Genomic DNA, 57671 nt, shown 5'->3' with positions numbered 1-57671 from the left:
TGTTTGATTCCTTTCATTAATCATAGTATCTCACATAGTCTATCAAAACATAAATAGGTGGTATGTAGATGAATCAGCAACTTCTTAACACAATAAAAGGTTTAACGGAAAAAGGGAATAGAGATAATATCTCAAGAACAAAGGCCTATGAGCATTTTTTTAGCAAACATCCGGAAATTAGATGGTCCTTATTGGCTGGCGTAGTGTCTAGAAATGCAGGGTGGAATATGTGTGATCTTGCAGGGAACTGGTTGCCGCATATTTTGACAGAACGCTATCGACGCCAATTATTTTTAACGTATGAAGAAGCTAATTGGAGAATTTTTCAAGATGCTTACCCGCAATTATTGCTCTACCATTATTCGAAGAAATACAATCGTCCTTTGTTCCATTTAGGGAAACACTTTTTTATGACGACTTTCATGGAGAAAGAGTGGCAGCGGTTTTGGCAGCTTCGAGATGAAAAGCGGCTCGTATATGCCTTAATTATTAATGAGCAGCATGTTATTGAGCGGCCGGTTATTCGAAAACGCTCGTTTGTTTTTCATTCTGTTTTATTTTTACTGCAAGATTGGCTTCATTACAGTATGGTTTTGTTTCCAACTTGCTTCGGGCAACTGTATGGTTTTTCCGTTGCGAATTTTTGCGATGTAGATGCCCGTATCCATCTTGGGAAGAAACTATATGAGCTTCTATTTTCACCGGACCTATTTCCTTTATTTTATCAATTTGTTCTTACAACAGAGCCGACGGGGGCGCGCTATGATTATGAACAATATGGGAATCATATTCCTGCAGCAATGACACCAACCCTGCGAAAGACATATCCCATTATTTATCATTCAATAGATGGAACGGATCAATGGGATGTAAGAAATAGGATTAAATCGAAGTGGTTCCGTGCACCCAAAACGATGAAAAACGTTTGCTTAACAGATTCGTATTATAAGAAACAGCAGCATATAGAGACAATAGTTAATATAATGTCGAAGTAACTGATAAATAGAGAATTTAGCACTTTTTTTGCCGATTTCCTTCTAGTTTTGTCAGGCAAGAAGGTCTTAGCTAACAAAGCAAGAATAGTATTAACTAGTAAAGACAGGGAGGGATGAACAAATGAGAAATAAAAACGTTGCAATCGATGAGATGTTGGCGATGATTGCAGATATTCATTCAAGCCTAGATGGTTTAGAAAAATCCTATGGCCTTGCTGTTAATACGGAGCGCTGTAAGCTATGGGCTGAGCAATATAAAATGGTCAATCAAACACAAGAGGCATTAGACGCAGTTGAGTCATCCTTAAAACAGAGTCCTGCGTATTCGATAAAGTTAGAGAAAGTACCTAAGAACATACAAGTAACGCCTAGTTTAGGCTATTAATAACAAGATGCAGCTGGAATTCAGCTGCATTTCTTTTTGAGCCGTTCTCTATTATAATTTAGAAGGCTATGTTTATTGATATTGTTGAATTTATAAGATATTTAACAGTGCTAATTAGAAAAAAGTAAAGTAGGGGAACGTATGGATGAGTACCAAAAAGTTATAAATTTAACAGAGCAATTAATTGTATTGGCAAAAGAAGCAGATGCAATCTACGAAGAGGTTCGAAAGGATGGGGAAGAGAAGGATTTCTATCATGAAGTTAAGCCGTTTGCAGATCGAGTACGGCTCGCCTGTGAACAATGGGAGCAAAGAGTAAAACAATGGATGAAAGAAGCGGAGTTTAAGCACTTATTTCCGCAACAAATCGAACAGACTGCTCAGAACCTCACAGATGTATCTGTTCAAGCTTTTTTTCCGAAAACAAGTTATAAACGATTTAAGAGTCATGTGCAGTCAGTGTTATTTATTCTACAAAATGTTAAGATGGAAAGCGTGCGTATATTGGAACAAAAAGGTAAAGAAGACTCCTCACTTTAACTCACTATCTGTTGTTTCTTCACATATAGTATAGAAGAGAATGTCAGGAAATGGAGGAGGTTTCTTTCAAGATGATGAGAGCGAATTATCATCAAGGACATCCAAATCCCGGTTATTATCCGCAATCGATGCCGAATTATTGGGGAGGGTATTCTGAAGGGATGCAGTACCATGCTCAACCGATGCTATCGTATCCATTTCATGTAGCGGGTGATAGTGTGATGCAGCCGTATCAACAGAGTGGCATCCAACAAGAACCATATTCTTTTCAACCATATCCACAGCAGCCGATGAATATTGGAGGGGCTCAGACTCCGCAGGGAGCAACAATGTCGTCTTATTCTCCGACATCGCAATCATTTAATCCATTTGATAATCCATTGCAGCCACAAGTAAAGCGTCCGCCGTACCAAGCGTTCTCCAACCCTTATCCTAAACAGCAATTTATGCAAAAGGCACAGCCTTCGGGTTTTCAGTCTGTGCTTAATCAATTTAAAACACAGGATGGTTCCATGGATGTTACTAAAATGATGAATACAGCGGGGCAAATGGTTAATACATTTACGCAAATGTCATCGGTATTTAAAGGGGTAGGAAGTTTATTTAAAATAACATAAGAAAAGTGTAAGGCGCTCGTTTAGCGGCGGCAAGCATAAGATAAGCGGCTGGCAGATATGTTCTTTGTCTGTCGAAACGATTGGTTCAACTAACCATCAATGGGGATGAAGGAAAACCCCCACTGATGGAAGTTTCACTTTATATTTTCTTATCTTTGAAAAAGGCAGAGGTTTATGTGCTATAACATAAACCTCTGCCTTTTATTCATGAATATCAATTTTGTTTCCTTTTAACTTAGGCAGCTTCAATTGGAGAATTCCATTACGATGAGAAGCAGTGACGCTCTGTTCGTTAATAGGGGTAGGCAGGTGAATCGTTCTAGTTACTGTACTAGTTCCTTGTTTTCCCTGAAAGAAACGAGAGGAGGGATGTTCAAGTGTTTCATTTTGTGTATGTTTAATCGTAATCGTCACAGCTTGTGGCAATAGTTCAATGTTGATTTGCTCTTTTTTAATTCCTGGAAGGGATGCAGTAATCAGATAATAATTAGGTTTATTAAAAAACTCTGTAGGAAAGCTTCGTTCTCTCATGGAGCCGAAGAAATCATCAAGTGATTGCAGCATTCCTTTTACAGGCTTTTCTGAAAAGAGACGGTCCATCGTATGCATAAATTGTGAAAAAGGCTCTCGAGACAATTGCTTATCGTTATTTCTTTTATCAGAAGAGGTCATCGCACTGCTCCTTTCGATTATTTCTTCACCTATAACCTATGTCAACCTAATGGGAAGGGTGAATGGTTAATCATACATCTAGTCATCTGAATGAATCTTCGTTACACTGTACAAATAAGGGGTGTAACGGAGATGAAGAAGAAATCACTTTCTGACGTAATTAAGGAATTAAGAACGAATGAGCAAATTATTCATTGGCATGAGATAGAACCTAAGGAAGCGCGGACGAAAGCGCTGCCGAATGAAGTAGATTCACGTATTCAGGCGGCTTTGAAGAAGCGAGGAATCGATAGGTTATATACACATCAATATAGCGCCTTTCAAACCGTTCAAAAAGGGGAACATGTTGTGGCTGTTACGCCAACAGCGTCTGGAAAAACACTTTGTTACAACTTACCGGTTCTACAAGCGATTGCTGAAAATAATCAAAATCGAGCTCTGTATCTCTTTCCTACGAAAGCACTAGCTCAAGATCAAAAAAGTGAATTAAATGACATCATTAATGAGATGGGAATCGATATTAAAAGCTTTACCTATGATGGAGATACATCACCTGCTATCCGACAAAAAGTTCGAAAAGCAGGGCACATTGTCATTACTAATCCAGATATGCTTCATTCAGCGATTCTTCCTCATCATACAAAATGGGTGAGCTTATTTGAAAATCTAAAATATATTGTTATTGATGAGTTACATACGTATCGAGGTGTATTCGGGAGTCATGTTGCGAATGTAATCCGCCGTTTAAAACGAATTTGTGAATTTTATGGGAGCAATCCGGTTTTTATTTGTACATCAGCGACGATTGCGAATCCGAGAGAATTGGCCGAACAATTAACAGGTCATTCGATGCGATTAATCGATGATAATGGGGCACCAAGCGGTCGAAAGCACTTTGTTTTTTATAATCCCCCGATTGTGAATCAGCCGCTTAATATAAGAAAAAGTGCAACGGTTGAAGTGAATCATTTAGCCAAGCAATTTTTACAAAATAATATTCAAACGATTGTTTTTGCAAGAAGTAGAGTACGAGTAGAAATTATTTTAAGCCATCTACAAGAGCTAGTAAAAAAAGAACTTGGTTCCAAATCGATTAGAGGATATCGCGGAGGATATTTACCGAAGCAGCGACGAGAAATTGAAAAAGGACTTCGAGAAGGAAGTATTATCGGGGTTGTTAGTACGAATGCGTTGGAACTAGGTGTTGATATTGGTCAGCTGCAAGTGTGTGTGATGACAGGATATCCAGGAAGTGTAGCAAGTACTTGGCAGCAAGCAGGACGAGCAGGAAGACGGCATGATGAAGCGTTAATTATTATGGTTGCGAGCTCTACTCCAATTGATCAATATATTGTGCAAAACCCTGATTACTTCTTTGATCGTTCACCAGAATATGCACGAATTAATCCTGAAAATCTCATTATTCTCGTAGATCATCTTAAGTGTGCGGCTTATGAATTGCCTTTTCGAACAGGAGAATCGTTTGGCTTGCTAGAAGTAGATGAACTACTAGAATATTTAGTAGAGGAGCGTGTACTACACCAAAACGGTGACAAATTTTATTGGGCTAATCAATCTTTTCCAGCGACCAATATTAGTTTGCGTTCCGCTTCTCAGGAAAATGTCGTCATTATTGACCAATCAGATGTCGCGAACGTAACTATTATCGGGGAAATGGATCGTTTTAGTGCAATGACACTGTTGCATGATGAAGCGATTTATTTACATGAGGGCATTCAGTATCAAGTAGAAAAGCTAGATTGGGAGCATAAAAAAGCGTACGTCAGAAAAGTAGATGTAGAATACTATACGGATGCCAACTTGGCCGTTCAGCTTAAAGTATTGGAGATTGATCGATCCGTAAATCGGAAACAGACAGCAATTCATTATGGTGATGTAACTGTTAATATGCTCCCGACTATTTTTAAAAAAATCCGTTTGACGACATTTGAAAATATCGGTTCGGGCCCTATTTATTTACCTGAAGAAGAATTGCATACGAGCTCTACTTGGCTTGAATTAAGAGAAGTAGACGAAGGGATAGGGGAGAAAGTGCTCGAGCAATTATTGTTAGGTATTGCTCATGTGCTTCAGCATATTGTCCCGATTCATGTGATGTGTGATCGACAAGATATCCATGTTGTTTCCCAAATTAAAGCGAATCACACTGGGTTACCAACGATTTTTTTATACGATCATTACCCAGGTGGAATTGGTTTGGCAGAGGATGTGTACAAACGGTTTGATGACATTCGAGCAGCAGCTGTACATTTAATCAGTCAATGTTTATGTGAGAACGGTTGTCCATCATGTGTTGGGATGGAACTAGACGGTATGAATGTGAAGCAAGCATGTATCAATCTGCTCAAGCAGTTTTAATCATTTGATCAGTAAATAGAGGTGTATGATATTTTGTCATTAAAATCGAAATTAAATCGTCTTAAGCCGCATATGAATAGAGAGGTGGAGCAGAATTCGCTTCAGACAAAGTCGGAAGAAAAAGCAATCCATCAAGTCGACATTCCATATGAAGATAAATGGCATCAAAATGATACAAGCTGTTATCATTTTGATGAATCTTATTGTTTTATTCGGGAAGTCCGCTATCCGCTTGATTATCAGCATGGTCGTTACTCTTTCTCACAATTACAAACTATTATGAAACAGTGGAACGCGGTGTCTTTTGATCACCCTCTATCTGGGAAGGGACTGGATAGTGGAGATTTATTCTTCTTTGATACTGAAACAACAGGGCTTAGCGGTGGTGCAGGAAATACGATTTTTTTGCTCGGGTATGCCTATGTAACGGAAACAGAAGTGATTGTGAGACAGCACATTTTGCCGCAGCCAGGTCATGAAATTCCCCTGTATCAAAGTTTTTTAGAGCGAATTAATTATGAAACACTCGTTACCTATAATGGTAAATCTTTTGATTGGCCACAGTTAACGACACAGCATATGCTCATTAAAGAGCATGTGCCGAAGCTTCCGGAGTTTGGTCATTTTGATTTGTATCATGCTTCAAGACGACTTTGGAAAGATCAATTAGAGCGAGTTAAATTATCCGTTGTTGAAACAGATATTCTTGGAGTTGAACGAGTAAATGATATCCCTGGTTATTTAGCTCCAATGATTTATTTTGATTTTGTTGAGCGGAAGGATCCAGAAATTTTATTTGGAATTTTGAAGCATAATGAGTTAGATATTTTATCGCTGATTTCTTTGTACATTCACATTTCGAGACAAATTTTACAAATGGATGGGCATACCGATGAATCTATTAAAGTCGCTCGCTGGCTTGATTACATTGGGGAACAAGAAGTCGCTGTTTCAACGTATGAAGCAGTGAGAAAGTCAGGAAGTAATGGAGATCGGTTAACTGCTAGTCATGCTCTTGCTTTTCAAAAAAAACGTCATAAGCAGTTTCAAGAGGCCCTGGATCTTTGGCAAGAGATTGTGAAACATGGCAATTCGCAGCAGCGAATAGAAGCGAGTATTGAATGTGCAAAATTACACGAACATCAATTTAGGGACGTTGCTTTGGCTCTTGAGTATACGGAAAAAGCTTTGCAGGAAATAGAGAAAAGCATAACAAAGAAAAGCGTGTCTAAATGGCAAGAAGATCTTGAAAGAAGAATTCGTCGTCTAAAACGTAAACGAAATCATGATGGTTAACACTGTACTGTATTGAAATAATAGAAGGAAAGTGGAGATTGGAAGCATGTATAAAACGACTTTAGTTTTATTTTTTGTTGTCCTTTGCCTAACGATTATTGTTTTAACAACGTTTAAGGAGAGTTTCTATTCTTTCTTATAAAGAAAAATTAGGTCTTTTCATCAGTACACGTGTACCTTTCGCTTCATAGTCTGTAAGTGTAAGGCAAAACTAAGACGAAAGGGGACACTTTTATATGTTTAATCGTAACTCGGGCGGCTTTAAACCATTTCCTGGAAAGATGCCTACAAACGTTGCAGGTGCTGCAATGGGAGGAGCACCTTATTGTCCACCAACGAACGTCTCGCCGGCACAATTTGGCCCTATGCCAACTAACGTCTCGCCAGCACAATTTGGTCCTATGCCAACTAACGTCTCGCCAGCACAATTTGGTCCTATGCCACCTCAAGCTTTACCAACACAGGTTGCTCCGGCACAAGTTTCACCAACTCAACAGGTAGTAAAAACAAATGTAATGAATACGGTTGTTCCACATGTTCATCCAACACATACAACGACTGTTAATAAACATGTGTTTACGCATCAACATTATTTTCCTCAGACACAATCGGTTGTGAATCAGTGCTTTAATCAACAAATGGTATGTTGTCCGCCGCCTCCGTGTTGTCCACCGAGACCATTTGGATTTTAATTGATATAAGGGCAACGTTGCCCTTATATCCATACATAAGAAGGGGATGTAAAGCATGTAATGAAGGTTTTGTATGTGACAGGCTATAAAGCTTTTGAATTTGGTATTTTTAAGAATGATCATGAAGCGGTCAAATATATAAAAAAAGCAATTAGAAATCGTCTGCAGCCTCTAGTGGAAGAAGGGCTGGAGTGGGTCATTATTTCTGGGCAGCTAGGAACAGAATTATGGACAGCTGAGGTTGTTTTTGAATTGCAAGAGGAATATGTTGATATCAAACTTGGTGTTTTATTACCATTTTTAAAGCAAGAAGAATCGTGGAATGAGGTAAATCGAGCCTATTATGAATCGATACTAGCACGAGCTGATTTTGTGGACGCTATTTTTAAAAGGCCTTACGAAGGGCCACAGCAATTACGTATTAAAAATGAGTATATGATTCAAAAAAGTAATGCTATCCTGATTATTTATGATGTAGAAAAAGAAGGGTCACCGAAGTTTGCTTATTTTGCTGCGCTCAAGCGGCATGAACAGGAGGAATATCCGATTTTGGTTATTAGTTTAGATGACCTTCAGCAGGCCGCTGAAGAAAGCGAGTGGACAGATTAATCGTTAGCGTACATTGTTTCACGTAAAGCTCCGGTGACGAATATTGTTGATTTATGCGATTTTGGATTAAATGAGCCAAAAATCAACAATATTATTTACAGAACCTGACGTAAAAATGATAAGTTTCGTTGACAAATCCGTAGAGATTTGAAAAAATATAATCAAATTAGATGATTAGCGAAAGTATTGAGGTGAAATCTTATGCTATCTGATAAGATCAAATTAACGGCTAAAGATATTTTAGAGAAAGATTTTAAAACAGCTATGCGCGGTTATAAACCAGAAGATGTAGATCAGTTTTTAGATTTGATTATAAAAGATTATGAAGCCTTTCATCAAGAAATTGAAGACTTGAGGCAGGAAAATCTTAAATTGAAGAAACAAACGGAGACTGTTACACCCCAACGCCCGGCACAGCCTGTACAAAGCACGTCTCCAGGGACAACAAACTTTGATATCTTGAAGCGTCTATCCAATCTAGAGAAACACGTTTTTGGCAGTAAATTGTTTGACTAGGAACTGAGTTTTTTAGTCTGTCATTAATTTCTATTGTTTTTTATTATGAAATTAGATATAATTATTTATGTTGACGTTTGGGTAATTGCTGTAGCATTTTTGCTATAGAGGAAAGTCCATGCTCGCACGGGCTGCGATGCCCGTAGTGTTCGTGCCTGGCGAAAAAATAAGCTTGGGCAACAGTTGAACTGTTGACGGCTGGGAAAATGCCTAAGTCCATTTCGGATATGGCATGAATACCTATAAAAGTGCCACAGTGACGTAGCCTTTCTAGAAATAGAAAGGGTGGAACGCGGTAAACCCCACGAGCGAGAAACCCAAATTATGGTAGGGGCGCTTTCTTTCTTGGAAATGAACGAGAAGAAGGACAGAAGCAATTGTTTCTGTAGATAGATGATTACCACCAAAGTACGAGATGATAAGTCGTTTGCAGTACTGAGGAACAAAACATGGCTTATAAAACGTCTTCATACATGAATGGCAACCTATAACTCTCCTTTTAATAAGGAGAGTTTTTGTCTGTTGGCTAAACTTTCATAAATGAGTAGGTAAATGTACTTGAACCTCTACACGAAATAAGTAAAATCGCTTATTATAAGGAGAAGTGTAAATTAAATCGGGGGTTTGAAGGAAGTGACAGACATGCAATCTAAAATCACTATTCCAGATATTTATTCTTTATTACAATCTGCGCTGCAACAAATGGAAGAAGGCGCACTTGTTTTTTCACAAGATGGAAAAATTCTCGACTCTAATAGTTCAGCAGAGATTATTACAGGGTATTCAGGGTTTGAATTACATACGGTATTTTTTTCGTCCTTGTTATCGAATAGAGAAGACTATTTATCGATTCGCAAGGCACTAGAGAAGGAAGTTTATCATATTAATTCATTCGATATGGTTCGAAAGAATGGAGAACATTATACGAGTAAGATTAAAATTAGTAAAACTGAGATCGGTCAATCGACACAGCTTTTTTTAGTTACTTTTGAGAATAGTTCTTTTCAAAGTAGAGCAGAGCAAGAACTATTAGTTGCTAGAAAAATATATGAAAACATTGAAGAAGGCGTGTTATACACCGACCATAGAGGGAAAATTCTATCTGTTAATCCTGCATTTAAAATCGTAACAGGGTATTTAGAAGAGGAAGTGCTCGGAAAAAACCCGAATATTTTGCAATCGGGTTACCATCAAGCTGATTTTTATCAAGCGTTGTGGAAGGATGTTCATGAAAAAGGATATTGGAAAGGGGAGATTTGGAATAAGAGAAAGAATGGTGAGATTTTCCCCGAATGGCTCACGATTAGTTCTGTTTCCAATGAGTATGGCCGTGTAACGAATTATGTAGCTGTATTTTCCGATATTACAGATCGCAAGCAAAAAGAAAAACAAATTCAAAAGCTATCCAATTATGATGCATTAACAGGTACGACGAATCGTTATATATTATCTCAAGAGTTACTGCGGCTGATTGAAACAGCTAATAAATATAATCAATTGCTTGCTGTTTTATTTCTTGATTTAGATCGATTCAAAGTGATTAACGAAACATTAGGGCATAATTATGGAGATTTATTATTAAAAAAAGTTGCCTCTCGTATTAAAGGGATGTTAAAAAGTAAAGATTTAATTGCACGTTTTGGCGGTGATGAATTTGTCATCGTTTTGCCGAATATTAAGCATGCGAAGGAAGCCGTTCAAATTTCAGAGGATATTATACAGGCTTTGGAGCAACCTTTTTTGCTTGATAATCAAGAAGTGTATGCGACGACGAGCGTTGGTATTTCCTTATATCCACATGATGGTGATGGCGTAGAGGTATTAATTAAAAATGCAGAAAAAGCGGTGCATAAAGCAAAAGAGAATGGCGGAAGCAGCTTTGAATTATTTTATGAAGAACTGCAGCCCTTTAATAAGTCGAGGCGCATCATTCTTGAAAATGGATTGCGAAAAGCGATAGAGAATGAGGAACTAATGCTCTATTATCAGCCGCAAGCTTCTTTGAAGACCGGACATCTCACTGGAGTGGAAGCGCTTTTACGTTGGCATCATTCAGAATTGGGTTATATTTCTCCAGGGGAGTTTATTCCAATAGCTGAAGAAACAGGGTTGATTATTCCAATTAGTGAATGGGTTATTAATCAAGCTTGTGAAGAGGTTAAGCGATTACATGTTTCAGGGCATACTAATCTTAAAGTTGGGATTAATATTTCAGGTGTGCACTTTAGTCAAAGTGATTTTTTGAAAAGGGTAAGTGAAATTATTCAAAATACAAACATTAATCCATATAATGTGGATTTAGAATTAACAGAAAGTATGATTATGCCTAATGCAAAGGATTCCATTGATAAGTTAGTGAAGCTTAAGCGAATGGGTCTGAAATTATCGATTGATGATTTTGGTACAGGCTATTCATCCCTTAGCTATCTTCATCGCTTTCCAATTGATACATTAAAAATTGATCAAAGCTTTATTCGAAATTTAATGTCGGTTAAAGGAGACGCGGCGATTATCAAAGCGATTATTACGATGGCTAAAACACTACAGCTAGATATTATTGCTGAGGGAGTCGAAGATAAAAACCAATTAGACTTTCTTGAGCAGGAGAATTGTGATATTATTCAAGGGTTTTATTTATCTAAACCGATCCCTTTTCCAGAGCTAGTACAATTTTTAGAAATGTGGAATCCGGACATGTTAAGCGGAAAGTAGGTGCTATACAAAATGAAATCATTTGACATCATTGCCACATCAGCAATGGGATTAGAGTCTGTTGTAGCCAAGGAAGTGCGTAATCTCGGCTACGAATGTACAGTAGACAATGGGAAAGTTATATATAAGGGAGATGCGGCCGCGATTGCGCGCTCTAACCTTTGGCTAAGAAGCGCCGATCGGATTAAGATTAAAGTGGGCGAATTCAAGGCAACTACATTTGATGAATTATTTGAAAAAACGAAAGCGTTAAATTGGGAAGATTATTTATCGGTGGATGCGGAGTTTCCTGTTAGCGGAAAATCTGTTAAATCTACTTTATACAGTGTGCCGGACTGTCAAGCGATTGTTAAAAAGGCTATCGTTGACCGCTTAAAGCATAAATATAAGCAAGTATCGTGGTTTACAGAGAGTGGTCCCCTTTTTAAAATTGAGGTAGCGATTTTAAAAGATATCGTCACGTTAACGATTGATACATCCGGGGCGGGGTTACATAAGCGGGGATATCGCAGCGGACAAGGTGAAGCTCCTCTAAAAGAAACAATGGCTGCAGCTTTAATTTTGTTAACCAATTGGCATGCGGATAAACCATTTATCGATCCGTTCTGCGGTTCAGGAACGATTCCGATTGAAGCGGCTTTAATTGGACAAAATATCGCACCAGGCTTTAATCGTGAGTTTGTATCAGAAAGCTGGGGCTGGTTTGATGCGAAAATTTGGGATGACGTACGTACAGAAGCTGAAGATTTAGCAAAGTACGATCAACCGCTAGATATTTCTGGTTCCGATATTGATCACCGAATGGTTGAGATTGCGAAGGCGAATAGTGTCGAAGCGGGACTTGGTGATCTTATTGATTTTAAACAAATGCAAGTGCGTGATATTTCAACGAAGAAGGAATATGGTGTGATTGTCGGCAATCCTCCGTATGGAGAGCGGATTGGAGAGAAGAAAGCGGTCGAAAAAATGTATCAAGAAATGGGGCAGGCCTTTGCTAAGCTCGATACATGGTCGATCTATATCATCACATCTCATCCAGACTTTGAGCGTCTGTATGGTAAACCAGCTACGAAGAAGCGTAAGCTCTTTAACGGATTTATTCGTACAGATTATTATCAGTACTGGGGGAAACGTCCGCCACGTAAAGGATGATATAGTGCGGGTTTGAGGCGTTAAAAGTATTCGGTGCACCTATTCCGTAAAGTATGCGTCATGTGTCCGCAATACTTTTCCGACAAATGAGTCGGAGGAGTTGTCGTAAAAATGATACTAAAATTTGCGGTAAGGGAGTTTTTAGAGGAGCGTGAGTTCGCTAATTTATCTCCGCATACGTTGAAAAATTATAAACGTATTCTATCGTCGTTCGAATCGTACTGCATTACAGATGAAGGAATTTCGAATGTGAAAGACATTTCACGAGGAACGGTTAAGGGCTTCTTAAGTTTTTGCCGCGGGGATTTAGGAAACAGTCCGTGAACAATCAACAGTAAGTTGCGTGTTTTAAAAGTATTTTTTAACTATTTGATTGCGGAAGAACTATGCCCTGGTGACGTAGATTTATTTCGGAATATCCGGTTTAGCAAAGTAGACGACCGAATTGACGCATTTATAGACGCACACATTAAACAAATATTGAGGTACTTTGATAGAGAATCGCGCAACAAGCCGTTTCACGCGTATAGAAATAAAATGGCGGTAGTTTTTGTGCTTGGTACTGGTGTGAGGCTCGGCGAACTGTGTAATTTACGCTGGAACAACATTGATTTTGAAAACAATCTTGTCGAGGTATACGGAAAAAAGCGTAAAGTAGTTAGTATCCCTATCGCCAATAAGTTACGAAAAGAATTGGCAGATTATTATGTGTACCTACAGTCATATTACGGCGGGAAGCCGAGTCAATACGTGTTTTGTGCAATCAATAAAAGTCAATTATCGCCAGATACTTTAGCGTCGGTGTTTAAACGATTGAAGCGTCTTTTTAACTTTGATGACGTGCGATTATCGGCGCATACATTTCGACATACTTTCGCTTCTAAAGCGTTGAAAAATGGCATGAATGCAATTACATTACAGCGTATATTGCGCCATGAGTCGCTTCAAATGACACAACGGTATGTTGATATGTGGGGATCGGATTGGAAGCATCATAACGAGAAATATAATCCGTTAAATGATATTGATTTGTAACACGCATATTAGCGTCACTCTTCGGAGTGGCGTTATTTTTATATTAGGCTATTAAGGTAACGTTCCAGGCAACTAAACGTAAGCAATTACGTAACCTTTGCGGCTGTTATTCCGGTACACTTCGTAAGTCATTAGACGGTCTTATACGGGGCTACAATAGCGGAGCTGTACGAGGAAGAGGAAGGCTATAACGAATATTAGCGAAAAGTAAACATCACTAGAATACATACTAAGGTATACGCAGACAAGGGCTTGCAAGGATTTCCGCAGGTTAACATTGCTTAATTTTTACTGCATTTTTCAATCGGTCTACATCGGTCGTATTACGTGCATGATGCTCCTGGGAGACGTGTCCTTAAATCATTTCGAGCGCTGGAAATCGGAAGTAACCGCGCGACCTTTGTTAATATTGAGCAAATACTTGGTGTAACAAGCTTTGAGGCACGCTGCAGATGTCGTATTATGTCCGATTTAAGGTTCCGATTTTCCTGCACCACGCACGCCCTAAAACGCTTTGAAAAAGGTAACATAACGTAATGGATTCCGCATATCTCCGCATCTGCACGAGGCGCCTACCGGATGACCCTCGCTAAAACTCAAGGGGTTCCGATTGTTGCTGAAATAGTATATATCGCAAGGCTAATCGACATCATAATTTAACATTTATGGAATGGTTTTTTTCAACTAACAGCACAGGTTTCTTTAATTAACGTTCATACTAAGAAAATGAAAAGTGCTGAGGTGGGTTTATGTTAGGTTGGATTTATGATTATTTCATCAACACTTGGGCTTTCCCTGTGGTACTGTTTGGTGGAATTGTGGCAATAGTAACTATTTGTCTTAAGAAATCAAAGAAATAGGAGTAGTTAGAATCTTCCCTTGTCGGTATCATATCTTATAAATTATAAAACTTCATAAAAGGTATTTTTTCTAAATTAAACAAATACCTTTAACACTTGTCCTACTTACAGCATAAAATACGTTGCCTCCAAATATTTTTCACTTTATCCTTCTGTTTATATAGAAAAGACTGACTGTAAAGTCAGTCTTTTTTATACCTAATTTTATAAACACTAATTGCTAGTATCGGCGTCATAACTTAAAAGTATTGACACCGTTTTCGCGATGTATTATTATCAAGGTATCAAAAGGTTTCATAACTTAGTTCCATAAGTCAGGGCGGAAAAAGGGGCGGTTTTATGAAATACGGATATGCAAGGGTGTCAACAGTTTCGCAGGATTTAGAATCACAGTTGCAGGCGTTAGAATCGGAAGGCTGCAAGAAGATATATAGCGAAAAGTTTACAGGCACGAAAGCAGATAGACCGGAGTTCCAAACCCTATTATCGGAGCTAAAGCAAGGCGACACGTTAGTAGTAACAAAGCTGGATCGGTTTGCAAGGTCGGCGAGTGACGCCATACAAATCGTTAGAGAGCTATTTGAACGGGGCGTAAAGGTTCATATACTGAATATGGGGCTAATCGAGAACACGCCTACTGGGCGCCTTATCTTTACGATAATGAGTGGCTTTGCTGAGTTTGAACGGGATATGATTGTGGAACGGACACAAGAAGGTAAAGCCATCGCTAAACAACGTGAAGACTTCCGAGAAGGACGGCCAAAGAAGTATGGCAAGAAACAATTAGAACACGCAATGAAGCTGTTAGAAACGAACTCATATAAACAAGTTGAAGCATTAACAGGAATTTCGAAATCAACGCTAATCAGGGCAAAGAAGTCGGCTGAATAGGAGCCGGCTTTCTTTTTGCGCATTTTCCCCAAGCATACCCCTTCGAAATCCCCTCGCCTGGCCTTCGCACCTTACTCATATCAAAAAAACATTTCAAAAATTATTTCCATATATTTATCAAGTCGAAAAAGTTTTTCATAGTATTCCAGAACTCAAGGGGTTCGCGCCTCTTTATCAATCTTCGTAATAACCTCGTTAAGCCTTCTATTTATTCTCGATCCACTAAAACGCAGCACCTTCCAGCCATGCTTACGTAAATAAGCGTTTTTCCTGCGGTCATGAGCTCTTTGTTTCGGCGAACTATGAAAGGCGCGGCCATCACATTCTATGGCTATACGGTATGCAGGAAGCGTTATATCTATCCTGTAGGGGCCACACGGCGTTTGCGTTTTTACCTCATAACCGTTGTTTACCAGCGCAATATATAGTCTTAATTCAATCGGACTTTCGCATTTAGCTCGTTGATCGTCGATAACCTCAACCGGCGCCAGCAACGGTCTAACTTTTATATATAACGCAATCGGACCGGCAAGTATAGCGAAAAACAATACATAATTTAACATATAGTTTCCTCCAAAAAGGAAAAGTAACGGATTATGTCGAAATGGTTTTACGAGGTGACGGACATGCCTATAAGAAATCGGCTAAAAGCACTGCGCCATGAATACCGTATGAATCAAACAGAGTTCGCGGAGTTTCTCGGTCTAAGCGTTTACCAATATAATCGCTACGAGAAGGAAGCACGGCAGCCAACGCTTGAAGTCGCTCTGCAGATTAGCGAAAAAGTTGAGCGACCAGTAAACGAAATATTTTATCGAATAGAAGGGGCGCAAGAATAGAGCGTCCTTTTTGCCATTTTGGCAAATATTTATTACGGACAGGCAATTTTACAGTAGTACCTACATAAGTATTTATCAAGTAGCTACTCATTTAGCATTACCGCAAGGGCAATCGTTTGGTTTTTATCAACGGGAATAGGGGCATTCCTATGAGTTTATTCGCGCAATATAAAGCACGTAAGCAGTTTGTTTATGTCTTTCGATTAATCACAGATAAAATACCTCGTATTCATTCCGTATCTATCTCCACTAATGAAACTCGCTATTCTTTTACCATTCCAACCGGCACCAATCCCGAAATCTTACTCGATAAAATATACGTATTTAAACAAGTTCTATCTAGCGAAAATATTGAAATAGAAGGCGATTCCAAACGCTTGACGCTGACAGTTTATCGTAAGGGCTTGCCGAAGCTAGTTAAGTATAGCCTAAGGGATTGGAAGCCAATTGTTGCGGGTATGAGCTTGCCTTTCATAGTTAGAAGCAATAGGCACGGTGAGCTAATCGCCTTTGATATGGCGAAGAATCCCCATGCGTTACTAAGTGGTTTCACAGGATTGGGCAAATCATCGTTACTTAGAGCCGTACTAACTACGCAAATGCTAACAATGAAGCCTGAATCTATTCGATATATTTTGGGGGATTTAAAGAGGAGCGAGTTCCGTTTGTTCCGTAATCATTCTCATGTTGACAGCGTACATGTTGAGCCTGCGAGTTTATCGCTTGCGTTAAAACGAGTCAAGGCAGAGATGCAAAGACGCGGCAACCTACTCGACAAGCACGAAGTTACACACTTTTCAGAGCTGTCAGAGCCGTTGCCATGGTTTGTTGTCGCAATAGATGAAGTGGCATTACTGCGGCAGGAAAAGGATTGTATGGCGATAATCGAGGACATTTCGAGCATTGGTCGGAGCCTCGGCGTTCTACTTATCTTATCAATGCAGCGACCTGACGCAACCATCCTACAAGGACGCCTCAAAAATAACTTAACTGTGAGGATAAGTGGCAGACAGAGCGATAAAATTAACGCAAAGGTGGCCGGTGTGCCTGGTGCTGAGCTAATCAAGCCAAGCGAGAAGGGACGTATGATTTACGTATTAGATAAGCCGGAGGAAGTGCAGGCGCCGTGGTTAGAGTATAACGGGGCTAAGCGATTGCTACAGCCCTTTAAACGGTATGACGTCGTACCGAACGAGGAAATACAGCTAGCAAATACGAAATCAGTTTCGTATCCTGCCAAAGAGTTCACATTCGGATTGTTAGACGAGGAGGCATCGCAATGAAAGAGCGTGACCGTGCTATTATAGCTGACCTTGCATGTTTCCGTGTGCTTACTCGCGACCAAATCGCAAGCCTTCACTTTGCTAATGTTAAAAATCCGATAACGGCGGCAAATTCTACTTTGCTACGGTTATATCGTCAAGGACTAATTGACCGATCCGCAAACTATCAACCTTACTTATACTTTCCGTCGGATGGCAGTATTAAGAAAGACAGCGCGAAGGTTCCTCATTTCCTGGCGATAGCTGACGCTTATCTCGAATTATGCCAGTATGCCAAGCCGAGCCATTTCGTTGTTGAGCCGAAGTATGAAAAGGGATTAGCTGAGGCCGATTGTTTCATAATATTCAAGGGCAGTCCGTTATTTTTGGAAATCCAAAGGTCAACGTACTCCGAAAAAGTCATGGCGGATAAGATTGCAAGATATGAGGCGTTATATGATTCGGGTTTAATTCAGTGTGAAGCATGGCAGCCGAAGGTGCGTAAAGTGTTTCCAGCGGTGTTAATCCTAACGCAAACGAGGTATGCGGTTAGTAGTTCTAAGTTTCCTATAATCCAGGCGGCAAGTATTGCGGACTTCATGAGGACAATGAGAGTGCCTGAGCCATTTAAGGAAGCTGGAAGGTGTTCGAATAAAAATAGGGTAACAAAAAAGGGCGACCGTCATTGGCCGTCCTTTTACTCGTCGAAATTGCGGATTTACAACGTTAAGAGTTTCCATCATAAAATGCCAACTCAGGATTTATCTTTTTACTAAAGCTACCCGTTAGTTCAACAAATGCAGACTTCTTTCTATCTGTTTTCTCCTAAAGCTTTTCGAGCTGTAGCTTGAGGAGGTTGCTCCATCCACCCATTTTTTATCATAATATTAGCAGCATCTTCTAAATATTTGGCTGTTTCCGCCAATAAACGTGTAAAATGTAGCCCAATATCTCGTCTGTTACATAAACCTATTGCAGAGCCGTACTTGCTTATGAACACAGCACCTATTGTCATAATGAAAAACATCATCATTTTATCGCTAAAAGGGGGTATGGTTGAGTTCGTTACTTCAGATTCGTAAGTTGTTAGGGAAGGCAAATCATCTTCTCTTAGTAATGATGTAAATACCTCAATGTGTTTATCACACATTTCCTTTCCTCTAATAAAAAATTCACGAAGGTCTTTTGATTTTGCTATTTGACTGTACGACATGAGCTTTGCTCCTGCCAAAGCTCCCCCTCTAATATTAAAAACTAATTGATTGATTTCAATCGCATTTAAAGGTCTTCTATCGCCAAACCAGCCCGTTAAAAATCCTTGTTGATGTACAAAATCTGCTTTTTCGGGTATAGGAATAGTTGGTGCAGAATTTGCCAATCCTCTTTTTACCAATAAATCTTTACTTTGATTATAAAGTTTTGTAGTTAAAGAAACACAATGAGTAAAAAAGTCACGGACATCCACTCGAGTTGAATTCACTAACGAAAGACCGTAAAACTCTAATCCATTCTCAGCTAAAGCATTATATTGAATAAGAGCAAATTGATCGGAATATAACCGAGGGGCATTTAAATCTACATCTTCTTCAGTAAATCCTAATGGTAAAGGAAAGTTTTCTTGTTTTAATATTTCTTCTACATTGACAACAATCTCCTGCGAAATTTCTAATGTTAATTCTATAATGGAACAAATCTCTTCATCCTCACATTTTTTCATGTAATAAGGTATAGAAAAAATATACATTAAATTATTCATATACGTTGTCCAGAGATTTGCAATTTCTGAAGCATTTAATTGTATTTTCATCATGACCCTCCATCTGCCTCAATGTATTTAATAATTTACCCATTTTTTAAAAATAAAAAACGAAAACAGGAAAATGTGTAGTTTATAGAACATTTGTTTGTAATGTTTTTGTACAAAAGTGTCCGAAAATGAAAAGACGCGCCTATTGTATTGTAGCGGCGAAAAAAATTTCGTAAACGTGTTCGAAAATAAGAGGTTGTCCTTATGATATAGTACCGGGCGAAAAAAATTTTACGGAAGTGAACCAATTGCGAGGATTTCGAGCGGATATCTTAGGTGAGGCGAAAAAGTTTTGCTGAAATGTCCCAAAACGGAGAGGTGCGGTGGGTACTATAGGTGAAGGCTAAAAAGTTTCGCTAAAGTGAACCAGAAACGGAGGTGGCAGGCGGATACCTTAGGTGAGGCGGAATTATTTTCACTGATTTGTCCCAAAACGAATTACAGCGAGCGTAACTAATAAGTGTAGAATAAAAAAATTTTCAACTGTTTTTCCGCGTCATATAAGGCTTTTGGGAGGTTTTCGGAAAAATAGGATTCCGAGCTTGGGGTATTTTTCACGTAAATATTATTGAAGGGGTAAAAACGTGGTGTGTTATGGCGTATTTAATGACGGTCAGTTGTTTGGATATTATTTAGTGCACTTTGAAGGAGTTCAACCGAACATGTTACCCCGAAAAGCTCAATTAGACACGGCTGCATTGGCCAAATGTGCTGTAATAAGTTCTTTTTTGATTCATCCAGACTTTCGAGGAAGATCACTTCAAAAAAAGTTGACTGAAAAGGCGGAAATAGAAGCGATAAACAGGGGGTTTTTGCACATGGTTGTAAACGTAAGAAGTGATAATAAATTTTCAAAAGGTAACTTTGAAGATAGTGGTTATATTAATCTCAATCCGAGTAAAAATTCTACTAGGCGAAGAATAGAAACTTATATTAAATCATTAATTTAAGTTGATTTGAGGACCCGATATTTATCACACAATTGGTAACGAGGAGCACAACGAAATACCTTCGAATTAGGGGCAAGCTACAACAGCTGGCCTCCTTTTTATTTACACAAATTTAACGAAGGAGTGACGGAAATGAACGAAAAAACAAATGTTATCACACGCAAGGGCAGTCAGGTTTCTCGCTTTTAGAGTCAGTTGTTTTAAAGTACCGAAGCCAGGCATCGGTTAAGCCAAGAACTAGCAAGCTTATAATCAGCTTAACGAATAACTTTGCAATCAACAATGAAGGCGGAGAAATTGACCATAGACAGATGGAAAAGATAATGAATTATTTAGTAAAAGAAATCGAGGATACAGGTCGAAGAGGTGCTTAATATGACGCAGGATGGCTTTTCGGAGCTGTCGCGCTCTTTTTAATTTAAGGAGGAATCGGAATGAATAAGGAATCATTTGTAAAAGCAATCGCAGTAGATTGCGGATTTTCACAAAAGAATGTAAATAAAATGCTGGATTCAATGGAAAAAGTGGTAATCGAAACGCTGAAAAACGGCAACGAGGTGAAGTTAATCGGATTTATGACTGCGAAGCCAGTCGGTCGAGCTGCGAGAACAGGGCGAAACCCACACGATAATACTCTGGTTAGGATTCTGGAAAAAGTCGACGTATTCATAAAGCCAGGCGAAAACTTGAGACGAGCCGTGACGGGGGTGAAATACGAAGATTATGCGAAATAGACTTGCTTGAGAAACGCATTCTGACGCAATTAACTTTGTTTTTGCGAAGCATTGCCCGTTCGATGCAAAATAGAGCGCCTTTATTAACGAACAAAATAACGAAAAATACACGCGAAATAGGTGGAACGCAACGAAACGCTAACGATAATACTGGGTTAAATTACCTTTTAAAATACGTTTGATTGAGATTATAAATATATATGTATACATCGTTAAAAGGAGAGGGCAACATGATTCGTACATATAGAGACTTAATCGAATTCTTAAATACAGAGGGAGAACGCATAAAAACTGCTGCGAAAAAGCTCCCGTTTGGAGAAAAAAGAATTAGAGTGTTATTAAAAGATGCGGGGTACAGCTTTGACAAATCCATAGGTAAATGGCGATATACAGGAGAAGGTCAAGCGCCGAATGATGAGTTACTATTAGGAAAACCTCGTGAAGAAGAAACTGAGACTTTACCTTCCGCACAACCTACTAAAGAACAGGTCGCTCCTGCGGTATTTACATCGGAACAAGTAGCGGCTATACAAGAGATTTTAAGAGAATATTTAGCAAACGCAACTCCTTATTCACCTGCGCTTCATGAACGTGTAATGGAGCTGCCACGCGAGAATTGGAGGCGAGTGACACTCCAAGTTGATGCAAGTGTGCTCAATAAAATTGACAAGTTAGCGCAGAGAACTTGGATAGACAAGGCAGCGTTAGTCACTCTTGCTTTATCTGACTTTGCAAACAGATACGAAGAATGATAGTCGAGGAAGTCGTTCGATACGGTATAAAATAACGCAAATTATCCATCTACAATACTTTTTTATCCGTACCTTTTATGATATTCTGAACATGCGGAAAAGTATTCGGTGCAGTGTGTCCGCAACACTTTCGGAAAAAGGGTCGTAAACCCGCTCCGAAGAAGCGTAAGCTCTTTAACGGATTTATTCGTACAGATTATTATCAGTACTGGGGGAAACGTCCGCCACGTAAAGGATGATAGGTCAATTTCTGTAAAAAATATGGTTGTGGGTGTTTGATAATTCGTTCCAACCTTGCTTATCATTCCCTTTTCTGCTATTCTAAAGAAGAATTATTTTTGTTCTAGGTTTAAGGAAAGCCCTTAATATTTCATGAGCAAGGATAGTAATACAATGTGTCGTAAGCGCACTAGGAGGCAACAAAAATGGAACAAGGTAAAGTAAAATGGTTTAACGCAGAAAAAGGTTTTGGATTCATCGAACGTGAAGGTGGAGACGATGTATTCGTACACTTCTCAGCAATCCAAGGCGAAGGATTCAAAACATTAGAAGAAGGACAAGACGTGACTTTTGAAGTGGAACAAGGTCAACGCGGACCTCAAGCTTCTAACGTTACTAAAGCTTAATTCTAAAACACAGACAGACTCTCCAATTAGGGAGTCTGTTTTTTTTATGTAAAGCTGCTAATCCATCATACTGTTTAGCGTCCAATTATGTAAAAATCTTGACCATTTTAAAAAAATAAAGGATAATATAAATTTGTCTTAGAATATATACTACATAGGAATAATTGACTGTTCCTTTATAAAAAATAGAGAAGATGTTAAACAAAGGGGAGACAAAAATGCTTAAAACACTACCTTTTCCAGTTACTAAAGAAGATTCTTTTTATGATAAACTTTCCGAATGGGTCGGTGATGTTTTTTACGATATTCTTCCCGATAAAGGCTTTGAGCTACGTGATGAGCAAGTTTTTATGGCTTTTCAATTAGAAAAAGCATTTAAGGAAAAGAAGATAAGCTTTGCTGAAGCGGGGGTTGGAACAGGGAAAACCCTTGTGTACTTACTTTATGCGCTCTGCTATGCGCGTTATACGAATAAACCAGCGATTATATCTTGTGCAGATGAAACGCTAATTGAACAGCTTGTTAAAAAAGAAGGAGACATTCAAAAGATTAAGGATGCTCTTGGTATTACGATGGATGTACGTTTAGCGAAATATCATGATCAATATGTGTGCTTAAAGAAACTGGATCATGCAGTCAATCATATTGATTCAGAAGGGATTGATCGATTGTATGATGAATTACCTAGCTTTGTACATGATCATGGATCTATGACTTCCTATACTCCTTATGGAGATCGAAAGCAGTATCCATATTTAGATGATGAAGACTGGGGCCAAGTTGGTTGGGATGCGCTGCAAAACTGCTTTACTTGCGATAAGCGTCATCGTTGTGGACAAACATTATCACGTGACTATTATCGAAAAGCAGCAGATCTTATTATTTGTTCTCATGATTTCTTCATGGAGCATGTATGGACAAAGGAGAAGCGTAAACGAGAAGGTCAATTGCCATTGTTGCCGGAGCATAGCTGTGTGGTTTTTGATGAAGGTCACTTACTAGAATTATCTGCTCAAAAAGCACTTACCTATAAAATTGGTGAGCAAACACTAGAAACAGTGCTAGAGCTTTTATCTGCGAATCAAGTACGTGAAGAAACTTTATTTATGATTGAAGACTTAATTGATATTAATGAAGAATTCTTTTACCTTTTAAAAGAAAAGGCGGTTCATGTTAGCGGTTCAAATCGATATGAAATTCCTTCATCGACACAATTAACAAGCTTTGCTCTTACATTTCAGCGGCAAATTGAAAAGCTGGAAGAAAGTTTAGTATTTGAAGCAGAAATGTATACGATTAATGAGTATGATTTGAATGTTGTTGAAGAATATTTAGAACAACTCGGGTATTCGTTATCGCTGTTTGCTAGAAACGAACAAGCAATTACGTGGTTTGAAGAAAATGCTGAAACGAAAACGCTCGTTATTATGCCGCGTCTTGTAAAAGATATTTTAGCCGAGCAAGTATTTAATAAACAGCTTCCATATATTTTCTCATCTGCTACGTTATCGGATAATCAATCATTTGAGTATATTGCTGATAGTCTTGGGATTCAAGATTATTTAAGTTTTTCTGTTGAATCTCCATTTGATTACGATGAGGTAATGGATATTTATATGCCTGCTTTTGAAGAAAATCGAGGGCAAGATAAGCTGCAGTATACGTTGAAAACGATTGAAGAAAATGAAGGAAAGACACTTGTTCTTTTTCAATCGAAGGAAGAATTGCAATGGTTCCGTGAACATTGTTCAGAAAGCAGCTATCCGCTTTATTTTGAGGGAGATGCAGAAATCAGTGAACTTGTGAAAAAATTTCAAGAAGAAGAGCAGTCTGTTCTGCTTTCCTATCATTTATGGGAAGGGTTGGATGTACCGGGATCATCGCTTGAAAATGTCGTCATTTTCTCTTTGCCGTTCCCGCCTCATGACCCCGTTTTCACAGCGCAACGAAAAGCGGTAGATGAGCCGTTTGAAAAAGTAGATATGCCGTACATGTTATTACGATTAAGACAAGGAATTGGTCGTTTAATTCGAACGAGTGAAGATAAAGGTTCTGTCCATATTTTACTTGAAAAAGATGTGCAGCCAGCTGTAGTTGAAAAAATTGTTTCTGTTTTACCAACAAAAGTACAAGCCTAGAAAAAAAGTCAAGGTGGATCATATAAGCCGCCTTGACTTTTTTAGGTTTTGTTAAACAATATTGTTGATAAAATGAGTAAAAAATCAACAATGTTCTATAACAAGGCCTTCTTTATAATATAATAAGAGGGTTTTTCATTTTATTTGTATTTATTGGACAGATGTATAGTGAATCATGGCCTCCTCAATGGATTGATAGACAATATCAACCATTTGCTGTAGTTCTTCTTGTTTCATAGCTAATACTGGCATCATCGTAATAACAGGGCCTAGTTCGCGAATGATTAATCCTTTTGATCGAGCTATCATAATAATTTGATTAACAATTGGTTCATGAACAGAAAATGTTTCTTTCGATTTCCGATTCTTCACAATTTCAATTCCGACCATTAATCCGCGCTGTCTAATATCGCCGACAATTGGAAGCTCGTAAAGTTTAGATAAATATTGATTAAATGCTCTTGCTTTTATTTGAATATTTTTGACTAGTTCTCTTTGTTCAATTAATTCGATATTTTTTAGGGCAATCGAACAGGCTAATTGGTTTCCTGTATATGTATGGCCATGATAAAACGTTTTCTGTTCTTCAGGATTTCCTAAGAAGGCATTATATACTTTATCGCTTGCAATTGTGGCAGCTAATGGCATATAGCCTCCTGTAATGCCTTTTGCAATACACATAATATCAGGTACTACCTGTTCTTGTTCACAAGCAAAAAGAGTTCCGGTACGACCGAATCCTACGGCTACTTCATCGCAAATTAACAATACATCATACGCTCGGCATAATCTTTCCACTTCTTTCAAAAATCCATGTGGCTGCGTAATCATACCAGCTGCTCCTTGGACTAAAGGCTCGATAATTAACCCGGCAATATGCTCTGATTCTGCCTGTAACAATTCTTCAAGTCTGTGCAGGCAATAGCGTTTTACTTCTTCTTCATTGCCGATTTCATCCATTCGATAGGTATACGGACAAGGGATTGCAATTCGTTCAAATAAAAGCGGCTGGAAAATTCGATGGTACAAGTCCATTCCTCCAACGCTGACTGCTCCAATCGTGTCTCCATGATAAGCCTCATCAAGAGAAATAAATTTGTTCTTATGTTTATATTTTTCTGAATCGATATTTTGCCAGTATTGATAGGCAATTTTTAAGGCAATCTCAACAGACGCTGACCCTGTATCTGAGTAAAACACTTTAGATAAGTTTCCTGGAGTGATTTCTGCTAGTTTTTTTGCGAGTAAAATAGATGGCACATTTGCTGAACCAAGTAATGTAGAATGAGAAATTTTTTCGATTTGTTCATGCAGCGCTGAATTGAGCTCAGGATCACTATGACCGTGTACATTGACCCAAAGAGAGGCATATCCATCTAAGTAAGCTTTTCCTTCTATATCAAAGAGGTAGCTGCCTTTTCCTTTTTCAATAATTAATGGGTTATTTTGAATATACGATTTCATTTGAGTGAATGGATGCCAAACATATTCTTTATCCCATTGTTCTAATTGTTTATTTGTGTAGGACACAATTAAACACCTCCTGAATTTGTGTAACAAAATGATTATTTTGAACCAGTTCTTCAATGAGTTGGTCCATTTCTGTATGTATATTTTCGAAATTTGGCAAACAAACAAGCGGTGAAACAGCTATTAATTTTTCAATTGTTTGCACATTATCTTGATGAATCTCATTCGTATGATTGAACCGATTAAAGATGATAGATTGGATGTTTAATTGACATACTTGTGCATATGTAAAAGTAGTCAAAGCGTCGTGAATAGCACCTAACCCACTAGGGGAGACAGCGATAATCGGCAGATCTGCATCTATTACTAAATCTTTTGTCATGTAAAAACCTGTTTTTTGTTCAAGTAGTGGAACAGCCAATCCTCCAGCTCCTTCTACAAGGACTACATCAAACTCTTTTTGTAATTGTTGAATTCGATTTAAAATCCGTGGGATATCAATTTCTTGCTGAGTTAATCGGATTGCGAGATGAGGAGATGTTTCTGGTTTAAGCTGATAAATTCCTGAATTCTCTACTCCTAATTCCGTTTCAAACCAATGGAGATCTGGATAACCTTGTATATCTTCTCTATATCCAGTTTGAAAAGGTTTACAAATCATTGTTTTAACGCCTAATTGATTCAGTGTTTTATACAAGAAACTCGTTACCACTGTTTTTCCAATATCGGTTCCTGTTCCGGTTATAAAATAAGCTTGTCCCACTCTCTTTATCTCCTTTTCTATCAAGTAATGCACTCTTACAAGTAGTTTGTTTTCTGTTTATTCTCTGTCGGTTGAGCTGCCTGTGAATCTAATATAAAACGTCGAATTTGAGGTTTTAGTCGATAAATTAAGATAGAGCATATAACACAAAGTAATAAATCACCTGGAATTGGTAAAATCATGCCGAAGAATAAAGTGTCTTGAATGGATAAAGGTTTTTCTATAATCCATTTCATAGAACCATAAAGCCATGCACAACCAAATAGGTATACGACCGAAAGTGTGGCTGCATTAGCTAAAAAAATAGAAAATATCTTTTGTAATTGTAGTTTTTGAATGAGATATCCGTTTAATGCAGCGCCGGCAATATAACCTAATAAGTAACCAAATGTAGGTTTGAAAATATAACCGAAACCGCCTCCTTCAGCAAAAACAGGTACTCCAATAAGTCCAATTGTTACGTAACAAATTTGACTTAACATACCGATACGAGGTCCTAATAAAGCACCAGCAAGGTAAACAGGCACAATTTGGAGTGTGAATGGTATGTACGGGATTGGAATTTTAATATAGGCTCCGACAACTGTTAGAGCGGTAAATAAAGAAATATAGGCCAATGTTTTTGCCCTCACATAAAACACCCCCTTTCACTGCATTTTAGTTTGCACTATTTAGTTTATAATGTCAACTTAAAAATAAATAGGTTAACAATTAGGGCGAGGATTTTTTTATCATAAATCAATTAATAGAAAAAGTATGATTATTTATGGACTTCACATAATATGGTAAAGTTAAAAGGATTGAAAGGGGGAATAGCAAAGTGGCTATTGCAATCGATAAGGTTGAACGAGAATTTTTAGAATATATAAAAAAAATCGCTGCTTATCATGAGGCACTTTCTGTGATTTATTGGGACTTACGTACAGGAGCTCCAAAAAAAGGGGTCGAACAGCGTTCAGAAGTTATTGGGATGTTGTCATCTGAAGTGTTTAAAATGGGTACGAGCAAGGAAATGGCTCACTTTATTGCAACGCTTTCAGCAAAGGATAACCAAGCTCAATTATCAGAAGTAACAAAAAGAATGGTAGAAGAATGTAAAAAAAATTATGAACGTAATAAAAAGATTCCAATGGATGAATATAAGGAATTTGTCATCTTACAATCTAAATCGACAAGCGCTTGGGAAGAGGCTCGTGAAAAAGCAGACTTTTCTTTATTTCAACCGTATTTAGAACAGATTGTTGCTTGTACAAGAAAATTCATTAAATATTGGGGATATGAACGCTATAAGTATAATACGTTATTAGATATGTATGAACCAGGTATGACGGTTGACGTATTAGATCAAGTATTTGCTGAGCTACGTGAACGGATTGTACCGCTTGTTAAACAAATTTCAATGAGCTCGCATCAGCCAGATACATCATTTTTGTATAAATATTTTCCAAAAGAAAAGCAAAAACAATTTAGTTTAGACATTCTAAAGCAATTGGGCTATGACTTTGATGCAGGACGACTAGATGAAACAGTTCATCCATTTGCGACAGGGATTAATCGCGGTGATGTGAGGGTGACGACTCGCTATGATGAATATGATTTTCGTGGAGCCATATTCGGAACGATTCACGAGTGTGGTCATGCGATTTATGAACAAAATATCTCAAGTGCGTTAACAGGAACATTGTTAGATGACGGGACTTCGATGGGAATTCATGAATCGCAATCGCTATTTTTTGAGAATTTCATTGGCCGAAATAAGTATTTTTGGGAGAAGCAATATTCGTTGTTACAAAAATACGCTCCGGAACAATTTGCCGGTGTATCACTAGAGAGCTTCTATCGAGCCATTAACGAATCGAAGCCTTCCCTCATTAGAGTAGAGGCGGATGAACTTACATATCCTCTTCATATTATGATTCGTTATGAAATTGAAAAATCGCTATTTGATGGTGAATTAGAGGTAAAAGATTTACCGAAAGTATGGAATGATAAATATGAAGAATATTTAGGGATTGTGCCAGACAATGATGGAGTAGGTGTTTTACAAGATGTGCATTGGTCTGACGGAAGTTTTGGTTATTTCCCATCTTATGCACTAGGATATATGTATGCAGCTCAAATGAAACAAACAATATTGCAAGACTTGCCTCATTATGACCAGCTATTAACAAGCGGTAACATCGAACCAATTAAGCAATGGTTGAATGAACGGATCCATCAGTATGGGAAAATGAAGAAACCATTAGACATTTTGAAGGAAACGACAGGAGAAGGTCTAAATGCACAATACTTGATTTCCTATTTAGAGGATAAATATAGGGATGTCTATAAATTGAATTGAATCATCAACAAAAGCCTTGGACGCCAAGGCTTTTGTTGATGATTAGGCATATTATACAGTCTCTCGATTTTAAGTACATAGCTTCTAACGGACAAATTTATGTATAATAGTCGAAGTAACTATCGGGAGTGTTTTGTAGAATTAAACTATAGAAATAAATTTGTAATTTCCAAAAAATGCGAACGATGAATTCATATTCGGGAAATAAGTTCGTCTTTTTCTTGAAAAATAGCTTTTCAAAAGTGTATAACGTTGCTATAATGCATGTATTGCATCTAATAGTTTCGCTCGTATAATCGTGGGGATTGGCCCACAAGTTTCTACCGGATTACCGTAAATAATCCGACTATGAGTGGGAAATAAATCTTGTGTATCACGAATGATGAATGTATCCATATTCGTAGAAGCCTGAGAACTATTGTCTCACTTAACAGACAATTGTTCTCGGGCTTTTTGCATAGTTCAAAATCGTGATATTTGCCTAGATGGCCAACAGATAAACATCCTAGATTGGGAGGAAGCTTTATGCAGCTTTTAAAGGAAAAGATTTTAAACGAAGGAGAAGCTCTTTCGGAAACAATTTTGAAGGTAGACTCGTTTTTGAATCACCAAATGGACCCGGTGCTTATGAAAAAAATGGGGGAAGAATTTGCAAAGAGATTTGAGGGAAAAGAGATTACAAAAGTGTTAACGATTGAATCGTCAGGAATTGGTCCTGGTGTGATGACGGCATTAACATTAGATGTACCTCTAATCTTTGCTCGTAAACGCAAATCATTGACGTTAACGGAAGATTTGATCACTTCTTCTGTTCACTCGTTCACGAAACAAGAAACAAATACTATTACGGTTTCTAATAAGTATATTGTCCCAGGAGACAAAGTTTTAATTATTGATGATTTTCTCGCGGTAGGTCAAGCGGCAAGAGGCTTAGTGGATATTTGTAACCAAGTCGATGCAGAAGTTGTTGGTATTGGAATTGTCATTGAGAAAGCTTTCCAAGATGGAGGCAAGGAATTACGAGATCAAGGTTTCCAAGTGGAATCGCTTGCTCGAATTCAAGCATTGAAAAAAGGCGAAATTACTTTTGCAGAAGAAATGGAAGGAGCCGCTGCTCATGTCTAAACAGTCACCGATGAAGGTTGGTTCACTCGGATTACAGCATGTTCTTGCGATGTATGCAGGAGCGGCTGTTATTCCTCTAATTGTTGGCGGGGCTTTAAAGTTAACCGCTGAGCAATTAACGTATTTAGTTTCGATTGACCTTTTAATGTGTGGAGTTGCTACCCTGCTTCAAGTTTGGAAAAATAAATTTTTTGGAATTGGTCTTCCTGTTGTATTAGGATGTACATTTACAGCTGTAGGTCCTATGATTGCAATTGGAAGTCAGTATGGGGTTACATCCATCTATGGTTCTATTTTAGTTTCTGGATTGATTGTCCTTTTAATTAGTAATTTTTTTGGGAAATTGGCAAAGTTCTTCCCTCCAGTTGTAACAGGTTCCGTTGTAACGATTATCGGGCTTACGTTAATTCCTGCTGCGATTAATAATATGGGGGGCGGACAAGGAGCACCTGATTTTGGAGCGTTAGATAATATTGGTTTAGCTTTTGGAACGCTGATTTTTATTCTTCTTATGTACAAGTTTTCTACTGGTTTCATTCGTTCTATTTCGATCTTAATCGGATTGATTGGTGGAACAATTGTTGCTTATTTTATGGGAAAAGTAAGCTTTAAAGCAGTAGAGGATGCATCTTGGCTACACATGCCTGATATGTTTTATTTTGGTACACCTACCTTTAATGTGACAGCTATTATTATTATGACATTAGTAGCTATTGTTAGTTTAGTAGAATCAACAGGCGTCTATTACGCATTAGGAGAAATTACGGGTAAAGACATTAAAGAAAAAGATTTAGTTGGCGGATATCGTTCAGAAGGTATTGCGACGATTATCGGTGGATTATTTAATTCTTTTCCGTATACAGCTTTTTCGCAAAACGTTGGCTTAATTCAATTATCGGGTGCTAAATCGAAGAATGTTATTTTTACAGCAGCTGGTATTATGATTGTAATTGGGTTTATGCCAAAAATCGGTGCGTTTACAACTATCATTCCTTCTGCTGTTCTAGGTGGAGCAATGATCGCTATGTTCGGTATGGTAGTAGCAGCTGGTATCAAAATGCTAAGTAAAGTAGATTTTAATTCACAAGGAAATTTATTAGTTATTGCTTGCTCTGTTGGAATGGGTCTAGGTGTTTCCGTTGTTCCAGGTTTATTTTCTCAAGTTCCAGAGAGTATGAAGGTTTTAACGGATAGTGGAATTGTTGCTGGTAGTTTAACAGCTATTATTCTGAATATTGTGTTCAATGTGATTCCATCGAAAAAAGAGAAATAGGCTCCTGTAGAAGTGAAAAAAGCGGCTTAATATAAAAAACTATCTTCTTAACTCGAATTTGAGTTAAGAAGATAGTTTTTTTGTCAATATCCTTACTTCTCTTGCATATACTGTAAATAATATATAGAGAGAAAGTAAGTGAGCCGAGATGGAGAAGAAATATTGTTTACATTGTCAAACGCTATGCAGTGAAGAAAATGTATGTAAAGTATGTGGTAAACAAGAATTTTGCAGCCTTATTATTAAAGTTCAATATCAATCTGAAAAAGATTCGAAAACAAACTATTAAAAAACCTGCTAAGTATGATACTTTATCATACTTAGCAGGTTTTTTAGATAGTATGAAACATTGCTTTTACATTTTGATCATCAAGATGATATGAATAGTTCCGGTGTTTTGAAGATGGATAGGCAGGCAAATGGCTTTTTCAAATCCATACATTTTTGCTTTGCCGACAAGGACAGTAGGAGGAGTAATATCCATACTGATGTTACTTTGTGCCAAGGTAGTAGCTAAGTTCCCTGCAATCATATTACCAAGCTCTGAGGTAAACGATTCTAACATTTCACCTTCAAGAGGCATGCCAAACATCGCTTCTCCAATTTTACTCATGCATGATTCAGAGCCTTCGATAATTAATCGGCCTGGTATATCTCCTGTCATCCCGATTAATACACTAAGAGCTTCTTGTTCGAAAGGTTGGTTAATTAGGTTTGGTTTGTCCGTTTCCATTGTGAGTGGTAATACTGACTTTACAGCTGAAATCGTTCCATTTAAAACAGTTGTAACATGAGTACTAATGGCCATTTTCATTTCCTCCGATTCCATGAATTTCTTTTATCATACCAAAGAAATAGTCTTAAATTACTATTTGTTTTTAAAAATTTATGAACTTTATTTACAGGGAGAATGATACTTTGAATAATCCTTCAATGACTGGAGATATTAACCACTAATTGAAGGAGTGGGAACATGGCTTATGTATTGTCTTCAGCTCATGCAGAGTTGCCTTATGCGTTAACACAGGACGCGATTATGGAGTTCTCAAGAGAGCTTTTTGGAGAATCATTTAAGAATATCGAACGATTATTACAAGCATTTAAAAATGGACAAGTGCAAACGCGTTATTTGTCCAATCATCTAGACTGGTTTAAAGAAGACCGGACCTTTGCGGAAAGAAACGACATGTATATCGACCAAGCGGTTCAATTCGGTGTAGAGGCGGTTAAGAAGTGTTTAACAAATGAACGATTTTTAAAAAGGGAAGTAGCAGAGAGCGAAATTGATGCTTTTTTTTACATATCTAGTACAGGACTTGCAACACCAACGATTGAAGCTCGAATTATGAATATTCTCCCATTCCGTCCACATACCAAAAGGATTCCGATTTGGGGGCTTGGGTGTGCGGGGGGGGCGAGCGGACTTGCGCGCGCTTTTGACTATTGTCAAGCTTATCCTAAAGCAAAGGTGCTTGTACTTAGTGTAGAGCTTTGTAGTTTAACGTTTCAGAAACGGGATATTTCTAAAAGCAATATCATTGGAACATCGCTTTTTTCCGATGGGGTAAGCTGTATTTTAGTATGCGGAGACGACGTGCCGGCAGCGGAGCTTTCCAGTAGAGGCCAGCAGTTTCATGTGCTTGCGAGTCAATCAACACTTATGCCTGATTCATTAGATGTTATGGGCTGGAATGTGAAAGATGAAGGACTGTATGTTGTGTTTTCAAAAGATATTCCAACAATTGTGAAACAATGGCTAAAACCGAATGTTACAGCCTTTCTTGAAGAATATAACGTGACATTGCAAGATATTCGCTACTTTGTGGCGCATCCAGGTGGAAAGAAAGTGATTGAGGCTTATCAAGAGGCACTAGGATTTGATGAAGAGATGACATTGATTTCTATGGAGGTTTTAAAGGAATTTGGAAATATGTCTTCAGCGACCGTTTTATATGTATTAGAACGATTTATGGAACGTGGAGGGATCCGTGGAGAATATGGCTTAGCAGCCGCACTTGGACCTGGTTTTTCTTCAGAATTAGTCTTAATGAGGTGGAACTAATGTTATTTCCGATTTTACTTAGTTTTGTTGTTGGACAACGGTTCATCGAACTAATTATTGCAAAACGAAATGAAAAACAGTTAAAAAACAGCGGTGCGATTGAGTTTGGGGCGGACCATTATCCATGGATTGTCTTACTTCATATTGGTTTCTTTACAGTGTTGCTGAGTGAAGTGCTTCTATTAGATCGTGAGTTATCTTCTTTATGGCCAATTTGGTTGTTGTTGTTTACACTTGCTCAAATAGGACGAATATGGGTGATAAGCTCTTTAGGGAAACATTGGAATACGAAGATTATTGTCTTACCATCAGCTGATGTCGTTATTAAAGGACCCTATAAATTTATGAAGCATCCGAACTATGTTATTGTGGCTACCGAAATTCTTGTGTTATCGCTGTTGTTTAATGCTTACTTCACAGCCATTATTTTTTCATTATTAAATCTTTGGATGATGAGGGTGCGAATTCCAATAGAGGAGCGGGCTTTGCAGGAACATACAGCATATCTTTCTGTATTTAAGCAAAAATAATAAATAAAAAAGTCAAAAAATTCATTGAAAATGATTATCGTTCATGATAAGATTCAAATGAACATGAAAATTATTCTCAATATACTTACTAATGAATGACGATATAAATAATTAAAAGGACGGTGCTTTAAATGGTTTGGTTGTTTATTTTATTAACGGTAGTTACATATAGCTTTGTGATGAAACATGTATTAAGTCATATTCAAAAGCCGGTTAAAGTAGCGAACAAGCAAAACCATGTGAAAAATGAAAATATGGTAACAGTAGTTTCCGTTCAACCAGTCAGATCATGAATCTGGCTTTTTTTTTATGCCTTCATACAATGAGGTCTGAATTTTCCTGTAGGAATAAATGTAGAAATCGTTTACAATAAGTATAAATAAAGAGATATGAGGGGTATGGATTCATGATTCAACAAACATTAGAGCAACAGTCAAAAATAGGAGTTTTGACCGCACTATATGAAAAGTTTCAGTCGGCTGGGGATGTAAGTAATGCCGATAAAATGAAGCAGTTAATAATGAAATGTAATCAAGATGAGTTTGTCCTCGCATTTTGCGGTCACTTTTCAGCCGGAAAATCAAGCATGATTAACTTTTTATTACAAGATCAAGTGTTGCCATCGAGTCCGATTCCAACAAGCGCGAATACAGTTAAGGTGCAAAAAGGGGAGAACTATGCGAAAGTATTCTACCATGATCAGCCGCCTGTCTTATTTCCAGCGCCGTATGATTTTAAGGAAGTAAAGAAATTTGCTAAAGATGGTGACTCTGTCTCAGCGATTACGATTAGTTCAAGTGAATTTCCATTGCCAGAATCTTGTGTCATTATGGACACACCTGGGATTGATTCTACGGATGATGCACACCGGGTTTCGACAGAGTCGGCTCTGCATTTAGCAGATGTTGTGTTTTATGTGATGGATTACAATCATGTTCAATCGGAAGTGAATTTTCTATTTACAAAGGAACTAATTGAAGCAAATAAACCAACGTACTTAATTATTAATATGATTGATAAGCACGATGAGAAAGAACTCAGCTTTGAAGGCTTTCAGCGTTCCGTAACGGAAGCATTCGCAAACTGGAATGTATTCCCAAGTGGTATTTTCTATACATCTGTAAGGGATTTAGATTTAGAAGCGAACCAAATTGAAACGGTACGTCAATTTATTTATGAGATGGCTGAGAAAGGTGAAGCCAGTGGTACAGACACAGTTATGCAGTCTGCCCATGTTTTAATCGAGAAGCATCTTACTTGGTTAGAGGAACAATTTGAGGAAGAGCATGAGAAAGAGTTTACATTATTAGCAGAATTACCGGATGATGAACGAGCGCAAATGACGGAGCAAGTGGAAAGTCTTCAACAAGAAAAGCGTGACATTCTTGCACGAATCAATCATGTGAAAGAACGATTTACGGATGATTTAGAAGAGATTTTGAAAAATGCTTATCTAATGCCAGCTCCTACGCGTGATTTAGCGACAGCCTTTTTAGAATCCACACAGCCTGATTTCAAAGTAGGCATGCTGTTTGCTAAAAAGAAAACAATGGCTGAGAAAGAGGAGCGATTAGGTGCTTTTCTTGCTGATATTCAAGAAAAGGTGAAGATTCAACTGGAATGGCATATTAAAGAAATGGCCGTTAAAGTCCTTGCAGATGCTGAGGTTCATGATGCGAACTTAGAAAGTGAGGCACAATCGCTTTCGATTTCCATTATGGAGGAGTTTTTAAGAGGCTCTTTAAAACCGCAAGCTAGTATGACCGGAGAGTATGTGCTGAATTATACAAATGACTTGGCGAACTCTATAAAGAAAGAAGCACGTGGAGTAGCGGATCAATTTTTAGCAGATTTATTAGCTGCTATGAAGAAGAAAGCGGATAATAAATTACGTCAGCTATCTACTGAACTTGAGCAGTATGCTGATTTTGAAAGAGCATTAAATGCTTCCGCCGCCTTAGGTGATAAAGTAACAAAAGAACAAAAAGAGCTGCAAGATATTGCACATGCAACTTCTGATGTATTCGACAATCTAGCTGTTGACACATTAGTGAATCAATGGCTAGAAGAGGAACGAAATGTGACTGTGAAGATGATGGAAATAGGAAATCACGAAGTACGTGATGGAGCTGGTGCTTCTATTCTTGCAGAAATGGAAGCAAGTGCTGGTACAGACGTGAAGGAAGCATCGGTTGTTAAAGGCGATTTACGCGGAAAAGAAAAACTTCTTGAAACGGCAACAAGTTTACAAGAAGCCGCCCAACTGATTCAGCCTTTAAAAGGATTCCAATCTTTATACAAAGAATTAACAGACAAAGCCAGTCGCCTAGAGCAGCAAACATTTACCGTTGCTTTATTCGGGGCTTTTAGTGCAGGGAAATCCTCCTTCGCTAATGCGTTAATGGGCGAAAAAGTATTGCCTGTTTCACCGAATCCGACGACAGCTGCTATCAATAAAATTATGGCGTCAAATGCGGAGCATTCACACGGTACTGCAACTGTTCAATTAAAAACAGAAGCGATGTTACTCGAAGATGTATCACTTGCGCTAAATGCTTTTGGAAAGCAGGCAAAAACACTGGATGAAGCGTATCAATTTGCGGGTGAGATTGTTGCGAAAGCAGATGAACAGGAAACAGGTAAAACGTATCTTTCTTTCTTAAGAGCGTTTCATCAAGGGTTACCTCCTTACAAAGAGCAGCTTGGTACAGTTATTACAGTAGATTTAGATGGCTTTAAAAGCTTTGCGGCTGAGGAATCGAAGTCTTGTCTTGTTGATTTAATTGAACTGTATTATGATTGCGCCATGACGAAGCAAGGAATGGTATTAGTTGATACACCGGGAGCCGATTCCATTAATGCTCGTCATACAGGAGCGGCCTTTGAATATATTAAAAATTCGGATGCCATTTTATTTGTGACGTATTATAATCATCCATTCTCGAAAGCGGACCGTGAGTTTTTAATTCAGCTTGGTCGTGTTAAAGATTCCTTTGCGATGGATAAAATGTTCTTTATCGTTAATGCGGTAGATTTGGCGGAAACGACAGAAGAATTAGAGGACGTAATCGAATATGTGAAAGACCAATTAAATGGCTTTGGTATTCGCTTCCCGAAATTATTCCCGTTAACGAGTAAAGGGGCGCTTTCAGAAAAGCTTGAGCCAGGTTCCTTCCATCACGCATTCTTGCCGAATAGTGGAATTAGTACGTTCCAATCACGTTTCGATGACTTTATTGAACATGATTTAACGGACCTTGCGATTGAGTCAGCAGAAGCGGCCGTCATTCGCGCAGAAGAACTATTAGCGGATGTAATTGCTGCTTCTAAACAAGATGAGCAAGCGAAATTGCGTGCATTAGAAACGTTGAACGAGGAAAGTCAAGCGATTGCTGACATACTTGCGGTGATTCCGAGCGAAGCAGAGAAAAAACGATTGAAAAAAGAAGTGGATGAACTAACTTTCTATAGTAAGCAGCGTGTCTTTTTACGTTTTACGGATTTCTTTAAAGAATCCTTTAACCCAGCTGTTATTAAAGACGATGGGCAGGACTTAAAGGTTGTATTGAAGCAAGCGCTACAAAGTTTACTAGAATCATTAGGCTTTGACCTTTCCCAGGAAATGAGAGCGACGGCTTTGCGTTCAGAAGTATTTGTTAATAAGTTATTAAAAGAAAAGCAAGTGTCACTGTTACAGCAAATTCAAGATGTTAGAAAGACCATTTCTTTGCAGTCTTATGAAGCGGCAGGACGGGATATTCCTGAATTCAAGCGGGCCTTTGAAGACCTAACAGAAGCGGAATTCAAAAAAGAGTTAGCTCTTTTTAAGAATCCAAAGGCCTTCTTTGAAAAAAATGAAAAAGTGCATATGAGCAATGCTATTCAAGCGCGTTTAGATCAGCCGGCTCTTGATTATGTACAATTCCAAGGTGGACGTATGTTTGAAGCCTACACAGCGATGCTTGAAGAAGAACTAGCTGCCATTCAACAAGCCTATCAACGAGAAATTGCTGATATCTTTGCTGGTTTACGTTCTGCTTTAGAAGAAAAAGTGGATATTCCGTACTATGAAGAAGTATTGGCGAAAATGAAAAGAAAGCATTCTTAATGAAAAAAGCAGACTTACTAAAATAAGTAAGTCTGCTTTTTTACTGTTTTTCGTGTGAAAGGGTGATTCTACATCTCTTTTCACAGTGATACTAGATATAGCTACTAAAATAAAAATATCAATAGATTAACTCTTCCTAATTTCACGTTCATTTAATGGTTGGACAGGACGATGATTATCTGGAAAGATTTTACGAAATGCCTCGATTTGTTCTTTAGACATTTCAATTGGCTGCTCTAATATAATCCAATTAACGTTTTCAGAACACGGGGGAGTCGTTAATGAACCATTATATCTAAATGATTGTTGATCCTTTGGAAGAATCTCCGTTAAGTTTATCGGATTAGCTAGTTTCTTCGCTTCAGTTGTTTTTTCTTGAGGGAGAGCTTTCCAAGCTTGTTCAAGAACCTCATTTGCTTTGCCTTCCTTAATCATTAGCCCTACTACGGCTAATTGATTCTTGTCATCTTTATGTACGAGATGTAATTCCATATCAAAGTTTTGTCCATTAAATTGATGTTCGCTTGGTGTATGAAAATGAAATTGAGCTAATGTATACTTATTATTGTTTAGAACAATGAAGTTATCTGATGTTGCAGGGTTCCCTTGAATAGTATGTCCATTGTTTTCTAGGGAAAATTCAGAGGATATGTAGTTGATTTCTAGTTTTTCAAGTTGTTTATCTGCTTTAATTTGGGATGTCTCAACATTGATAGGGGATTGTTCCTTCCCGTTTATACATGCAGAGTTTAGAGGATCTAACTCACCCCAATGTTCTGGTCCTGTTTCTCCTTTGTAAGACCAATCCGTTTCATGATGTACAGTTGTTGACGTTTCTGTGGATTCTTCTTTTTGAAGCTTTTCTTCCTTGGTTGATTCGGTTACTCCTGAAGAACAACCAGCTAATGATAGAGAAATAAAAGTTGTTAACAGGGTAAAGCTTAATTTACGACCTTTCATTTTGAACCCCCTTATTCTATTTTGTGTCATAATTTATAACACTAGTCACTAAATTAATATAATTTATATATATTTTCAACTAATATTTTGAAAAATAGGAATTATTGACTAGTGTTTTTTAAAAAGGCTGTGTTAAACAATATTGTTGATCAAATGGGTAGGAGCCAAAAATGAACAGCGTCCTATAACAAAGCTCTTTTAAAAAGTAACTATATTAATAAAAATCATGATAAAATAAGTAGACATCATAGTTGAGGTGGTAGTATGTTAGGAAATGAAAATGAACAGTGTCCAACTTTTCTACTTGTAGACGGGATGGCGCTTTTATTTAGAGCTTTTTATGGAACAGCTGTTACAGGACAGTTTATGATTAATTCAAAAGGTGTACCGACCAATGCAGTGCAAGGGTTTTTAAAGCATATGCTAACGGCAACTAATCATTTTAAGCCAAGCCATGTGGCGGTTTGTTGGGATATGGGCAGTCATACGTTTCGAAATGAACTGTTTGATGGGTATAAGGCGAATCGTTCGGATGCACCAGTGGAAATGATTCCACAGTTTGATTTAGCGAAGGAAGTAGTTCAAGCCTTTGATATTCCGAATATTGGACTAGCCGGTTTTGAAGCGGATGATTGTATTGGAACGATTGCGAAGGCGTCAGCTAAGGATAGTCGTGTAGGCATCTTAACGGGAGATCAAGATATGCTGCAGCTGTTAGATGAGCATATTTCTGTTGTGTTATTGAAAAAAGGCTTTGGTAATTATGATGTGCATAATCCTCATAGTTTTTATGAATGGAAAGGGATTAAGCCGAGGCAAATGATTGATTTAAAAGCGTTAATGGGCGATACAGCAGATAACTATCCAGGTGTAAAAGGAATTGGTGAAAAAACAGCGTTAAAATTATTAATGGAGTATGAAAGTATCGAAGGAATTTTAGAAAATTTATCTTCATTAACGAAGGGGCAGCGGGCGAAAATTGAAGCAGAGCTTGAGATGCTTCATTTATCCCGAAAGCTTGCTGAAATTAAATGTGATGTACCAATTTCTTGCTCGCTTGATGAGGCGTATTTTCAATATGATGACGAAAAGGTACGGTATATGCTAGAGACGCATGAATTTCGATCGGTTTTACGTATGTTATAAGAGGGCAGGAGCTTCAGAATAGAAGCTCCTATTTTTTGTATTATTGATCATATATGTAAAATGATGTAGTAAGAGAAGAGTATTATATATTGTTTATCATTAAACATTTAGGAGGGAAGACAATAGTATTATAGAAACATAGGAAGTATAGGTCATAATAAAATTTTTATTTACTTTTCGAATTCACAGCAGTATGCTAATCACAGTTTCATATTTCTAAATCGCTGAAACCGTTTGGTGCGGGGGAACCATTATTAGAATTGGTTAACAATTCAAGGGGTGAATCCTTTCAAGGTAGGGCTACTCAAAGGTCCGAATCCGACAGCTAACCTCGTAAGCGTTATATGAGAAGGAAGGTGGAGCTTGTGAGACAAAAAAATTGATGTCTACAGGTCTATTTAACTTTGACTTGTAGGCATTTTTGCATTTTGTAAAAGATTTTTTCATTTAACTAGGTAATATACAACTACATTTATGTTCGGTGGTGATTCTTAGTGATGGCCTCTATAAAAAGATTTTTAATTGGGCGGCCTTTAAAATCAACGGCAGCCGGGGAACAAAAGCTTAACAAAACAAAAGCTTTGGCTATATTATCTTCTGATGCTTTGTCTTCTGTTGCATATGGTCCCGAACAAATATTGCTTGTGCTAATTACAGTGGGTGTCACTGCATTTTGGTATTCCATTCCTATCGCTGTAGGAGTATTGCTTCTGTTAACGGCTTTAATTTTGTCTTATCGACAAATTATCTTTGCGTATCCTCATGGAGGGGGAGCGTATGTTGTTTCAAAGAATAATTTAGGTGTGAATGCAGGATTGATAGCTGGAGGTTCCTTATTAGTTGATTATATTTTAACTGTGGCTGTAAGTGTGTCTGCTGGGACGGATGCTATTACATCTGCTTTTCCTAGTTTGCATACACATAATGTGGTGATAGCCATCCTTTTTGTACTATTTCTTACTATCCTGAACTTAAGAGGGGTAACAGAGTCAGCTTCCATATTAGCTTATCCGGTGTATTTATTCGTTTTAGCGTTATTCATTCTGATTGGTGTAGGGATATACAAAATCTTGATGGGGGAAGTGTCTTCTGACTTACGTACTCCAATGGGCACACCGGTAGCAGGAATCAGTTTATTTATCCTTCTTAGAGCATTTGCATCAGGTGGTTCTGCGTTGACAGGAGTTGAAGCCATTTCTAATGCGATTCCAAACTTTAAAGAGCCAGCTCCTAATAACGCTGCCAAAACGTTAATTTTAATGGGTTCCTTACTTGCTGTGTTATTTACAGGCATTGTATTTCTAGCCTATTATTTAAGCATTGTTCCGAGTGTAGAGGTAACAGTTGTCTCGCAAATTGCTGAAGAGATATTTGGACGAAATTTCATGTATTTCTTTATTCAAGGAGCAACAGCTTTAATATTAATCCTTGCTGCCAATACAGGCTATTCTGCTTTTCCTTTGCTGGCTGTCAATCTCGCAAAGGATAAGTTTATACCAAGGATGTTTACAATTAGAGGCGATCGATTAGGATATTCGAATGGAATTATCATATTAGGACTTGCTTCCATCGTCTTAATAATCGCTTTTGAAGGGCATACAGAAAATCTTATTCCGCTTTATGCAGTAGGAGTATTTATTCCATTTACGTTGTCTCAGACCGGAATGATGGTTAAATGGATTCGTGAAAAGCCAAAAGGATGGGTTTTTAAGTTAATCATTAACTCCATTGGTGCTGTTATTAGTTTGATTGTTACCATCATATTCTTTTTAACTAAATTTACTCAGGTTTGGCCGGTTTTAGTTTTTTTACCTATCATCATTCTCGTTTTTCATCGAATTAGAAAGCATTATGATGCAGTAGGTGAGCAGCTAAGGGTTACGTCTTGTGAACCTGCTGTACCAATCGAAGGGAATGTAATCATTGTACCTGTCGCTGGCATTACTCATGTGGTGGAGAATTCATTAAACTATGCAAAATCCCTTTCAGCAGAACAGATTATAGCTGTTTACGTTTCTTTTGAACGAGAAGATGAAAAGAAGTTTGAGGATAATTGGAAGAAATGGCAACCTGATGTGAGACTTGTAACTTTACACTCACATTACAGAAGCATCATAGGTCCATTAACTAAATTCATTGATACCATTGAACATAAAGCGAGTGAAGCAAACTATCGGGTTACAGTCGTTATACCACAATTTATACCAAGGAAAGGCTGGCACAATATTCTTCATAACCAATCAAGTTTACTGATTCGTACTTCCTTGCTTTATCGAAGAAATGTCATTATCACGACTGTACCTTATCATTTGAAAAAGTAAAATATATTCGAGCGATACAATAGCTGTTACTTTGAATAGAGCGAACGTATTGAATGAGTAAAGTGATAAAAAATCTTTTTCATTGTAGCAAGTCTACTAGAGCTTTAAATACCATTTTGTTCAGAAGTAAAGTTTACTCTGAACAAAGTGGTATTTCTCATGTTTAGTATTAATTTTTATTAGATAAACGATAGGAAAAAGTCAAATTTTGCGGTAAGATGAAGGAAAAAGTGTACGGAGAAGGTGGAAGATTGGCTTGGTCGACTGAAGAGTATATTACATATTTAGAAGGAAAAGGTTTTTCTTTTGGTGAAGACATGATTGGTTTTATTTATTTTGGAAAACAGTATACGAAAGCTAGTGATTCTTTAGTTAATATTGCGATTGAACTAACATTAAAGGTGCAAAAAAAGTTCGACGGCAGCTTTTATGTATCTTTGCTTGAAACTTTAACAAAAAATCATATTTCTACAAAACGAGAAGCAGAAAAGTTTGCTCGTGAACAAGGCTTATTTCAATAAAATCGGACTCCCTCAATGGAAGTCCGGTTTTATTTTTCTTTTTTTAGCAGGCAGTTCGGCAATAACCATCCCAAACAAAATACATATACAGCCAGCGATTGAAGCGACTGTTAATTTTTCATCAATCCATAGATAGGATGTGAGAGCGGCAAATACCGGCTCAGTCGCAAAAATTAACGCAACTCGTGTTGGAGATGTGTAGGCTTGGAAATGCGTTTGCGCCAAAAATGCCAATGCTGTAGCAAAAATAGCGGTTACAAACAAGGCGCTCCAAACTTCTGTTTGCAACATGATGGTTGGATTGACTAAGACTGAAATATCTTCACCAAAAATCGGTGCTGATATAAAGGATAGAATCGATACGGTAAACAGCTGCACTAATGTTAATGGTAAAGCTGCATAATCGCCAGCGACTTTAGCTGTCATAATGATTTGCATTGCAAAACTAACCGCACATAATAAGATGAGCAGATCACCAAGACTGAATGAGGCTGTATCGACCACTGTCATTAAATAAAGTCCAATTGTGGCTGCAATAACCCCAATGATTGCATTTTGCGATAATTTCATTTTTAAAAGCAATACGGAGAACAGTGGAACAAGCACGACGCTTAAGCCGGTAATAAAGCCGGCTTTGGCTGGAGTGGTATGCAGTAAACCTACCGTTTGAAATGAATATCCTAAAAAAAGCCAAATGCCAATTTTAAATCCGGCAATTAATAAATTTCTTGACCAAACACCTTGTTCTTTTCGGATGAAAAGAACATAAATAATAAGTAGACTTATAAAGGCGATCAAAAATCGAATCCCATTAAAGCTATGTGGTTCAAGAAAAGAAGTTGCATTTTGAACCATAACAAAGGTCGCCCCCCAAATAAAGGCGACGAATAATAACGTAAAATCAGCTGTCTTTCTCATCTGGCCGCTCCTTGTTTAAGTGAATAGCTCGTCTAGCTAATTGATCGGCGGACTTATTTTCAATGCTTGGAATCCATTTTATAAAAAAGAGGTCTAATTGTTTTGCTAAAGTTAACGCTTGAGCAAGCAATGGTGCATAGCGTTTATTTTTGGCGAATTCTTTTTCCATTGCTTGGTTAATTGCTTGTGAATCCGTGCGAAAAGAGACAATTTGATAATGATTTTTCACACAAATTTCTAATGCTTTAATCAATGCATAGTATTCTGCTTCATGATTTTCCAGTAAGCCAAGTGGAATCGAATAGCGTTCTACATGACCATTATTATTAATAAAAATGCCTGCACCGCTTGGGCCAGGGTTCCCAGCACTAGCGCCATCAATATATACTTCAATCATTTTACTTCACCTCGAACTTTGGACTTGAATATGCTATGATTATTCTCTGTTGAAAGTCAGGAAGATGTTTAGCTAGACATGCTCAATTCAAATAGATTTTTTAAGATGGGATAAAGGCATGTAAAACGAATGATACTAGATAACAAGCTCCATCCTAATATATAAATTATAGCTGTAAAATGTTGAAATAGGTATAGAAATTGTTTAGTTAAGGAGTTGAGTTGATTGAAAGTATTGATTCGTTGGACATATTTTTTAAATAAAAAAGGAACAGCTTCTTTTCTTTCGGAATGGCTTGAGGCTGAGTCTGCGCTAGCTATTGTAGAAGATTTAGAAAAAACAGGGCGGGTAAAAGCGGTAGAATTTGAAGATGAAGTAGGAACGGTATGGACGAAAAAAGAACTTGTTAAGCTGTTGACTGAGGTTGAAGATGAACCTCAAAATATTACAGTCTTTTTTGACGGCAGCTACCGAAAAAACGAAAGACTGGCAGGGCTTGGTGTTGCTCTTTATTATACACAAAATAAGAAGAACTGGAGAATTCGGAAAAATGCACTGCTTCATCAATTAGAATCGAATAATGAAGCTGAGTATGCAGCATTTTATGAAGCGGTTAAGCAGCTTGAGGAATTAGAGGTACATCATCAAAGCTGTGTGTTTAAAGGAGATTCACTCGTTGTACTAAATCAGCTCTCGGGAGAATGGCCGTGCTATGAAGAGCAATTAAATCGATGGATCGACCGCATCGAGGAAAAGTTAGCAAAGCTTAACATTCGTCCTGTATACACACCAATTTCAAGAAAAGATAATCAAGAAAGTGACCAATTGGCATCACAAGCTATAAACGGAGAAGAAATTTTCGGCAAGATGCAAATAGAAAAGAAGGAGTTATGACCAGAAATGAATCGGAAGAAGATTTATGAAGAAGTCGAAGAAATGCTATCTTTTTGCGAAGGCTGTTTTGTACAAAAACATTTTCGAAAGGAGAAGGGACGTACGTTTGCGCATCAATTTTGTTTATCTCAATGTACGGTAGGAGAAAAATTAAAAAAGCTTGGTCAAGAATTAACGAATTTAAATGAAAAATGAGCCTTTTCTTGTGCCTTTGTTTGGAAAATTGTCATACATGCCCTTTATGAAGAATAGTAAAATAGTTGAAAGGGCACAGGGGCAGAAGGGGACAAAATGAAACGAAACAAGGAGAAGGAAAAGCTTCTTTATATTCCAGAGATGGATGATTTATTATTAGATTTAAATACAGAACTAGAAGCAGATGGAGAGTCTCTGTTTTATTTTAAGAAGAGAATGACTCAAAAGCAAAGGTGTCAGACCCCCAATCGATTTTTTAAGCCATTTACATCATGTATTTCTGATAAGTATAAAACCTTTTATAAGTCATTCTCTCTTTTTAATCTGAGTTATTTTTCTTTTTGAGCAGATTGGAAGTATGCTTTTAGCATTGCTTTATTTTCAACAATATCAGCTAATGTATATTGATCAAGCACTTGTAGAAAGGCATCTAAGGCCGTGTTAAGTATAAACTTCAAAGAACAAACGGGAGAAATGACACAGTTGTTATGATCTTTGTAGCACTCGACTAAATAGAAATCCTCTTCAGTTCGGCGAACTACTTCTCCAATATTGATATCGGCAGGTGCCTTGGCTAGTCTAAAACCGCCGTTTCTTCCTCGAACCGTCTCGATATACCCCGTTTTTCCAAGATTATGAACAATTTTCATTAGATGATTTTTCGATATATCATACACTTCAGAGATTTCTTTTATGTTCGTTAGCTTGTCGTTATTTTGGGTCGCTAAATAGATTAATACTCGGATGGAATAATCTGAATAGCTAGTTAACCGCATAATTTTCGCCTCACAATCTACACCCGTTCTGTTGAACAAGTTATCAAACTCCTAGAAAAATATGTAACGAATAGGCAAAACATATTCTTAATTGAGAAAGTTTTTAATTTTATAATAGCATAATTGTAAACATGATGTAATGATCTGCTTCAGAACGTAAGTAGTAGAATGATATCTATGACGGGGGGAGAACTCGTAAGTGAAAATAAAAAAACGCCAAAAAAGGCGTGTCATTTAATCGTTTTTACTGACTTTCCCATCGTTTCCTTTGTCAATACCTGTAGCATTATTTATTGTTTGTGCTACTAAGTTCAGCCCTTGATCCATCGCATTCATTGAATTAGCTTTTTGACCAATATTTTTAGATTTTTCTTGTTCTTTCATTTCTATCACCTCTTAAATTATAGGGTTTGTAGTAAATCAAAAAATATTCGAAAGAAATGAGAAGTGTAGGCTACATAGGGCATTAATGAAGTAAAGGTAAAGGGGAATTAAAGGGAAAAAACGCCAAAGAAGGCGTTTCAGTTAGTCGTTATTGATTGGTTTTATTTGTCATATTATTTAATACTCTAGCATTAGGATCCGTATCCCCATAACCGAGAGCATTATCTGTATTGTTTTCTTCAAAAACAGACTGCGTGCTAACGGATTTCTTCTGTTGCTTCTCGTTATTTTGATTTTGTTGGTTTGTCAAATGAATTTACCTCCTACATACATATTAAGATACGCAATTTTTATTTTTCTACATCATGGAGGCGATCTTCAGATTCCGTTTCAGCCATTCCATATAATCCATTCATCTCTTGTTCGTCTGGATCAAGACCTAGGTAATTATCACTGTTACTTTTCATTGTTTCTTTTGGTTCCTTTATCTCTACATCATTTTTCTTCATCATTTTCATCACCTCCACTTATTATGGTGGCTAAAAAAGAGACAAGTATACGTATTTAAGTATCTGAATGAGGAGCAAGATAGATTACTATTCATTTATATTGTGACATCTAAGAAGAATGAAAGCGGGCGAAAATGTAGAACAAAGGGGAGCAATCTTAAAGTAAGATTGCTCTTAACATTTAAATGCGAGCTATTCTTGTTCGGGTCTGTGTACATGAAGAGGAGGTGGAACCAACCACCCTTTATTCTTGTTCAGTCTCAAAAATTTTGCACCCAATTGGGCCTTAGCCGCATGGAATTGGCCATACATCATAGCAATATCTTCTCTAATACATTGTCCAATTGCTTGACTGCATGCAACTAACCCCGCTGCAATATCCATAGAAAGAGCAGTGCTAATTTCTGGATCAGTAAATCTTGCTCCAACAGGTATGTCTTCTAATTTGGCAACCGGACGATCAGGTGAGGCAGGAGGAAGTCCAAGGCCGTTTGCTTTTAGTAATTCCTCTAACTGTGGATTTTCATTTTGCATACACTCAATAGCTTCTTCGATAAGTTTTTTTAGATCTTCATCTCCCGCATGCTGAAGAAATGTTTGATATGCAGTGATTAAGCCATTGTTTGTAAAAAGATTCGTCCATATAGCAAATACTTCACCATAATGCATTGGTTCATCTTTTGGATTGCCGCTTAAGATTCCCATAATTGCACTCCTTATCTCATTTAGATTCATGTTGTTCTCCTTACTGTAAGGAATAAATCACAAAGCTTATTATGTGAAGAGATGTGAAAAGTATTCATAACGATGTTTCACAGTCCGTTTTGAAGAATAACAGCGAGAATATGAAAGACTGTAAAAATAAAGAAGCGATAACATTTGAATATGTACGAAATACAGTTAAAAGAAAGATTGTGAACACTTTTCAAACGTTAACGAAATGTTCACAAAAAGATGTATTTGAAATATTGCTTTATGGAAAATGAAGGTCTATTATAAAGGTGTATTAAAAATACTTGTTTAAAGAAAGAGGGAGTACGTTATGCTATCTCAAAAAACAATTGATATTGTGAAATCAACAGTACCTGTGTTAGAAATTCATGGGGAAACAATTACAAAAACTTTCTATAAAAACCTTTTTGAAGCTCATCCAGAATTATTAAATATTTTCAACCAAACAAATCAAAAAAGAGGCCGTCAACAAACGGCATTAGCAAATACAGTTTTAGCTGCAGCGAAATATATTGATAACTTAGGAGTAATCGTTCCAGTTGTGAAACAGATTGCTCATAAACATAGAAGCTTAGCTGTTAAGCCAGAGCACTATCCAATCGTTGGTGAAAATTTATTGAAAGCGATTAAAGAAGTACTAGGCGATGCGGCAACAGACGAAATTATCAATGCGTGGGCAGAAGCATATGGTGTGATTGCAGATGCATTCATTGGCATTGAAAAAGACATGTACAAAGAAGCTTCTGAGCAAAATAATGGCTGGGAAGATTATAAAGAATTTAGAGTAACAGATAAAGTACAAGAAAGCGATCTGATTACATCTTTCTATTTAAGACCAACTGATGGAACTAAGGTCCCAACTTACTTACCAGGACAATACATTACGATTCGTGTAAATATTCCAGGAGAGCAATACTTATGTAATCGTCAATATAGCTTATCCGTTGCACCTGGTCACGATTACTTCCGCATTTCAGTGAAGAAAGAAGCAGAAGGCGGGGAACATGAAGGTAAAGTATCCAACTACTTACACAAATCTGTTCAAATTGGTGACAAAATTGAAGTTACAGCTCCTGCTGGAGATTTCATCTTGGAAGAAAAAGATACACCAATTGTCTTCCTTGCAGGCGGCGTCGGAATTACTCCATTATTAAGCATGGTTCAAACTGTATCAGAGAAACAACCAAATCGTTCGGTTCAATTTATTCAAGCAGCGAATAACGGATCTGTTCAAGCTTTCAGAAATGAACTTTCTGAGATTAAACTAGCAGATTACGAACTTGGCTTTGTTTATACATCTCCAACAGATATCGATAAAAATAATCCGTATTTTGTAAAAGAAGGCTATGTAGATCGCGATGTATTAGCTGAAACAATTAAACCGGATGCTGATTATTATGTATGTGGACCTGTTCCATTCATGAAATCTGTTATTTCAACTTTAAAAGAACTAGGTGTAACAGAAGAAAAAATTCATTTCGAATTTTTCGGCCCGGCAATGGCATTGTAAGCATAAAATTCCACACTGGAATAGGGGATTATCATTGACATCAGCTCGATAATTTTGCATACTATAGAAAATATGAACGTTAAAAGAAGACTAGTATGTGAAATCTTGCTGTAATAGAGAGCGGTGTCCGTGGCTGTAAGACCCGTAACAGAAAAGGCACTGAACCTACTTCTTGAGTCCTATGAAAACATAGGCGCAGTCTCTAGCGTTATGAGGTAAAGTGGGATGTGACATGTTCACATTCAATCAAGGTGGTACCACGGAAAGCAACCCTTTTCGTCCTTAATCAATAAGGATGAGAAGGGTTTTTTTGTACGATTAGAATGTATAAATGATCAGATAAGCTATCTTGAAGTAGCTGTTGATTTTAGGGAGTGTAACTGCGCCTCTAACTGAAAGGCAAGTTGGAAGCGAGTTTTCTAATATATTAGAAAATTATATTGGAGGAAGTATGGATGGAAAAGAAGCGCATCGTTGTCAAAATCGGAAGCAGTTCGTTAACGAACTCCAAGGGGGAAATTGATCAATTTAAATTTTTAGATCATATTCAAGCAGTTGCGGCATTGCGAAAAGAAGGGCATGACGTGATTCTTGTATCATCTGGTGCTGTTGCGACCGGATTCCGTAAGCTAGGTTACCCATCACGTCCGGTTACGTTAAAAGGGAAACAAGCAGCCGCAGCCGTCGGTCAAAGTTTATTGATTCAATCATATATGCAACAATTAGGGCAGTTTGGCATTAACGCCGCCCAAATTTTATTAACAAGAACCGATTTTTCAAAAAAAGACCGTTATAAAAATGCCCATGCGACTTTGTCAGAATTAATTGAACGCGGCATTTTACCAATTATTAACGAAAATGATACAGTGTCTGTTGAAGAATTAACATTTGGGGATAATGATATGCTTTCTGCTCTTGTGAGTGGGCTTATTCATGCCGATCAGCTTATTATTTTAACGGACATTAACGGCTTATATGATTGTAATCCGTTGACGAATCCGGATGCTAAGAGAATCGATTATTTAACAGAAGTAACGGATGATTTGCTGCAAGTAGCGGAAGGAGCCGGCTCAAACGTTGGGACAGGCGGGATGCAATCGAAATTATTAGCTGCGAAAACAGCACTGTCTTTAGGTGTAAAAGTCTTTATTGGTAAAGGAGAAGGCCGTGATAAGCTTCTGCGAATTTTAGCGGGTGACGGTGACGGGACGTATATTGAAAATGACGTGCTTACAACCGTAAATAATAATAAGCAATGGATTTCGATTCATTCGGAAGTGTCAGGAAAAATCTTCGTTGACGATGGCGCAGAAACAGCCCTAATGTTGAATGGCAGCAGTTTATTGCCTGCCGGTATTTATGACATTCAAGGAGATTTTGAAAAAGGGGACGTTGTTGAAGTGTTTGGTTCAAGCGGATTGCTTGGCCGAGGAGAAGTTCTCTATTCTGTCGATGAGCTGAAACTAGCGATGGGAAAACGGACAGACGAGCTTGTGATGTCAGCAATTGAAGTGATTCATCGAGATAAATGGGTGAAAGCCTAAATTAAAAAGGGGGAGTTAGTAATGAGTGAAGTCATTGTAAAAGGAAAAGCGGCCAAAGCGGCAAGTTATAAAATGAGTGGGAAGACGACAGAAGAAAAAAATGAAGCATTAGCAAAAATTGCGGATCAATTATTGGCAGATAAAGATTATTTAATAAGTGAAAATGCAAAAGATTTAGAACAAGGAAAGAAAAATGGTCTGCCTGATTCGACATTAGATCGTATTATGTTAAACGAAAAGCGTATTGAAGATATGTCAGCGGCTATTCGTTTACTGATTGACTTAAAAGATCCAGTCGGTGAAAGCTTAGAAACAATTGAGAAAGAAAACGGCTTGCTTATTAAAAAAAATCGTGTTCCAATCGGTGTGATTGGTATGATTTATGAAGCGAGACCAAATGTAACGATTGATGCGGCTACATTATCATTAAAAACAGGAAATGCGGTTATTTTACGAGGAAGTTCGTCTGCAAGCTACTCTAATCAAGCGCTTGTTAGGTCGATTCATAAGGCATTGGCGCAAACATCTTTACCAGTTGATGCGGTTCAATTAATGGAAGATACAAGCCGTGAAACAGCGAAAGAATTATTTCATTTGAATGAATATTTAGATGTGTTGATTCCACGCGGAGGCAAAAATTTAATTGATACTGTTGTTCGTGAATCGACTGTACCTGTTCTTGAAACGGGAGCCGGTAACTGTCACATTTTTATTGATGAATCAGCTGATTATGAGATGACAGAAAATATTGTAATCAATGGAAAAACACAGCGTCCATCTGTATGTAATGCCATTGAAAGTTTGCTCATTCATGAAAGCTGGTTTACTAAAAATGGGACTGACTTATTAGCCGTTCTTCACGGTAAAGGAATTGAACTATACGGAGATCAAACGGTCTGTACTGCTTTTCCAGAGGCGAAGCAAGCAACAGAAGAAGATTGGGCAACGGAATATTTAGCGCTAAAATTGAGTGTGAAAATTGTGAAGGATGTTACAGAAGCTGTTGAGCATATTAATCAGTATGGTACGAATCATTCTGAAGCCATTATCACAACAAATGAGGAAAGTGCAGCCATTTTCTTAAATGGAGTCGATGCAGCCGCTGTTTATCATAATGCTTCTACCCGTTTTACTGATGGGTTTGAATTCGGTTACGGTGCTGAAATTGGGATTAGTACGCAAAAGCTTCATGCGCGTGGACCAATGGGATTACCTGCTTTAACATCTACTAAATATTTTATTTATGGACAAGGACAAATTCGCGGATAAGTGGATAGTTGATGAACGAGATTGAGTGAAAACCTGTACGCTACTTTTGGTACAGGTTTTTTTGTCTTACACTTAACGGGCAGTAAGCCCCCCACCTCCAGCTTATGAAGAAACAAAGAAGATAGGTGGGGGACAACTGCCCTCATCTAGTTGCGGCTCCTAGCCCCTCGAGGTCATAAGCTGCAATGCTTTGTGGCAAACTGCGCCACGCCGCATTTCATCTTATGCTTGTCGGGGCTGAACAGTCGCCTCGCTTTTGTAGTAAAGGCCCAATTGGCTAACCATTAGTGGGTGATAAAGGAACTCCCCTTTGATGGAAGTTTCACTTTATGATTGCATTCTACAAAAAGAAAGGGTATTCTTTGTATAAAAATAGATGATATCGGGAGTCTGTGGAATCAGGCTGAGAGTACGGTTAATCTACCGTAGACCGTTTGAACCTGTTGGGTCATGCCAGCGTAGGGAAGTGATAAGGGGATTACTCTGTATTTTTGCACTTTGCGTACGCAAAGTGCTTTTTTGCGCTATTAGAAAATAAATGGCTACATTGAAAGGAATGGGTAAACATGATGACTCAAAAAGAAATGATTGAATCGACAGTTCAATTTATTAATTGTAATGAATCTTCTGAGGAAGATTTTAATCAGCAGGCTTTACAATTATTTCGCTATCACTATCAATATAACATTCCTTATCGAACTTTTTGTTCTCAAAAAGGAAAAACACCGCGTACTGTGAAAACTTGGAGAGACATCCCGCCAGTACCGATTAATGCTTTTAAAGATGTTACTTTGAGCTGTTGTGATCCGGAGCAAGCGGAAGCGGTTTATATGACAAGTGGTACAACACAAGGAATTAGAGGTAAACATTATCATCCAACATTAGACATATTTGATAGGTCGATGATTAAAAATTTTCAAGAAAGATTTATGGGAAATACCGATAAGATTCGGATGGGAATCTTATTTCCAACAGAACAGGAGATGCCTAATTCTTCTTTAGCTCGTTATTTAAAACTCGCAAAAGAAAGGTTTGGGACAGAAGATAGCCGTTATTTTATACAAAATCACAAGCTTGATGTGGAAGGCTTACAGAAAGAGCTGAGGAATGCTGAAGTAACTGGAGAACCTTATGCTCTTTTAGGTGCAAGTTATAGCTTTGTTCATCTTTTAGAAGAACTAGAGCGTGGGAATCAAACTTTTACTCTACCAAAAGGAAGTAAAATTCTTGATACGGGCGGCTTTAAAAAACAATCTAAAGAATTAGAGTTGGATGAGTTCTATCAGTTGCTTTCTACATATTTAGGAGTCAATCGTTCAGCGTGTATCAATATGTACGGCATGACCGAGCTGAGTACACAGCTGTATGACAATGGAAATCAATCTGTGCCTGCTGTTAAGTCAGGACCAAGTTGGATTAAAACGCGAGTCGTAAATCCGTTAACAGGTGAAGAAGTAGCAAAAGGAGAACGCGGCGTTATTGTTCATTGTGACCTTGCTAATATGAATTCTGTTTCTACGATTTTAACAGAAGATGTTGGTGTTGAAGTGGAAGGCGGTTTTCTGTTATTAGGAAGAGTGGAAGGAACAGAAGCAAAAGGCTGTTCGCTAGCGATGGCAGAATTTTTAAAGGCTTCAAAGGGACTGGAGAAATGAGAGAAATCGCTGGATATATTCCGAATATAGGAGAAGAATCATTTGAGACAAAGGTGCTTCTATTCGAAAGAAATCAGGAAACAATAGAAGTGGAGATTCCGATTCTTACACATGAACAAATGAGCAGGTTAATTGACAAGATTAAGCATAGCAGTCGTAAGGTGTTAAAATCTTTTTCTGTTAATGAGTTAATGAACATCATTGATGAAGCGATACATAGACTTCTAGAGCGTGATTCATCTTATCGACAAAAAGCTGAAAAAGTATTACCGATTGTAACAGGCTATGATGAAGAAATGATAAGGCTTGGTTTGACTTCTTATTTAAAAACGTTTCGAAAACATGAACTGCAGCGTTTTCTTGTTGAAGATTTAGGAAATCCATTGTTGTTGGATGATTTTCAACCGAGAGTAAAAGGTGGATTTTCGAAGGCTTTTAGTCCGGATTTAATTACGCATATTTGGTCAGGGAATGTGCCTGGTCTTCCTTTATGGAGCTTTATATCTAGTTTGTTAGTGAAAGCAGGGAATATCGGGAAGGTATCGAGTGCTGAGCCATTATTTGCTGGCTGGTTCGCTAAGCTTTTAGTGGAAATAGAACCAAGATTAGCAGATTGCTTTGCCGTTCTTTGGTGGAAGGGCGGAGAAGAAGAGAGAGAACGCTTTATTTTTCAGCAAACAGATATTGTTGTCGGGTATGGGGGCAATGAAGCGATGGAAGCTTTACGAAGTCGGATTCCAATCACTAAAAGGTTTTTACCATTTGGACACAAGCTAAGTTTTGGGATTGTTTCAAAGACGTCTCTTGATTCTCTTAAAGCTTTGCAGGCAGCCCATTTGGCTGCTTTGGATGTGATGCGCTATGACCAACAAGGCTGTTATTCTCCACATGTTTTCTATGTACAAAAAGGAGGAAATGTTTCTCCAAAAGAATTTGCTAGATATATAGGTCATGAACTAGAGGCGTTTAATAGAAGGTTTCCGAGAAGAAAACTATCAATGGCCGAATCGATGGAGATGGCCGCTTGGAAAAATAAAGAAGAAATGAACCTGTTCTCGAATCCAAATAATGAAGTATTAGGCAATAACCAAAATGATTGGACTGTTGTTTTTGAAGATTCCGATCTTAGCCTTACACCAAGCAGTTTAAATCGTGTTGTAAAAGTGAAAGAGTTTGATCACATAGAAGAGGTGACGAAAGGCCTTCTCATGCATCGGGATTACCTGCAAACGGTTGGAATCGCTGCTAGTCCGTCTGAATTGTTTCAATGGTCTCATTTACTAGGGAGTGTTGGTGTGACTCGAATGACGGCATTGGGAAATATGACATCTCCAGAAGCTGGATGGCATCATGATGGCCGCTTTAATGTACTGGATTTAATTAATATGGTTGATATCGAAGCTTCAGCTGAACAATTAAGTGAAGAGTTGGCTCCCTATGCAGATTAGGAGGTTAGCAGATGAGTTTTTTAACAATTGAGGATTTGACTTATAGCTATCAAGAGAAGACAACTGTGTTACATGGAGTGAACTGGTCTATTGAAGAAGGGGAATTTCATTGCTTTCTAGGGAAAAGCGGCTGTGGAAAGACAACGTTATTAAAGCTTGCAGCGGGCTTGCTTCCATCTCATTCAGGAATGATTCGCTTTAAAGGAAAAGAAGTAATAGGGCCGTTGGATGAATGTGGTTTTGTGTTCCAATCTCCTACCTTATTAGAATGGAAAACAGTGCTAGAAAATGTGTTGCTTCCGATTTCGCTGAAAAGAAAGATTACGCAACAAGATCGACAGTATGGGTTAGAAGTATTAGAGATGGTTGGTTTAACGACTTATTTAGATCGTTATCCTACTCAATTATCTGGAGGACAACAAAGTCGTGTTGCTATTGCGAGAGCGTTGATTCAAAAACCAACGATGCTGTTTCTAGATGAACCATTTGCTGCTCTGGATGCTATTACAAGAGAAGAACTACAGGATGATTTGTTGAAAATTTGTAAGACCCGTCATACAACGGTTCTTTTTATTACGCATGATATCGCAGAAGCCGTGTATTTGTCAGATCGGATTGCAGTCATAGATCAAGGCCAAATCATTTTTGATACTGCTGTAAAATTAGAAAAAGAGAGAAATGTAGAAATGAAATACGCGCCGTATTTTAATGAGTTGTGCCTGACGTTACGACATGTATTGGGAGGAAATAAGCGATGAAAAGTCTCCCTTTATACTCAATTCTATTATTTATTATGTTCCTCATCATTTGGGAATATAGTGCAAGCTTTATGTCAGAGCTTGTTTTGCCGGCTCCTACGGTTATTGTTACGACTTTAGTAGATGGTCTGCAAAGTGGATACTTTATTCCACATATTTTGCGAACACTATCAGAAGTGTTGCTAGGTTTGGTAATTGGCTGTGTCGGGGGATTTATCGTTGGGGTGATTATGGGTGAGATTGAATTTTTAAGAAAGCTTCTTTCTCCTTATATCATTGCGAGCCAAGCTGTTCCTAAGCTTGCTTTGGCCCCTTTATTTATTCTATGGTTTGGTTTTGGCATGAAATCGAAAGTCATAATCACTGCCCTGATTTGTTTTTTTCCATTATTGGAGAATACGATTACAGCGATTCAGTCTACGAATAAACAAAAACAAGAATTATTTCATATGCTTCGAGCAACACGCTGGCAAACCTTAATTCATTTAAAAATTCCTAATGGCCTGCCAGGGATTCTAGCCGGACTTCGAGTGGCGGTTGTATTAGCCGTAGTAGGGGCTGTTGTTGGCGAGTTTATTGGGGGAAGCGATGGATTAGGAGCGCTCATCGTCGCGTCGCAAGGGATGATGGATACGCCGTTAATGTTTGCTGTGTTAATTTTATTAACTGTGATGGGCATGGTTTTATATCAATTGATTTATGTATTAGAAGTTACTGTACTAAAGAAATATATGAAGGAGAATAGAAAATGAAAAATAGATGGTTAGTCACGATTTTATTATGTATGACCGTATTGATGTCAGCGTGTGGTGCAAAGGATGAAAATAAGGGAACAGCGAAATCTGATTCAACAGACGTCCAAACGATTCGAGTAGCGAACTGGAGTAAGCCACTTACAGAACAAACGAATCTATTAGTCGATGAGAAGAAGCATTTCTTTCAAGATAAAGGCCTAGATGTAACTGTTATTCCTGGTGCAGGCGGTGGCGATGCGATTAAAAATATTTTATCTGGGAAAGCAGATATCGCTTTTACTGATCCAGGTTCACTATTTTTCGCATTAGATAAAGGTGAAAAGCTAAAAGTTATTTACAATATTTATCCGCAAAATGTATTTAACATCGTATCACTAAAGGAAGCTAATATTAACAAACCAGAAGATTTAAAGGGAAAAACAATTGGCGTTTATAGTCTATCAAGCGGAACACGTCAAAACTTATTAGTGTTATTACATCAGGTCGGTCTTTCAGAAAATGATGTAAAAATTGTTGAGACAGGTCTTTTAAACTTTGCCCCATTAATGCAAGGGCAAGTGGATGCAACAGCTGCGACTGATACGGGACTAGTTGTTGGACAAGCCAAAGGTTTAGAGGAAGTCAATGTGATGAATGTGAAAGACTATTTAAATGTACCGAGTGATGTATTTGTTGTAACAGAGAAAGTATATCAAGAAAAGCAGCAAGAATTGAAGGATTTCTTGGAAGCTTATCGTAACAGTGCACAATGGATGATTGAGAGTCCGGAAGAAGCGGCTGCTTTGGCTAAAACCTATGCAATCGATGGGAAAGATGAGCAACAAAACTTAGAGATTATTAAACTGCGT

60 protein-coding genes, 1 other RNA gene, 3 riboswitches and 1 other annotated feature (1 of these 65 running past the window's edge) are annotated in these 57671 nt (G+C 37.8%); of the genes, 46 read left to right on the top strand and 15 right to left on the bottom strand.

Annotation, left to right across the window (positions count from 1 at the left end; all coding sequences use genetic code 11):
* Positions 1-68 precede the first annotated feature (68 nt).
* The 4 genes from BAOM_RS16085 (at position 69) to BAOM_RS16070 (ending at position 2537) form a co-directional block, all read left to right on the top strand.
* Positions 69-995, top strand: coding sequence for a DUF2515 family protein (locus BAOM_RS16085; RefSeq protein WP_127761144.1), 927 nt, complete (start codon positions 69-71; stop codon positions 993-995).
* Between the two features lie 121 nt (positions 996-1116).
* Positions 1117-1380: a hypothetical protein gene (locus BAOM_RS16080; protein WP_127761143.1), complete on the top strand. Its 264-nt coding sequence runs from the start codon at positions 1117-1119 to the stop codon at positions 1378-1380.
* Positions 1381-1521: 141 nt separating this feature from the next.
* The gene (locus tag BAOM_RS16075; RefSeq protein WP_127761142.1) at positions 1522-1920 is read left to right on the top strand and encodes a YppE family protein; all 399 of its coding nucleotides are present in this window, start codon (positions 1522-1524) and stop codon (positions 1918-1920) included.
* Positions 1921-1991: 71 nt separating this feature from the next.
* Complete coding sequence (locus BAOM_RS16070; protein ID WP_252282557.1) at positions 1992-2537, top strand: YppG family protein; 546 nt, start codon at positions 1992-1994, stop codon at positions 2535-2537.
* Positions 2538-2738: 201 nt separating this feature from the next.
* Here BAOM_RS16070 and BAOM_RS16065 read toward each other — a convergent pair whose 3' ends face one another.
* Entirely contained in the window at positions 2739-3209 is a 471-nt protein-coding gene (locus tag BAOM_RS16065) for an Hsp20/alpha crystallin family protein (protein WP_127761141.1), read from the bottom strand.
* Between the two features lie 132 nt (positions 3210-3341).
* On the opposite strand from BAOM_RS16065, the gene BAOM_RS16060 reads away from it, so the two are divergent.
* The 11 genes from BAOM_RS16060 to BAOM_RS16010 all read left to right on the top strand — a co-directional run bounded on the left by BAOM_RS16060 (position 3342) and on the right by BAOM_RS16010 (position 15351).
* Complete coding sequence (locus BAOM_RS16060; protein ID WP_127761140.1) at positions 3342-5588, top strand: DEAD/DEAH box helicase; 2247 nt, start codon at positions 3342-3344, stop codon at positions 5586-5588.
* 33 nt (positions 5589-5621) lie between these two features.
* Positions 5622-6884, top strand: coding sequence for a ribonuclease H-like domain-containing protein (locus BAOM_RS16055; protein ID WP_127761139.1), 1263 nt, complete (start codon positions 5622-5624; stop codon positions 6882-6884).
* A 236-nt stretch (positions 6885-7120) separates the two neighbouring features.
* Positions 7121-7576, top strand: coding sequence for a CotD family spore coat protein (locus BAOM_RS25390; protein WP_286676277.1), 456 nt, complete (start codon positions 7121-7123; stop codon positions 7574-7576).
* 60 nt (positions 7577-7636) lie between these two features.
* Positions 7637-8185, top strand: coding sequence for an SLOG family protein (locus tag BAOM_RS16045; protein ID WP_127761138.1), 549 nt, complete (start codon positions 7637-7639; stop codon positions 8183-8185).
* A gap of 201 nt (positions 8186-8386) precedes the next feature.
* Entirely contained in the window at positions 8387-8701 is a 315-nt protein-coding gene (gene gpsB, locus BAOM_RS16040; protein WP_127761137.1) for a cell division regulator GpsB, read from the top strand.
* Positions 8702-8774: 73 nt separating this feature from the next.
* Positions 8775-9163: RNase P RNA component class B (gene rnpB, locus BAOM_RS16035), an RNA gene on the top strand.
* A gap of 180 nt (positions 9164-9343) precedes the next feature.
* Complete coding sequence (locus tag BAOM_RS16030; RefSeq protein WP_252282556.1) at positions 9344-11413, top strand: sensor domain-containing protein; 2070 nt, start codon at positions 9344-9346, stop codon at positions 11411-11413.
* Between the two features lie 12 nt (positions 11414-11425).
* Positions 11426-12565: a THUMP domain-containing class I SAM-dependent RNA methyltransferase gene (locus tag BAOM_RS16025; RefSeq protein WP_127761136.1), complete on the top strand. Its 1140-nt coding sequence runs from the start codon at positions 11426-11428 to the stop codon at positions 12563-12565.
* Between the two features lie 111 nt (positions 12566-12676).
* Positions 12677-12889: a site-specific integrase gene (locus BAOM_RS16020; protein WP_127761135.1), complete on the top strand. Its 213-nt coding sequence runs from the start codon at positions 12677-12679 to the stop codon at positions 12887-12889.
* A 15-nt stretch (positions 12890-12904) separates the two neighbouring features.
* The gene (locus tag BAOM_RS16015; protein ID WP_164853265.1) at positions 12905-13600 is read left to right on the top strand and encodes a tyrosine-type recombinase/integrase; all 696 of its coding nucleotides are present in this window, start codon (positions 12905-12907) and stop codon (positions 13598-13600) included.
* Positions 13601-14799: 1199 nt separating this feature from the next.
* Positions 14800-15351 carry a recombinase family protein gene (locus BAOM_RS16010; protein ID WP_127761133.1) on the top strand — a complete coding sequence of 184 codons (552 nt, stop codon included), beginning with the start codon at positions 14800-14802 and terminating at the stop codon, positions 15349-15351.
* A gap of 152 nt (positions 15352-15503) precedes the next feature.
* Here the strand turns inward: BAOM_RS16010 and BAOM_RS16005 are convergent, their stop codons facing one another.
* Complete coding sequence (locus BAOM_RS16005; protein WP_127761132.1) at positions 15504-15914, bottom strand: endonuclease domain-containing protein; 411 nt, start codon at positions 15912-15914, stop codon at positions 15504-15506.
* A gap of 63 nt (positions 15915-15977) precedes the next feature.
* Here BAOM_RS16005 and BAOM_RS16000 point away from each other — a divergent pair, with 63 nt between their 5' ends.
* The 3 genes from BAOM_RS16000 (at position 15978) to BAOM_RS15990 (ending at position 18228) form a co-directional block, all read left to right on the top strand.
* Positions 15978-16190 carry a helix-turn-helix transcriptional regulator gene (locus tag BAOM_RS16000; protein WP_127761131.1) on the top strand — a complete coding sequence of 71 codons (213 nt, stop codon included), beginning with the start codon at positions 15978-15980 and terminating at the stop codon, positions 16188-16190.
* A gap of 149 nt (positions 16191-16339) precedes the next feature.
* On the top strand, positions 16340-17473 hold the full coding sequence (locus BAOM_RS15995) for an FtsK/SpoIIIE domain-containing protein (protein WP_127761130.1): 1134 nt from the start codon (positions 16340-16342) through the stop codon (positions 17471-17473).
* Complete coding sequence (locus BAOM_RS15990; protein ID WP_252282555.1) at positions 17470-18228, top strand: replication-relaxation family protein; 759 nt, start codon at positions 17470-17472, stop codon at positions 18226-18228. The genes BAOM_RS15995 and BAOM_RS15990 overlap by 4 nt, the downstream gene beginning before the upstream one ends.
* Before the next feature lie 35 nt (positions 18229-18263).
* Here the strand turns inward: BAOM_RS15990 and BAOM_RS15985 are convergent, their stop codons facing one another.
* Positions 18264-19262: a DUF3231 family protein gene (locus tag BAOM_RS15985; protein ID WP_127761128.1), complete on the bottom strand. Its 999-nt coding sequence runs from the start codon at positions 19260-19262 to the stop codon at positions 18264-18266.
* 581 nt (positions 19263-19843) lie between these two features.
* On the opposite strand from BAOM_RS15985, the gene BAOM_RS15980 reads away from it, so the two are divergent.
* The 5 genes from BAOM_RS15980 to BAOM_RS15960 all read left to right on the top strand — a co-directional run bounded on the left by BAOM_RS15980 (position 19844) and on the right by BAOM_RS15960 (position 24459).
* Positions 19844-20209: a GNAT family N-acetyltransferase gene (locus tag BAOM_RS15980; RefSeq protein WP_127761127.1), complete on the top strand. Its 366-nt coding sequence runs from the start codon at positions 19844-19846 to the stop codon at positions 20207-20209.
* A gap of 434 nt (positions 20210-20643) precedes the next feature.
* Positions 20644-20943 carry an HU family DNA-binding protein gene (locus BAOM_RS15975; RefSeq protein WP_127761126.1) on the top strand — a complete coding sequence of 100 codons (300 nt, stop codon included), beginning with the start codon at positions 20644-20646 and terminating at the stop codon, positions 20941-20943.
* A gap of 230 nt (positions 20944-21173) precedes the next feature.
* Positions 21174-21695 (top strand): hypothetical protein, encoded by a 522-nt coding sequence (locus tag BAOM_RS15970; protein ID WP_127761125.1) that lies wholly within the window; start codon positions 21174-21176, stop codon positions 21693-21695.
* Between the two features lie 425 nt (positions 21696-22120).
* Positions 22121-22321 carry a cold-shock protein gene (locus BAOM_RS15965; RefSeq protein WP_119115303.1) on the top strand — a complete coding sequence of 67 codons (201 nt, stop codon included), beginning with the start codon at positions 22121-22123 and terminating at the stop codon, positions 22319-22321.
* Positions 22322-22539: 218 nt separating this feature from the next.
* On the top strand, positions 22540-24459 hold the full coding sequence (locus BAOM_RS15960) for an ATP-dependent DNA helicase (RefSeq protein WP_127761124.1): 1920 nt from the start codon (positions 22540-22542) through the stop codon (positions 24457-24459).
* 150 nt (positions 24460-24609) lie between these two features.
* Here BAOM_RS15960 and bioA read toward each other — a convergent pair whose 3' ends face one another.
* Genes bioA through BAOM_RS15945 form a run of 3 tightly spaced genes read right to left on the bottom strand, consistent with a single transcriptional unit; the run spans position 24610 to position 27324 of the window.
* The gene (gene bioA, locus BAOM_RS15955; protein WP_127761123.1) at positions 24610-25989 is read right to left on the bottom strand and encodes an adenosylmethionine--8-amino-7-oxononanoate transaminase; all 1380 of its coding nucleotides are present in this window, start codon (positions 25987-25989) and stop codon (positions 24610-24612) included.
* Positions 25973-26692 carry a dethiobiotin synthase gene (gene bioD / locus BAOM_RS15950; protein WP_127761122.1) on the bottom strand — a complete coding sequence of 240 codons (720 nt, stop codon included), beginning with the start codon at positions 26690-26692 and terminating at the stop codon, positions 25973-25975. Before bioD ends, bioA begins: the two co-directional genes overlap by 17 nt.
* Before the next feature lie 35 nt (positions 26693-26727).
* Positions 26728-27324 (bottom strand): biotin transporter BioY, encoded by a 597-nt coding sequence (locus BAOM_RS15945; RefSeq protein WP_127761121.1) that lies wholly within the window; start codon positions 27322-27324, stop codon positions 26728-26730.
* 188 nt (positions 27325-27512) lie between these two features.
* On the opposite strand from BAOM_RS15945, the gene BAOM_RS15940 reads away from it, so the two are divergent.
* From BAOM_RS15940 to BAOM_RS24585, 4 genes are all read left to right on the top strand, one after another.
* Complete coding sequence (locus BAOM_RS15940; RefSeq protein WP_127761120.1) at positions 27513-29033, top strand: carboxypeptidase M32; 1521 nt, start codon at positions 27513-27515, stop codon at positions 29031-29033.
* Positions 29034-29301: 268 nt separating this feature from the next.
* A riboswitch (purine riboswitch) is annotated at positions 29302-29402 on the top strand.
* A gap of 156 nt (positions 29403-29558) precedes the next feature.
* Entirely contained in the window at positions 29559-30158 is a 600-nt protein-coding gene (locus BAOM_RS15935; protein WP_127761119.1) for a xanthine phosphoribosyltransferase, read from the top strand.
* Positions 30151-31431 carry a nucleobase:cation symporter-2 family protein gene (locus BAOM_RS15930; RefSeq protein WP_127761118.1) on the top strand — a complete coding sequence of 427 codons (1281 nt, stop codon included), beginning with the start codon at positions 30151-30153 and terminating at the stop codon, positions 31429-31431. The genes BAOM_RS15935 and BAOM_RS15930 overlap by 8 nt, the downstream gene beginning before the upstream one ends.
* Positions 31432-31579: 148 nt before the next feature.
* Entirely contained in the window at positions 31580-31720 is a 141-nt protein-coding gene (locus tag BAOM_RS24585; protein WP_164853263.1) for a hypothetical protein, read from the top strand.
* Positions 31721-31786: 66 nt separating this feature from the next.
* Here BAOM_RS24585 and BAOM_RS15925 read toward each other — a convergent pair whose 3' ends face one another.
* On the bottom strand, positions 31787-32239 hold the full coding sequence (locus BAOM_RS15925) for a chemotaxis protein CheX (RefSeq protein ID WP_127761117.1): 453 nt from the start codon (positions 32237-32239) through the stop codon (positions 31787-31789).
* 165 nt (positions 32240-32404) lie between these two features.
* On the opposite strand from BAOM_RS15925, the gene BAOM_RS15920 reads away from it, so the two are divergent.
* The 4 genes from BAOM_RS15920 to BAOM_RS15910 all read left to right on the top strand — a co-directional run bounded on the left by BAOM_RS15920 (position 32405) and on the right by BAOM_RS15910 (position 38131).
* A complete protein-coding gene (locus BAOM_RS15920; RefSeq protein WP_127761116.1) occupies positions 32405-33493 on the top strand; it encodes a type III polyketide synthase in 1089 nt (362 codons plus the stop codon).
* Positions 33493-34023 (top strand): isoprenylcysteine carboxyl methyltransferase family protein, encoded by a 531-nt coding sequence (locus tag BAOM_RS15915; protein ID WP_127761115.1) that lies wholly within the window; start codon positions 33493-33495, stop codon positions 34021-34023. The genes BAOM_RS15920 and BAOM_RS15915 overlap by 1 nt, the downstream gene beginning before the upstream one ends.
* Before the next feature lie 131 nt (positions 34024-34154).
* A complete protein-coding gene (locus BAOM_RS24580) occupies positions 34155-34316 on the top strand; it encodes a hypothetical protein (protein ID WP_164853262.1) in 162 nt (53 codons plus the stop codon).
* 113 nt (positions 34317-34429) lie between these two features.
* Positions 34430-38131: a dynamin family protein gene (locus BAOM_RS15910; protein ID WP_127761114.1), complete on the top strand. Its 3702-nt coding sequence runs from the start codon at positions 34430-34432 to the stop codon at positions 38129-38131.
* A 126-nt stretch (positions 38132-38257) separates the two neighbouring features.
* Here the strand turns inward: BAOM_RS15910 and BAOM_RS15905 are convergent, their stop codons facing one another.
* The gene (locus BAOM_RS15905; protein WP_127761113.1) at positions 38258-39091 is read right to left on the bottom strand and encodes a carbonic anhydrase; all 834 of its coding nucleotides are present in this window, start codon (positions 39089-39091) and stop codon (positions 38258-38260) included.
* A gap of 264 nt (positions 39092-39355) precedes the next feature.
* Here BAOM_RS15905 and BAOM_RS15900 point away from each other — a divergent pair, with 264 nt between their 5' ends.
* From BAOM_RS15900 to BAOM_RS15890, 3 genes are all read left to right on the top strand, one after another.
* Positions 39356-40237, top strand: a complete 882-nt coding sequence (locus BAOM_RS15900; RefSeq protein ID WP_127761112.1) for a 5'-3' exonuclease — start codon at positions 39356-39358, stop codon at positions 40235-40237.
* Between the two features lie 212 nt (positions 40238-40449).
* Positions 40450-40593, top strand: a riboswitch (cyclic di-AMP (ydaO/yuaA leader).
* 138 nt (positions 40594-40731) lie between these two features.
* Complete coding sequence (locus BAOM_RS15895) at positions 40732-42558, top strand: APC family permease (RefSeq protein ID WP_127761111.1); 1827 nt, start codon at positions 40732-40734, stop codon at positions 42556-42558.
* A 251-nt stretch (positions 42559-42809) separates the two neighbouring features.
* Complete coding sequence (locus BAOM_RS15890) at positions 42810-43079, top strand: DUF6123 family protein (protein ID WP_252282548.1); 270 nt, start codon at positions 42810-42812, stop codon at positions 43077-43079.
* Between the two features lie 12 nt (positions 43080-43091).
* Here BAOM_RS15890 and BAOM_RS15885 read toward each other — a convergent pair whose 3' ends face one another.
* Complete coding sequence (locus tag BAOM_RS15885; RefSeq protein ID WP_127761109.1) at positions 43092-43997, bottom strand: DMT family transporter; 906 nt, start codon at positions 43995-43997, stop codon at positions 43092-43094.
* Entirely contained in the window at positions 43981-44394 is a 414-nt protein-coding gene (locus BAOM_RS15880) for a reverse transcriptase-like protein (protein ID WP_127761108.1), read from the bottom strand. Before BAOM_RS15880 ends, BAOM_RS15885 begins: the two co-directional genes overlap by 17 nt.
* Positions 44395-44619: 225 nt before the next feature.
* Between BAOM_RS15880 and BAOM_RS15875 the strand changes: the two genes are divergently transcribed.
* The 3 genes from BAOM_RS15875 (at position 44620) to BAOM_RS15865 (ending at position 45828) form a co-directional block, all read left to right on the top strand.
* A complete protein-coding gene (locus BAOM_RS15875; protein ID WP_127761107.1) occupies positions 44620-45288 on the top strand; it encodes a ribonuclease H family protein in 669 nt (222 codons plus the stop codon).
* A gap of 6 nt (positions 45289-45294) precedes the next feature.
* Positions 45295-45483: a zinc-finger domain-containing protein gene (locus BAOM_RS15870; RefSeq protein WP_119115284.1), complete on the top strand. Its 189-nt coding sequence runs from the start codon at positions 45295-45297 to the stop codon at positions 45481-45483.
* A 96-nt stretch (positions 45484-45579) separates the two neighbouring features.
* Complete coding sequence (locus BAOM_RS15865) at positions 45580-45828, top strand: hypothetical protein (protein WP_127761106.1); 249 nt, start codon at positions 45580-45582, stop codon at positions 45826-45828.
* Here BAOM_RS15865 and BAOM_RS15860 read toward each other — a convergent pair.
* From BAOM_RS15860 to BAOM_RS15850, 5 genes are all read right to left on the bottom strand, one after another.
* Positions 45813-46259: an RrF2 family transcriptional regulator gene (locus BAOM_RS15860; RefSeq protein WP_127762604.1), complete on the bottom strand. Its 447-nt coding sequence runs from the start codon at positions 46257-46259 to the stop codon at positions 45813-45815. The two genes, BAOM_RS15865 and BAOM_RS15860, sit on opposite strands and share 16 nt — an antisense overlap.
* Before the next feature lie 234 nt (positions 46260-46493).
* Positions 46494-46643, bottom strand: a complete 150-nt coding sequence (locus tag BAOM_RS24575; RefSeq protein ID WP_164853261.1) for a hypothetical protein — start codon at positions 46641-46643, stop codon at positions 46494-46496.
* 148 nt (positions 46644-46791) lie between these two features.
* Positions 46792-46953 (bottom strand): hypothetical protein, encoded by a 162-nt coding sequence (locus BAOM_RS24570; protein WP_164853260.1) that lies wholly within the window; start codon positions 46951-46953, stop codon positions 46792-46794.
* A 40-nt stretch (positions 46954-46993) separates the two neighbouring features.
* Positions 46994-47155 (bottom strand): DUF4021 domain-containing protein, encoded by a 162-nt coding sequence (locus BAOM_RS15855; RefSeq protein ID WP_252282547.1) that lies wholly within the window; start codon positions 47153-47155, stop codon positions 46994-46996.
* 189 nt (positions 47156-47344) lie between these two features.
* Positions 47345-47857: a DUF3231 family protein gene (locus BAOM_RS15850; RefSeq protein WP_127762602.1), complete on the bottom strand. Its 513-nt coding sequence runs from the start codon at positions 47855-47857 to the stop codon at positions 47345-47347.
* An 83-nt stretch (positions 47858-47940) separates the two neighbouring features.
* Between BAOM_RS15850 and BAOM_RS15845 the strand changes: the two genes are divergently transcribed.
* The 9 genes from BAOM_RS15845 to BAOM_RS15805 all read left to right on the top strand — a co-directional run.
* Positions 47941-48138 (top strand): hypothetical protein, encoded by a 198-nt coding sequence (locus BAOM_RS15845; protein WP_127761105.1) that lies wholly within the window; start codon positions 47941-47943, stop codon positions 48136-48138.
* A 56-nt stretch (positions 48139-48194) separates the two neighbouring features.
* Positions 48195-49394 carry an NO-inducible flavohemoprotein gene (gene hmpA, locus BAOM_RS15840; RefSeq protein ID WP_127761104.1) on the top strand — a complete coding sequence of 400 codons (1200 nt, stop codon included), beginning with the start codon at positions 48195-48197 and terminating at the stop codon, positions 49392-49394.
* A gap of 70 nt (positions 49395-49464) precedes the next feature.
* Positions 49465-49681: a binding site (T-box leader), on the top strand.
* A 168-nt stretch (positions 49682-49849) separates the two neighbouring features.
* On the top strand, positions 49850-50938 hold the full coding sequence (proB, locus tag BAOM_RS15835; RefSeq protein ID WP_127761103.1) for a glutamate 5-kinase: 1089 nt from the start codon (positions 49850-49852) through the stop codon (positions 50936-50938).
* Between the two features lie 21 nt (positions 50939-50959).
* Positions 50960-52207 carry a glutamate-5-semialdehyde dehydrogenase gene (locus tag BAOM_RS15830; RefSeq protein ID WP_127761102.1) on the top strand — a complete coding sequence of 416 codons (1248 nt, stop codon included), beginning with the start codon at positions 50960-50962 and terminating at the stop codon, positions 52205-52207.
* A 372-nt stretch (positions 52208-52579) separates the two neighbouring features.
* Positions 52580-52689, top strand: a riboswitch (TPP riboswitch).
* Between the two features lie 84 nt (positions 52690-52773).
* Positions 52774-53862: a LuxE/PaaK family acyltransferase gene (locus tag BAOM_RS15825; protein WP_218973845.1), complete on the top strand. Its 1089-nt coding sequence runs from the start codon at positions 52774-52776 to the stop codon at positions 53860-53862.
* Positions 53859-55310 carry an acyl-CoA reductase gene (locus BAOM_RS15820; protein WP_127761101.1) on the top strand — a complete coding sequence of 484 codons (1452 nt, stop codon included), beginning with the start codon at positions 53859-53861 and terminating at the stop codon, positions 55308-55310. The genes BAOM_RS15825 and BAOM_RS15820 overlap by 4 nt, the downstream gene beginning before the upstream one ends.
* 11 nt (positions 55311-55321) lie before the next feature.
* Positions 55322-56068 (top strand): ABC transporter ATP-binding protein, encoded by a 747-nt coding sequence (locus BAOM_RS15815; protein WP_127761100.1) that lies wholly within the window; start codon positions 55322-55324, stop codon positions 56066-56068.
* Positions 56065-56820: an ABC transporter permease gene (locus BAOM_RS15810; RefSeq protein ID WP_127761099.1), complete on the top strand. Its 756-nt coding sequence runs from the start codon at positions 56065-56067 to the stop codon at positions 56818-56820. The genes BAOM_RS15815 and BAOM_RS15810 overlap by 4 nt, the downstream gene beginning before the upstream one ends.
* A protein-coding gene (locus BAOM_RS15805; RefSeq protein WP_127761098.1) for an ABC transporter substrate-binding protein crosses the window boundary here: on the top strand, positions 56817-57671 show its 5' portion. The gene runs 162 nt beyond the window's last position; only the first 855 of its 1017 coding nucleotides appear in the window; it begins with the start codon at positions 56817-56819; the stop codon falls past the right edge of the window. Before BAOM_RS15810 ends, BAOM_RS15805 begins: the two co-directional genes overlap by 4 nt.

Origin of the sequence: Peribacillus asahii (assembly GCF_004006295.1) — a bacterium.
Classification (GTDB): Bacteria; Bacillota; Bacilli; order Bacillales; family DSM-1321; genus Peribacillus; species Peribacillus asahii_A.
This window is presented reverse-complemented; position numbering and strand designations above follow the sequence as displayed.

Bases quoted from the DNA above. Each gene is read 5' to 3' on its own strand.
- BAOM_RS16085 (WP_127761144.1), top strand. From the start codon at position 69: ATGAATCAGCAACTTCTTAACACAATAAAAGGTTTAACGGAAAAAGGG.
- BAOM_RS16080 (WP_127761143.1), top strand. From the start codon at position 1,117: ATGAGAAATAAAAACGTTGCAATCGATGAGATGTTGGCGATGATTGCA.
- BAOM_RS16075 (WP_127761142.1), top strand. From the start codon at position 1,522: ATGGATGAGTACCAAAAAGTTATAAATTTAACAGAGCAATTAATTGTA.
- BAOM_RS16070 (WP_252282557.1), top strand. From the start codon at position 1,992: ATGATGAGAGCGAATTATCATCAAGGACATCCAAATCCCGGTTATTAT.
- BAOM_RS16065 (WP_127761141.1), bottom strand. From the start codon at position 3,209: ATGACCTCTTCTGATAAAAGAAATAACGATAAGCAATTGTCTCGAGAG.
- BAOM_RS16060 (WP_127761140.1), top strand. From the start codon at position 3,342: ATGAAGAAGAAATCACTTTCTGACGTAATTAAGGAATTAAGAACGAAT.
- BAOM_RS25390 (WP_286676277.1), top strand. From the start codon at position 7,121: ATGTTTAATCGTAACTCGGGCGGCTTTAAACCATTTCCTGGAAAGATG.
- BAOM_RS16045 (WP_127761138.1), top strand. From the start codon at position 7,637: ATGAAGGTTTTGTATGTGACAGGCTATAAAGCTTTTGAATTTGGTATT.
- gpsB (WP_127761137.1), top strand. From the start codon at position 8,387: ATGCTATCTGATAAGATCAAATTAACGGCTAAAGATATTTTAGAGAAA.
- BAOM_RS16030 (WP_252282556.1), top strand. From the start codon at position 9,344: ATGCAATCTAAAATCACTATTCCAGATATTTATTCTTTATTACAATCT.
- BAOM_RS16025 (WP_127761136.1), top strand. From the start codon at position 11,426: ATGAAATCATTTGACATCATTGCCACATCAGCAATGGGATTAGAGTCT.
- BAOM_RS16020 (WP_127761135.1), top strand. From the start codon at position 12,677: ATGATACTAAAATTTGCGGTAAGGGAGTTTTTAGAGGAGCGTGAGTTC.
- BAOM_RS16010 (WP_127761133.1), top strand. From the start codon at position 14,800: ATGAAATACGGATATGCAAGGGTGTCAACAGTTTCGCAGGATTTAGAA.
- BAOM_RS16005 (WP_127761132.1), bottom strand. From the start codon at position 15,914: ATGTTAAATTATGTATTGTTTTTCGCTATACTTGCCGGTCCGATTGCG.
- BAOM_RS16000 (WP_127761131.1), top strand. From the start codon at position 15,978: ATGCCTATAAGAAATCGGCTAAAAGCACTGCGCCATGAATACCGTATG.
- BAOM_RS15995 (WP_127761130.1), top strand. From the start codon at position 16,340: ATGAGTTTATTCGCGCAATATAAAGCACGTAAGCAGTTTGTTTATGTC.
- BAOM_RS15990 (WP_252282555.1), top strand. From the start codon at position 17,470: ATGAAAGAGCGTGACCGTGCTATTATAGCTGACCTTGCATGTTTCCGT.
- BAOM_RS15985 (WP_127761128.1), bottom strand. From the start codon at position 19,262: ATGATGAAAATACAATTAAATGCTTCAGAAATTGCAAATCTCTGGACA.
- BAOM_RS15975 (WP_127761126.1), top strand. From the start codon at position 20,644: ATGAATAAGGAATCATTTGTAAAAGCAATCGCAGTAGATTGCGGATTT.
- BAOM_RS15970 (WP_127761125.1), top strand. From the start codon at position 21,174: ATGATTCGTACATATAGAGACTTAATCGAATTCTTAAATACAGAGGGA.
- BAOM_RS15965 (WP_119115303.1), top strand. From the start codon at position 22,121: ATGGAACAAGGTAAAGTAAAATGGTTTAACGCAGAAAAAGGTTTTGGA.
- BAOM_RS15960 (WP_127761124.1), top strand. From the start codon at position 22,540: ATGCTTAAAACACTACCTTTTCCAGTTACTAAAGAAGATTCTTTTTAT.
- BAOM_RS15935 (WP_127761119.1), top strand. From the start codon at position 29,559: ATGCAGCTTTTAAAGGAAAAGATTTTAAACGAAGGAGAAGCTCTTTCG.
- BAOM_RS15930 (WP_127761118.1), top strand. From the start codon at position 30,151: ATGTCTAAACAGTCACCGATGAAGGTTGGTTCACTCGGATTACAGCAT.
- BAOM_RS24585 (WP_164853263.1), top strand. From the start codon at position 31,580: ATGGAGAAGAAATATTGTTTACATTGTCAAACGCTATGCAGTGAAGAA.
- BAOM_RS15925 (WP_127761117.1), bottom strand. From the start codon at position 32,239: ATGGCCATTAGTACTCATGTTACAACTGTTTTAAATGGAACGATTTCA.
- BAOM_RS15920 (WP_127761116.1), top strand. From the start codon at position 32,405: ATGGCTTATGTATTGTCTTCAGCTCATGCAGAGTTGCCTTATGCGTTA.
- BAOM_RS15915 (WP_127761115.1), top strand. From the start codon at position 33,493: ATGTTATTTCCGATTTTACTTAGTTTTGTTGTTGGACAACGGTTCATC.
- BAOM_RS24580 (WP_164853262.1), top strand. From the start codon at position 34,155: ATGGTTTGGTTGTTTATTTTATTAACGGTAGTTACATATAGCTTTGTG.
- BAOM_RS15910 (WP_127761114.1), top strand. From the start codon at position 34,430: ATGATTCAACAAACATTAGAGCAACAGTCAAAAATAGGAGTTTTGACC.
- BAOM_RS15905 (WP_127761113.1), bottom strand. From the start codon at position 39,091: ATGAAAGGTCGTAAATTAAGCTTTACCCTGTTAACAACTTTTATTTCT.
- BAOM_RS15900 (WP_127761112.1), top strand. From the start codon at position 39,356: ATGTTAGGAAATGAAAATGAACAGTGTCCAACTTTTCTACTTGTAGAC.
- BAOM_RS15885 (WP_127761109.1), bottom strand. From the start codon at position 43,997: ATGAGAAAGACAGCTGATTTTACGTTATTATTCGTCGCCTTTATTTGG.
- BAOM_RS15880 (WP_127761108.1), bottom strand. From the start codon at position 44,394: ATGATTGAAGTATATATTGATGGCGCTAGTGCTGGGAACCCTGGCCCA.
- BAOM_RS15870 (WP_119115284.1), top strand. From the start codon at position 45,295: ATGAATCGGAAGAAGATTTATGAAGAAGTCGAAGAAATGCTATCTTTT.
- BAOM_RS15865 (WP_127761106.1), top strand. From the start codon at position 45,580: ATGAAACGAAACAAGGAGAAGGAAAAGCTTCTTTATATTCCAGAGATG.
- BAOM_RS15860 (WP_127762604.1), bottom strand. From the start codon at position 46,259: ATGCGGTTAACTAGCTATTCAGATTATTCCATCCGAGTATTAATCTAT.
- BAOM_RS24575 (WP_164853261.1), bottom strand. From the start codon at position 46,643: ATGAAAGAACAAGAAAAATCTAAAAATATTGGTCAAAAAGCTAATTCA.
- BAOM_RS15855 (WP_252282547.1), bottom strand. From the start codon at position 47,155: ATGATGAAGAAAAATGATGTAGAGATAAAGGAACCAAAAGAAACAATG.
- BAOM_RS15850 (WP_127762602.1), bottom strand. From the start codon at position 47,857: ATGGGAATCTTAAGCGGCAATCCAAAAGATGAACCAATGCATTATGGT.
- hmpA (WP_127761104.1), top strand. From the start codon at position 48,195: ATGCTATCTCAAAAAACAATTGATATTGTGAAATCAACAGTACCTGTG.
- proB (WP_127761103.1), top strand. From the start codon at position 49,850: ATGGAAAAGAAGCGCATCGTTGTCAAAATCGGAAGCAGTTCGTTAACG.
- BAOM_RS15830 (WP_127761102.1), top strand. From the start codon at position 50,960: ATGAGTGAAGTCATTGTAAAAGGAAAAGCGGCCAAAGCGGCAAGTTAT.
- BAOM_RS15825 (WP_218973845.1), top strand. From the start codon at position 52,774: ATGATGACTCAAAAAGAAATGATTGAATCGACAGTTCAATTTATTAAT.
- BAOM_RS15820 (WP_127761101.1), top strand. From the start codon at position 53,859: ATGAGAGAAATCGCTGGATATATTCCGAATATAGGAGAAGAATCATTT.
- BAOM_RS15815 (WP_127761100.1), top strand. From the start codon at position 55,322: ATGAGTTTTTTAACAATTGAGGATTTGACTTATAGCTATCAAGAGAAG.
- BAOM_RS15810 (WP_127761099.1), top strand. From the start codon at position 56,065: ATGAAAAGTCTCCCTTTATACTCAATTCTATTATTTATTATGTTCCTC.